The 57671-nt window shown below is 52.5% G+C and carries 37 protein-coding genes and 1 pseudogene (2 of these 38 running past the window's edge); 18 read left to right on the forward strand and 20 right to left on the reverse strand.

All coding sequences use genetic code 11. The annotated features are described in order from the left end of the window. The 4 genes in view from MKY64_RS21765 to MKY64_RS21780 are tightly spaced (at most 12 nt apart) and all read left to right on the forward strand, a layout consistent with a single transcriptional unit that may run on beyond the window. Positions 1 to 266, forward strand: the 3' portion of a protein-coding gene (locus MKY64_RS21765) for a GerAB/ArcD/ProY family transporter (protein ID WP_209878812.1). The gene continues 838 nt to the left of window position 1, outside the view; 266 of the gene's 1104 nt are visible here — the last part of the coding sequence; its start codon lies beyond the left edge, outside the window; it ends in the stop codon at positions 264 to 266. Continuing rightward, positions 263 to 1498, forward strand: a complete 1236-nt coding sequence (locus MKY64_RS21770; RefSeq protein WP_339254026.1) for a Ger(x)C family spore germination protein — start codon at positions 263 to 265, stop codon at positions 1496 to 1498. The genes MKY64_RS21765 and MKY64_RS21770 overlap by 4 nt, the downstream gene beginning before the upstream one ends. A 12-nt stretch (positions 1499 to 1510) precedes the next feature. Then, positions 1511 to 1744: a hypothetical protein gene (locus MKY64_RS21775; RefSeq protein ID WP_076079529.1), complete on the forward strand. Its 234-nt coding sequence runs from the start codon at positions 1511 to 1513 to the stop codon at positions 1742 to 1744. Positions 1745 to 1754: 10 nt separating this feature from the next. Further along, positions 1755 to 2849, forward strand: coding sequence for a GerAB/ArcD/ProY family transporter (locus MKY64_RS21780; RefSeq protein ID WP_339254024.1), 1095 nt, complete (start codon positions 1755 to 1757; stop codon positions 2847 to 2849). On the opposite strand, the gene MKY64_RS21785 is transcribed toward MKY64_RS21780, so the two are convergent. After that, on the reverse strand, positions 2841 to 3743 hold the full coding sequence (locus MKY64_RS21785) for an AraC family transcriptional regulator (RefSeq protein ID WP_339254022.1): 903 nt from the start codon (positions 3741 to 3743) through the stop codon (positions 2841 to 2843). The genes MKY64_RS21780 and MKY64_RS21785 overlap by 9 nt on opposite strands. 246 nt (positions 3744 to 3989) lie before the next feature. Between MKY64_RS21785 and MKY64_RS21790 the strand changes: the two genes are divergently transcribed. The 9 genes from MKY64_RS21790 (at position 3990) to cysC (ending at position 13142) form a co-directional block, all read left to right on the forward strand. Continuing rightward, on the forward strand, positions 3990 to 4244 hold the full coding sequence (locus tag MKY64_RS21790; protein ID WP_036723378.1) for a FeoA family protein: 255 nt from the start codon (positions 3990 to 3992) through the stop codon (positions 4242 to 4244). Continuing rightward, positions 4241 to 4972, forward strand: coding sequence for a FeoB small GTPase domain-containing protein (locus tag MKY64_RS21795; protein ID WP_339254020.1), 732 nt, complete (start codon positions 4241 to 4243; stop codon positions 4970 to 4972). The genes MKY64_RS21790 and MKY64_RS21795 overlap by 4 nt, the downstream gene beginning before the upstream one ends. Continuing rightward, complete coding sequence (locus tag MKY64_RS21800; protein WP_339254018.1) at positions 4950 to 6359, forward strand: nucleoside recognition domain-containing protein; 1410 nt, start codon at positions 4950 to 4952, stop codon at positions 6357 to 6359. The genes MKY64_RS21795 and MKY64_RS21800 overlap by 23 nt, the downstream gene beginning before the upstream one ends. A gap of 804 nt (positions 6360 to 7163) precedes the next feature. Next, positions 7164 to 8009, forward strand: a complete 846-nt coding sequence (locus MKY64_RS21805) for an STM4015 family protein (protein ID WP_340955662.1) — start codon at positions 7164 to 7166, stop codon at positions 8007 to 8009. Beyond that, on the forward strand, positions 8009 to 9484 hold the full coding sequence (locus MKY64_RS21810; protein ID WP_340955664.1) for an STM4014 family protein: 1476 nt from the start codon (positions 8009 to 8011) through the stop codon (positions 9482 to 9484). Before MKY64_RS21805 ends, MKY64_RS21810 begins: the two co-directional genes overlap by 1 nt. 15 nt (positions 9485 to 9499) lie before the next feature. Further along, entirely contained in the window at positions 9500 to 10285 is a 786-nt protein-coding gene (locus MKY64_RS21815; RefSeq protein WP_340955665.1) for an STM4013/SEN3800 family hydrolase, read from the forward strand. A gap of 72 nt (positions 10286 to 10357) precedes the next feature. After that, positions 10358 to 11716: an STM4012 family radical SAM protein gene (locus MKY64_RS21820; protein WP_340958145.1), complete on the forward strand. Its 1359-nt coding sequence runs from the start codon at positions 10358 to 10360 to the stop codon at positions 11714 to 11716. Then, positions 11713 to 12582 (forward strand): STM4011 family radical SAM protein, encoded by an 870-nt coding sequence (locus MKY64_RS21825; RefSeq protein ID WP_036723230.1) that lies wholly within the window; start codon positions 11713 to 11715, stop codon positions 12580 to 12582. Before MKY64_RS21820 ends, MKY64_RS21825 begins: the two co-directional genes overlap by 4 nt. Beyond that, positions 12582 to 13142: an adenylyl-sulfate kinase gene (gene cysC / locus MKY64_RS21830; protein WP_340955666.1), complete on the forward strand. Its 561-nt coding sequence runs from the start codon at positions 12582 to 12584 to the stop codon at positions 13140 to 13142. Before MKY64_RS21825 ends, cysC begins: the two co-directional genes overlap by 1 nt. A gap of 206 nt (positions 13143 to 13348) precedes the next feature. Here cysC and MKY64_RS21835 read toward each other — a convergent pair whose 3' ends face one another. Both MKY64_RS21835 and MKY64_RS21840 read right to left on the reverse strand, forming a co-directional pair. After that, a complete protein-coding gene (locus MKY64_RS21835) occupies positions 13349 to 14029 on the reverse strand; it encodes a hypothetical protein (RefSeq protein ID WP_340955668.1) in 681 nt (226 codons plus the stop codon). A 101-nt stretch (positions 14030 to 14130) separates the two neighbouring features. Next, positions 14131 to 15555 (reverse strand): aminotransferase-like domain-containing protein, encoded by a 1425-nt coding sequence (locus MKY64_RS21840; protein ID WP_340955672.1) that lies wholly within the window; start codon positions 15553 to 15555, stop codon positions 14131 to 14133. A 261-nt stretch (positions 15556 to 15816) separates the two neighbouring features. On the opposite strand from MKY64_RS21840, the gene MKY64_RS21845 reads away from it, so the two are divergent. Further along, positions 15817 to 16767, forward strand: a complete 951-nt coding sequence (locus MKY64_RS21845; RefSeq protein ID WP_340955675.1) for a DMT family transporter — start codon at positions 15817 to 15819, stop codon at positions 16765 to 16767. A gap of 87 nt (positions 16768 to 16854) precedes the next feature. On the opposite strand, the gene MKY64_RS21850 is transcribed toward MKY64_RS21845, so the two are convergent. The 4 genes and pseudogenes from MKY64_RS21850 to MKY64_RS21865 form a co-directional block, all read right to left on the reverse strand. Then, positions 16855 to 17496, reverse strand: a complete 642-nt coding sequence (locus MKY64_RS21850) for an ABC transporter ATP-binding protein (RefSeq protein ID WP_340955676.1) — start codon at positions 17494 to 17496, stop codon at positions 16855 to 16857. Positions 17497 to 17500: 4 nt separating this feature from the next. Then, positions 17501 to 19723 (reverse strand): DUF1430 domain-containing protein, encoded by a 2223-nt coding sequence (locus MKY64_RS21855; RefSeq protein WP_340955677.1) that lies wholly within the window; start codon positions 19721 to 19723, stop codon positions 17501 to 17503. Between the two features lie 94 nt (positions 19724 to 19817). After that, positions 19818 to 20192 carry a lactococcin 972 family bacteriocin gene (locus MKY64_RS21860; protein WP_340955678.1) on the reverse strand — a complete coding sequence of 125 codons (375 nt, stop codon included), beginning with the start codon at positions 20190 to 20192 and terminating at the stop codon, positions 19818 to 19820. Positions 20193 to 21056: 864 nt separating this feature from the next. After that, positions 21057 to 21551: pseudogene (locus MKY64_RS21865) on the reverse strand (general stress protein); the annotation flags it as partial. Between the two features lie 341 nt (positions 21552 to 21892). Here MKY64_RS21865 and MKY64_RS21870 point away from each other — a divergent pair. The 4 genes from MKY64_RS21870 (at position 21893) to MKY64_RS21885 (ending at position 25415) form a co-directional block, all read left to right on the forward strand. Continuing rightward, positions 21893 to 22204 carry a (2Fe-2S) ferredoxin domain-containing protein gene (locus tag MKY64_RS21870; protein ID WP_339253992.1) on the forward strand — a complete coding sequence of 104 codons (312 nt, stop codon included), beginning with the start codon at positions 21893 to 21895 and terminating at the stop codon, positions 22202 to 22204. Between the two features lie 164 nt (positions 22205 to 22368). Then, on the forward strand, positions 22369 to 23211 hold the full coding sequence (locus MKY64_RS21875) for an AraC family transcriptional regulator (protein WP_340955679.1): 843 nt from the start codon (positions 22369 to 22371) through the stop codon (positions 23209 to 23211). Positions 23212 to 23306: 95 nt separating this feature from the next. Then, positions 23307 to 24296 carry an aldo/keto reductase gene (locus tag MKY64_RS21880; RefSeq protein WP_036723221.1) on the forward strand — a complete coding sequence of 330 codons (990 nt, stop codon included), beginning with the start codon at positions 23307 to 23309 and terminating at the stop codon, positions 24294 to 24296. A gap of 210 nt (positions 24297 to 24506) precedes the next feature. After that, positions 24507 to 25415 carry an aldo/keto reductase gene (locus MKY64_RS21885; RefSeq protein WP_340955681.1) on the forward strand — a complete coding sequence of 303 codons (909 nt, stop codon included), beginning with the start codon at positions 24507 to 24509 and terminating at the stop codon, positions 25413 to 25415. A 192-nt stretch (positions 25416 to 25607) separates the two neighbouring features. On the opposite strand, the gene MKY64_RS21890 is transcribed toward MKY64_RS21885, so the two are convergent. From MKY64_RS21890 to MKY64_RS21950, 13 genes are all read right to left on the reverse strand, one after another. Further along, positions 25608 to 25907 (reverse strand): hypothetical protein, encoded by a 300-nt coding sequence (locus tag MKY64_RS21890; RefSeq protein WP_340955683.1) that lies wholly within the window; start codon positions 25905 to 25907, stop codon positions 25608 to 25610. A 94-nt stretch (positions 25908 to 26001) separates the two neighbouring features. Then, on the reverse strand, positions 26002 to 26733 hold the full coding sequence (locus MKY64_RS21895; RefSeq protein ID WP_036723217.1) for a ZIP family metal transporter: 732 nt from the start codon (positions 26731 to 26733) through the stop codon (positions 26002 to 26004). Positions 26734 to 26806: 73 nt separating this feature from the next. Next, positions 26807 to 27763 carry a peptide-methionine (S)-S-oxide reductase MsrA gene (gene msrA, locus MKY64_RS21900; protein WP_340955685.1) on the reverse strand — a complete coding sequence of 319 codons (957 nt, stop codon included), beginning with the start codon at positions 27761 to 27763 and terminating at the stop codon, positions 26807 to 26809. Between the two features lie 179 nt (positions 27764 to 27942). After that, complete coding sequence (locus tag MKY64_RS21905) at positions 27943 to 28305, reverse strand: hypothetical protein (RefSeq protein ID WP_036723208.1); 363 nt, start codon at positions 28303 to 28305, stop codon at positions 27943 to 27945. Next, positions 28292 to 28468: a hypothetical protein gene (locus tag MKY64_RS21910; protein ID WP_155991288.1), complete on the reverse strand. Its 177-nt coding sequence runs from the start codon at positions 28466 to 28468 to the stop codon at positions 28292 to 28294. The genes MKY64_RS21905 and MKY64_RS21910 overlap by 14 nt, the downstream gene beginning before the upstream one ends. Further along, positions 28465 to 28719 (reverse strand): hypothetical protein, encoded by a 255-nt coding sequence (locus MKY64_RS21915; protein ID WP_036723207.1) that lies wholly within the window; start codon positions 28717 to 28719, stop codon positions 28465 to 28467. The genes MKY64_RS21910 and MKY64_RS21915 overlap by 4 nt, the downstream gene beginning before the upstream one ends. Before the next feature lie 206 nt (positions 28720 to 28925). Continuing rightward, the gene (locus MKY64_RS21920; RefSeq protein WP_340955693.1) at positions 28926 to 30083 is read right to left on the reverse strand and encodes a response regulator; all 1158 of its coding nucleotides are present in this window, start codon (positions 30081 to 30083) and stop codon (positions 28926 to 28928) included. Positions 30084 to 30109: 26 nt separating this feature from the next. Continuing rightward, positions 30110 to 31885 (reverse strand): sensor histidine kinase, encoded by a 1776-nt coding sequence (locus MKY64_RS21925; protein ID WP_340955695.1) that lies wholly within the window; start codon positions 31883 to 31885, stop codon positions 30110 to 30112. 142 nt (positions 31886 to 32027) lie between these two features. Beyond that, positions 32028 to 46106, reverse strand: a complete 14079-nt coding sequence (locus MKY64_RS21930) for an S-layer homology domain-containing protein (RefSeq protein WP_340955698.1) — start codon at positions 46104 to 46106, stop codon at positions 32028 to 32030. Positions 46107 to 46341: 235 nt separating this feature from the next. Further along, the gene (locus MKY64_RS21935; RefSeq protein WP_340955701.1) at positions 46342 to 47955 is read right to left on the reverse strand and encodes an S-layer homology domain-containing protein; all 1614 of its coding nucleotides are present in this window, start codon (positions 47953 to 47955) and stop codon (positions 46342 to 46344) included. Continuing rightward, positions 47952 to 52427, reverse strand: a complete 4476-nt coding sequence (locus tag MKY64_RS21940; RefSeq protein ID WP_340955704.1) for a hypothetical protein — start codon at positions 52425 to 52427, stop codon at positions 47952 to 47954. Before MKY64_RS21940 ends, MKY64_RS21935 begins: the two co-directional genes overlap by 4 nt. After that, positions 52424 to 53641: a hypothetical protein gene (locus MKY64_RS21945; protein ID WP_340955706.1), complete on the reverse strand. Its 1218-nt coding sequence runs from the start codon at positions 53639 to 53641 to the stop codon at positions 52424 to 52426. Before MKY64_RS21945 ends, MKY64_RS21940 begins: the two co-directional genes overlap by 4 nt. A 3-nt stretch (positions 53642 to 53644) precedes the next feature. Beyond that, positions 53645 to 57671: the 3' portion of a hypothetical protein gene (locus tag MKY64_RS21950; protein ID WP_036723198.1), read on the reverse strand. Its footprint extends 2792 nt past the window's final position; the window shows 4027 of its 6819 coding nt (coding positions 2793-6819); its start codon lies off the right edge, out of view; the stop codon is at positions 53645 to 53647.

Here is a 57671-nt window from a genome sequence, read left to right on the forward strand (position 1 = left end):
AATTTGCCATCTTCCTGTTCGTGACAGTGGAGTGCTTCAAGCAGACGTTCCGGGTCAGCAGCAGCCGGCCCTTCATTGGAGCTCTAGGTCTGATTATTGCCCTGGAATGCCTGTTCTCCTGGCAAAGCTCAGCCAAGCTGAACAACTACAATCAGGAAGGGCGGTTCGTGGTCTTCTTCCTGTTCAACGTCCTGGTGCCGCTGGGCGCGGTACTGCTGAACAGGTTGCACAAGGCCCGGTCTAAACGGAAGGGGCTGGAGACATGATGAACAAACCGGGCACCCTGCTGCGCCTCCTGCTCTGCCTCCCGCTTCTATCCGTTCTGCTCTCCGGCTGCTGGGATGACCGGGAGCTTAACGAGCTGGGCATTACCTCCGGCTCCGCCTACGACTGGGAGGATAATCAATGGAAGGCGACTTATCAGGTCATTAACCCCTCCTCAGGCGCCAGCGGGATGGGTGGCAGCGGAGGAGGCAGCACCAGCTCGCCGCCCTTCCTCACCTTCACAGTCAAGGGGCGGACGATCATGGAAGCCATTGAACGAACGAATCTGACCAGTACGCGGGAGATGTTCTTCTCCCACTCCAGAATCACCGTCATCGGCGAGAGCCTGGCCAGACACGGGATCAATCAGCTGATTGATATGTTCCTGCGCAAGCAGGATGCCAGAGAAACGGTCTTTGTGTTCATCTCCCAAGGAGATGCCGGGATGATTCTGGATCAGCTGATGCAGATGACCAAAAATCAGGGCGCCGGCATCCAGCTTATGATCGAACAGGAATCAAGGCTCTTGTCCTACTATCCGGGAATTCGGCTGTATGAGCTGGCGATGGCGCTGTCCTCCGAGTCCAAAAGCGCGGTGTTGCCGGAGATACTGCTGACCGGCTCCCGAACGATGGATGAGACCAGTGAGACCGCAGTTACCGACCTGCCCTCGCGGCTGGCGCTGGGAAGGCTGGGCGTCATTAAGGGGGATACGTTCGCGGGCTGGCTCAGCCAGAAGCAGGCGTTTGGGCTTTCTTTTCTGACCGATAACATTGATTCTGCCACCATCGCCTTCCCCTCGCGGCCGGCAACAAGCGACAAGCTGGATGCTTCCTTCATCCTGCAGAATTCGGCCACCACCGTCCACCCGGTCTGGGACAAGGATCATTATGTGATGGAGGTTAACGTCAAGGGCAGCGGTGTGCTGACGGAGCTTGGCAGTGTCATGGATCTGAACGACCGCAAGGCGATCAGTGAAATGGAGACCTCGCTGGAGCAACGGGTGCTGGAGCTAATGAATAACGCCTGGGCGGAGGTCAAGCGGCTGGGGGCAGACGTCACCGGATTTGCTGTGAGAGTACACCGGAGCGATCCGAAGCGCTGGAAGCAGATTGAGAAGGAGAAGAGCTGGGACAGCATCTTTCAGGAGATTGAGCTCCGCCCGCAGGTCTCCATCGAGATAGAACGGACCGGACTCAGTAATAAATCATTCAAGTCTGTCCAGCAGAAGTAAGGGAGCATATCTATGAAAATAGCTATTACTCTTCTACTCTATGCGCTTGCCTATGGTTGGGGGTGGACGAAGCTACGCGGAGAAGAACGCCGCCGGCGACGGCTCTTACTTGGCTGCATTATGGGGTACGGGGCGTATCTTAATCTATGCGGAATTACCAATACCCCTCATGTATCGCTGGGCAGCCTGTATACGGCGTTCTTCCAGCCTGTCGGCAGAGCCATTATCTATTGGTTAGGAGGCTAAAGATGCAATCATGGTGAACAAAGAACAGGTCTCTTCCCTGCAGATTGCGTTCATGATTATGCTGTTTGAAATCGGCAGCACGCCGCTGTTCCTGCTTGGGGGCACCGCTAAGCAGGATTCCTGGCTGGCGATGTGTGCAGGTTCAGCGGCGGGCTTCGCCCTTCTCCTGGTGCTGATGTGGATTCAGCACCGGTCTCCGGGCACGGACCTGATCGGAATGCTTAAAGCTCATTTCGGCACAGCTCCAGGGGCGTTCATCGGCGCGGTCTACAGCCTGTATTTCGCCTATCAGTCCATGCGCAATGTCCGCGACCTCGGCGAGCTGACGGCGATGACCATGCTGCCGAGAACCCCAATGGCCATTACGATGCTGGTGTTCGTGCTGCTGGCCCTATATGCGATCTGGAAGGGGGCGGAGGTTGTCTTCAGGCTGCCTGAGGTACTGCTGCCGGTCATGCTGTTCTTCTATTTCCTGCTTGTTGTGATGCTTAGCATCATGGGGGCGATTGATCTCAGCCGTCTGGCGCCGGTGATGGAGGGCGGGCTGAGGCCGGTTCTGCAAGCGGCACTGCCGGAGATCGTCTCATTTCCCTTCGGGCAGATGATTGTCTTTCTGATGCTGTGGACGCTATGGGAGAAGCCCGGTGTGCCTGTAAAATACACAGTGAACGCCTATCTGCTCATCAGCGCATTCCTGATTTTCATGAACGCGCTGAATGTGGCCGTCCTCGGCCCGGCGATAGCGGGAGTGAGCCAGCTGCCTTTTCTCAAAACCGTCCGGGTACTGTCCAATCTCAAATTTGTCGAGCGGCTTGATATTCTGGTCACGATCCAGCTCTTCCTGGGGCTGCTGATCAAGATGATGCTCTTCTACTTCTGTTCCGTAAAAGCTCTTGCAGAGCTGACCGGCAAACCGGCCAAATGGTGGGTCTTCCCTGTGGGGGCAGTCATCTACGGCTCCTCATTCCTGGAACGGGATTACACCCAGCATATCGCCGTCGGCCTGGGGCCGAGTCTGAAGCTTGACCCGCTCTTCCAGGTTGCCATTCCGCTGCTGCTGGCCCTGTCGATCTGGGTGCGGGGCCGGTTACAGCGTTCAGCTTGAAGCAGAGTGCTCCGGCTGCTGGTCGAACTTCAGATTCTGCGGCCCGGACGGAAGGTTCTCCGCACCTGTAGAGCCATCCGTTACGGGAACATCCTTGCCTACTTCCTCGAATTCACATTCCCCCAGCCATACCTGTCCGCTTCCGCTCAGCAGAATTCCGATATTGATCACATCGGCTTCTGACGGAATATCCATGACGCAGGCATAGTGGTTCCATTCTGTGGTTCCTTGTATGCTCCGGTTCTGCATGTTGTCAAATGCCAGCATATTCTGCTGATGATCATCCACCCTCATCCACAGGCCGCTCCAGCCGGTGACATCCTCCGTTCTAACGAACCCGGAGAAGCGCATCCGTCTCCCCCGATACTCTCTTGCCTGAAACTGCTGCATCAAGGTTCCAAAACCATTGTCGTCCTGCGCAGCCTCTTCTTTGGAGTGAAGATGCATCGAGGGACTTGTCTTATAGCAGACGCGGGGATCAATCTCGACCTTATATTTCTCCTGGTGGGTACCTGTAATATACCAGCCTGTAATCTCTGACATTGTAAATACCTCTCTTTCTTGAATCAATAGTCTCACCTGCGATCTGTACTGAGCAGGCGGCAAATCATAAATTTCCTTGAAAGCTCTTGTAAAAGCCTCCTGGCTCTCAAAGCCGCACTGCAGCGCAATCTCAAGAATACGTGTCTCGGAGTACAGCAGAAGATTGGCTGCTTGGCTGAGACGGCGGGCCCGGATATATTCATGGACATTTTTATTCACATATTTACGAAAAATCCGGTGAAAATGATATTTGGATAACCCCGCTGCCTTAGCCACCTTCTCCAAATCCAAATCCTCTTCCAAATGCTGCTCAATAAATTCGATGCTCTTGTGAATCAACTGATAGTGCATGACTCTCACCCCCTCCACAACTCAAAGTATATAGCAGACACCGGAAATACTTTTGATAAATCTTGCTGTATCCATCTTTCCCTAGGGAAACATTATTGTTGCAAGGACAAATTTATTTACGTATACTAATCTTGTGGCAGGATGCAATATTCTGTGCCGTGCACAATATACTATACAAGTGCATATTTCATACTTAAGGATAACTATAACTATTCATTCATTATTCATACGAAAGTGGGAGAGCTTATGGCCGGAGCCGTAATTCCATTGTCTGAAGCTACGAACGGCAGCACGCTGCGGATCAGCGGCATCGAGGTCCAGGGTGTGCTGCGGAGAAGACTGCTTGATCTCGGATTTGTTGCCGGGAACCGCGTAGAAGTGCTGCGGCGCAGCCCGCTTGGAGACCCTACGGCTTACCGGATCAGCAATACGACCATTGCCCTGCGGCGGGAAGAGAGTTCCCTCATTTATGGCGAACTGATTGGAGGCGGAGAAGGATGAGTGAGTATACCGTCGCTTTTGCCGGCAACCCCAATACAGGCAAGAGCACGCTGTTCAACCTGTTGACCGGCATGCGCCAGCATACCGGCAACTGGGCCGGCAAAACCGTAGTCACCGCCGAAGGGCGGTTCACCCACAAGGAGCATACTTACCGGGCCGTTGACCTTCCCGGCACCTATTCGCTCTACTCCAATTCCGCCGATGAAGAGGCGGCCCGGGACTATATTATTTTCGAGGAGCCGGATGTCACGCTGGTGGTTCTGGATGCAACGTCGCTTGAGCGCAACCTCAATCTGGCCCTGCAGGTGCTGGAGATAACGGGACGCGCCGTAGTCTGCATCAATCTGATTGATGAAGCCAAGCGGCTGGGCATTGATATTAATCTGAAGCGGATTGCGGAGCGGCTCGGGGTGCCTGTCACGGCCATTTCGGCCCGCAACGGGATCGGTATTGAAGCGCTGCTGGATCAGATCGCACGCGTAGCGACCGGTGAATTCAAGGCAGAGCCGCTGAAGATCACCTACAACGAGGAGATTGAGCAAGGCATTGCCGAGCTGATCCCGATGGTAGAGCAGACAGTCGGTGCCAGATATCCGGCACGCTGGATTGCCCTGCGCCTGCTGGACGGTGACCATAGCCTGCTGGCTTCCCTCAAAGCCCATATGAGACGCAAGGGTACATCTGTAGCGAAGGAGGTGGCCCGCCATGGAGTCACCGCATGCCATTAACGGCCAGGACCCGCTCGATTCCCTGCTCGCTACTGCGAAGAAGCTGGCAGACAAAGGGGCGGTCCGCGACGAGATCGTCAGCGGAATCTACGGCGTATCGGCCGGAATCTGCAGCGATGCCGTTACTTATCACGACAAGAAGAAGCTGGGCAGCACCTACAAGCTGGATAATATCGTCACCTCGAAAATCTGGGGCTTCCCTATTATGCTCGCCGGTCTTGGTCTGGTATTCTGGATTACCATTGCCGGAGCCAACTATCCTTCCGGCTGGATTGCCTCCCTCTTCAGCTGGATCGAAGGCTATCTGACCGCGGGCTTCGAGGCTGTTCATGCCCCGGCCTGGCTGCACGGCGTCCTTGTGCTGGGACTGTATCGCGGAACCTCATGGGTCATCAGCGTCATGCTGCCGCCTATGATGATTTTTTTCCCGGTGTTCGCGCTGCTGGAGAATTTCGGCTATCTGCCCCGGGTGGCTTTTAATATGGACCGCTTGTTCAAGAAATCCGGGGGGCATGGCAAGCAGGCCTTAACGATGTCGATGGGCTTCGGCTGCAATGCTGCTGCTATTCTGTCCACCCGCATTATTGAATCGCCCCGTGAACGGATGCTGGCCATTCTGACCAACAACTTCGTCCCGTGCAACGGCCGCTGGCCTACACTTATTCTGCTCTCCTCCATGTTCATGGTCGGGGCGGCAACCACCGGGGCACTGCGCACCTTCGCGACTGCGCTGGTGTTGATGGGTATCGTGCTGATTGGAATTATCGTCACCCTGAGTGTATCGTGGATCATGTCCAAAACCGCGCTGCGCGGTGTGCCTACCCACTACACCCTGGAGCTGCCGCCTTACCGCCGCCCGCAGATCTGGAAGACCATTATCCGCTCCTCCAAGGAAAAATCCCTCAATGTGCTGACCCGCGCCATCATCGTGGCTGCTCCGGCAGGGATCATCACCTGGATTCTCGGCAATGTGTTTGTCGGCGGTGAGAGTGTGCTGAATCATATGGCGGCCTGGTTCGATCCGTTCGCGCAGCTGCTCGGCATGGACGGCTTCATTATTATGGCCTTCATCCTCGGCCTGCCCGCTAACGAGATTGTACTGCCTATCCTGCTGATGGGCTACATGTCCTCCGGGGCCATGGTCGATATCGAAGGTCTCGGCAGCATTAAGGACATCTTCCTGAGCCACGGCTGGACCTGGCTGACGGCGCTGAATATGATGCTCTTCTCCCTGCTCCACTATCCTTGCGGCACCACACTCGTGAACATCTACAAGGAGACCAAAAGCCTGAAGTGGGCCGTGCTCTCCGCTGTAATCCCGCTCGCTATCGCTATCGGCGTAACCTTCGCGGTGGCTTCGGCAGCCCGGCTGTTCGGCTGGGTTTGAGCGCAGGAGAGCTGCTGCGGGCGGCGGTAGGGCAGAAGCTTACGTCAAGTACCGGCTCCTTCAATCAGAGCACTATTCTCCCGTCCGGGCACTATCACCCGTCAGAGCACTATTCTCCCGTCCGGGCGGATAGTGCTCTTTTGCGCTTCTGTGCGCGCGGCGGTTCATATCGGCGGGGGTGTGAGCGCGGGCCTGGGGCGCATTCTTCGCGGTAAGCCCTGGCACGCCTGCCACATCCTCTGCAGCCCCCGATTGTGATCGGTTTTTCGATTACATTCCGCCCTCGTGCCTCTGCTACGCCCAATGTGTTCGGTTTTTCGTCTATAATTTGGCCCTCGCGCCTCCGCACTGGCACATTGCGATTGTGTTCGGTTTTTCGCCTATATTTGCCCCACTCACCTCGCGCCTGCCTAATGTGTTCGGTTTTTCGCCTATATTTGGTCCACGCGCCTCCGCACTGCCCATTGTGTTCGGTTTTTCGCCTATATTTGGTCCACGCGCCTCCGCACTGCCCATTGTGTTCGGTTTTTCGCCTATATTTGGTCCACTCGCCTCGCGCCTGCTCATTGTGTTCGGTTTTCCGCCTATATTTGGCCCACTCACCTCCGCGCTGGCACATTGTATTCAGTTTTTCGCACACACTTGGTTCACGGGTCTTCATAATGCCCTCCCTATCCGCATAACGCCGCGGATACGGGAGGGTTTTTAAGTGCGCAGAACTTCCTGCTCCTCTGCTATTTGACTCTCCCTCTCCCTACATGTTAGGGTGATTTGGAAGCTATTATTTTCCGGGAGGGATTGTTCATGACAGCAGTGAAGCTCAGTATTGATTACGATGGATTTGAGGAAGGCAAACGGATGGAGACGGAGATTGAACGCTTAAGCGAAAGTCCTGAAGCCGCCGGGCTGACCAGCCTTACGATTGGCGACTGGGGACAAGCTTATGAGCAGAGTTCGGAGCATGTGGTTGAGGCTCTGGTGAAGCATAGTGCAAGCTTCCCGGCGCTGCGCAAGCTGTTCATCGGGGACATGAGCTATGAGGAATGTGAAATCTCGTGGATTAACCAGACCGATCTCTCGCCGCTGCTGCCCGCTTATCCTGAGCTGCAATCCCTGACTGCACAAGGCGGTACCGATCTGCGTCTGAGCCAACTGCAGCATGACAAGCTCGAAGAACTCATTATTATTACCGGCGGACTCAGTAAGGCCGTGCTGGGGGACATTGCCGCTTCTCGCCTGCCGAATCTGCGCAAGCTGGAATTATACCTTGGGGTGGACAATTACGGCTTCGACGGCGGGCTGGAGGACCTTCTGCCGCTGATCGAGCCCGGGAAATTCCCTAATCTAACTTATCTTGGACTCAAAAACAGTGAGATCCAGGACGAAATTGCCGCAGCCCTGGCGGATGCGCCGATTCTGGACCAGCTCCATACCCTGGACATGTCACTGGGAACGCTTAGCGATACTGGCGCAGAGGCGCTGCTCGCCAGCGAGCGGGTGAAGGGACTGAAGCTGCTCAACCTGAGCCATCACTACATGTCTGACGAGATGATGCTGCGCCTGAAGAACAGCGGATTGCCGGTGGATGTCAGCGACCAGCAGCAGGCCGATGACGATGATGACTGGCGCTATCCGTCGATCACAGAATAATGCAGCCCGCTGCACCGCTGATTGTCTTCTGCCAGCCCGGCGACCGGCGCTCAGCCGGTATCCAGCAGGCGCGCTCGCGTCTCGGGATGCCACCGGCGCTGCTGATTCCCTACGCCGGGCTGCTGGAGGGCCAGCCGCTGGCTGATCTGCTTACGCTGGCTGTGCAGCGGCAGATTCGGGACGGAGGCCCGGGGCAACCGCTGCTTGAACAGTGGGAATCCCTGCGCGACTACAGCAGCGGGCCCTCCGAGCGGGAGTCCGCTAGCGGCAGCTCCAGCGGGCATCCCACACAAGAGTCCGCTGGCGGCAGCTCCAGCGGGCATCCCACACAAGAGTCCGCTGGCGGCAGCTCCAGCGGATCCTCCGCAGCGAAAGCGCAGCACCTGCTGCCGGATTCTCCGGGCGGCAGCTTCAGCAGGCACGCTGCGCCGGAATCCGCAGCGTGCCCGCCACTGCTGCGGCTGGAGTCCCCCGGCGGCAGCTTCGCGCTGGAGCGGGCGCTTATCGCGCTGGGCGCACCGGATGCGCCGGACCCGGACGACTCGCTGCACCCGTTCGGGCAGCAGCCGGACCTGAGGCCGCTCAGCTTCAAAGCGGCCTCAGCCCTGAAGGACCTGCCTGGCGTGCTGCATCACCCGTCCCAGTGGTTCCGCGGCTACTGCCGCCTGCTGGCGCGGCTCCGGCGGGAGGCCGGGCAGCTTCTGCCCGCCTCCCGCTGGACCAACGATCCGGCGGAGATCGCAGCCATGACGGACAAGCGCCGGACCCAGCAGATTCTCGCCGAGTCCGGCGTGTCTGTTCCCCGGCCGCTTCGCGGCAGCGGCGGACAAGTCCCCGTGGACTATGCTTCCCTGCGCGAGCTGATGCTGTCGCAGCGGATGCACCGCGTGTTCATCAAGCTGGCCAGCGGCTCCGCCGCCTCCGGCGTGATTGCTTATCAGCTGAACCCGGCCACGGGAGCTGAGTCGGCGGTTACCACCATCGGGGTCGAGAGCTATATCACCCGGCCCCCGGTGTATTATAATTCCGGCAAGCTGCAGCGTTATACCGATTCTGCCCGCCTTGCCGGAATTATTAACTGGCTCTACCGCCACGGCGCCTATGCCGAGCAGTGGATTCCGAAGCCCGGCAAGGACGGACATTCCTTCGACATCCGTCAGCTGGTTGTCGCTGGTGAAGCCTGCCATGCAGTCGCTAGAGTCAGCACCACACCCATTACGAATCTGCATCTGCGCAGCCGGCGGATGACTCCGGCGGAGGCCGGGCTGAGCGAGGCACAGCAGGCAGAAGTACGCCGGACAGCGGAGGCTTCGCTGGCCGCTTTTCCAAATTGCTCGGTTGCGGGCATTGATGTGCTGGCGGGAAGCTCCGGGCGGATGTATACGGCAGATGTGAATCCTTTTGGCGACTTGTTGTACGATGTTGAATACCAAGGCTGCAGCACCTACGAATGGGAAATGAAGCAGCTGTCTTAGGAGGAATCCGGCCCCATGACCGATATGAACGCCATTGTCGGCACCCACGATATCTTAATGATCACACTCGATACTCTGCGCTACGATGCGGCTGTGCTGGAGGAGGCGAATTGCCCCAACCTGTGCGGCAGCGGCTCCTGGGAGCAGCGGCATACCCCCGGCAGCTTCACCTATGCGGCCCATCATGCCTTCTTCGGCGGCTTCCTGCCCACTCCGGCTAACACGAATAAGGCTGAGCATGTGCGGCTGTTCCACTCCAGGAATACCGGGCTGAAGACCCATCCCCATACCTGGCTGTTCGATACACCGGATATGGTGTCGGGGCTGGCAACGGCGGGTTATCAGACGGTGTGTATAGGAGGCGTAATCTTTTTCAGTAAAAAAGTGCCCCTCGCCCGCGTCCTCCCCGGTTATTTCCAGCAGAGCTATTGGCGGATGACCTTCGGGGTCACGAACCCGCGCTCGACGGAGCATCAGGTGAATCACGCGCTCAAGCTGCTCGGCAACACCCCGCTGGACCAGCGGCTGTTCCTGTTCATGAATGTCTCGGCGATCCATGGCCCGAACCATATGTTCCTGCCGGGTGCGCGCAAGGATTCAGTGGACAGCCAGCGGGCTGCGCTGCGTTATGCCGACGGGGAGCTGGGGCGTCTGTTCGATGCGTTCCGGAAGCGGGGCAATCCGGTGTTCTGTCTGGCTTTTTCCGATCACGGCACGGCTTATGGCGAAGACGGCTATCAGGGCCACCGGCTGGCGCATGACACGGTATGGAATGTTCCGTACCGGGAATTTATTTTATAAGCATGGAACTGAAATTCGATCCCGCACAAGGAAGGAGAACGTATGACGTCCATCCGGCAATCTCTGCATCACATGAACCAAGACGGACACCCTCCCTTCTCCGCTGGGGAGCTTCAGCAATGGACGGAGCAGATCACGGCCCATCCTTACCGCAATTATCTCTATTCCTATCCGCACAAAACCGCTTACCGCGAGTTCGCGTCCCCCCTTCCTTTAGAGGAGCTGTGGCGGGATGAGCCTGCGGAGAGTTTGTTCTTATATATGCATATTCCGTTCTGCGGCGCGCGCTGCGGCTTCTGCAATCTGTTCACGCTGCCTGATAAAAGAGCGAATGTGCACGCCGAATACGTTGACGCACTGGAGCGGCAGGCGAGGGAGTGGGCGGTCTTCACGGGACATAAGCCTTACGCGCGCTTCGCCATCGGCGGCGGGACGCCCAGCCTTCTCGCTCCCGCACAGCTGAACCGGCTGTTCAGGATTGCAACGGATATCATGGGGGTTGATCTTAGAACCACCTCTATCTCCGTGGAGACCTCACCCGAAACGCTGACGGAGGAGAAGCTGACGATTCTGAAGGATCATACCGTGGACCGCGTCAGTATGGGCATCCAGAGCTTCGTAGCCGCCGAGTCGGCTGCGATCTACCGCCCGCAGGACCCCGAGGTGGTCTACCGTGCGCTGGAGCTGCTGGGGCAGTTTGATTTTCCCATTCTCAACCTGGATCTGATCTACGGACTCCCGGGGCAGACGGTGGACTCCTGGCTCTATTCGCTGAACCAGGCGCTGCTGCATGAGCCGGAGGAAATCTTCCTCTATCCGCTCTACACCCGTGAGCATACGATTGTGAAGCCGGGCGACCTGATGAATCAACTTGACATTCGTCATGAATGCTATGAAGCGGCACGCGCAGTGCTGGCAGAGCATGGCTACCGCCAATACTCCATGCGCAGGTTCGCCAAGGCGGATGCGGGAACCGGGAAGGACATTCTCGATTACAGCTGCCAGGAGGAAGGGATGGTCGGCCTCGGCTGCGGCGCGCGTTCCTATACCCGGAATGTTCATTATGCCTCCCGCTATGGCGTCAGCCGCAAGGCCACGGAGAGCATCATCGCGGATTATGTTGCAGCCGAGCGTTATGATACAGCCGATTATGGCATCGTGCTGAGCCTGAACGAGCAGAAACGGCGGTTCATTCTAAAAGCAATCCTGCACAGCGAAGGACTGACAATTGCGGACTATAACCAGCGGTTCGGGACTACCCTATGGGAGGATCACCCCGAGCTTGGCCTCTTGGTACAGAGCGGGTTCGCCACGGATGATGAGGGCATTCTGCGGCTGACTCCAGATGGGCTGGGCTACTCCGACTCCATCGGTGACTGGTTCATCTCCGGTGAGATCCGCGAGCAGATGAAGGAGTTCGTCCTGCCATGAAGGCAGTCCTCTACTACCGGGGTTCCCTCTCCTCCTGTAACTATGACTGCCCATACTGCCCCTTCGGCAAAACCAAAGACAGCGCCGCCACCCTTGCCAAAGACCGCGCAGGTCTTGAGACCTTCGTCCGCTGGGTGGCGGAGCAGGGGGCTGCAGGCCACCGCCTGTCTATTTTTTTCAATCCGTATGGCGAGGGCTTGACGCACCGCTGGTACCGGGATGCGCTGATCACGCTGTCCCATATGGAGCATGTGGACAAGGTCGCCATCCAGACCAATCTGTCTGCCCGGCTTGATTTCACCGCTGAACTGAACCCGGCCAAGGCCGCCTTCTGGGCAACCTATCATCCGGGTCAGGTCAGTGAGGAGCGGTTCCTGGCACAGTGTATGAGCGTATACCGCCGGGGAATTCCTTTTAGCGTAGGCAGTGTGGGGGTGCATAGTGCCTTCCCGGCTATCGCCTCGCTGCGTGCGGCCTTGCCGGAGGACGTGTATCTGTGGGTTAACGCCTACAAGGACAAGCGGGATTATTATACGGCGGAGGATATAAGCTTCCTGAGCGGGATAGACCCGCATTTCCAGATTAATGCCATGGACTACGACAGCCTCGGCGCCAGCTGTAATGCCGGCAGCAGCGTATTCTACGTGCAAGGCCCCGGCCTGGTGAAACGCTGCTACAAGGACCGTGCGGTCATCGGCAACCTCTATCGTGACGGACTGGAAGGGCTGGCGGCCCAGCGTAGCTGCCGCATGAAGGTCTGTGACTGTTATATCGGCTATATTCATATGCCGGAGCTTGGCCTGGAGCAGATCTACGGCTCCGGCCTGCTGGAGCGGATTCCTTACGGCGCAGGGAGGACAGAGTAATGACTACTGGTAAGCTACAGGCACACAAGACCTCTGCCGGGTTAACGATTTGGCTTACCGGTCTGTCGGGAGCGGGCAAGTCTACGCTTGCCGCGCTGCTGACAGACCGGCTCCGGGAGCAGGGGCAGGCGGTGGAATGGCTGGACGGCGATGAACTGCGGCGCAGCTTGGGCCGTGGACTCGGCTTCAGCCGCGAGGACCGGTTCGAGAACATCCGCCGGGCCGTCTACCTCGCCGGGATGCTGAACCGGCATGGCGTGATCACCGTGGTCTCTGTGATTAGCCCTTATGCTGAGATGCGCAGCTATGCCCGGCAGGAATTGCCGGGCTTCGTCGAGGTCTATGTGGACTGCCCGCTTCCCGTCTGTGAAGCAAGGGATGTCAAAGGACTGTACGCCAAGGCCCGCTCCGGTGAGCTTCCGGCCTTCACCGGGATCTCAGACCCTTATGAAGCTCCGGCTGACCCGGAGTTGACGCTGCACACAGCGGAGCGTACACCGGAACAGTGCATGGAAGAGCTGATCAGCTGGCTCACAAAGCATCGGCTTTATCGGCTGTGATGGAATAGAAGCATACAGAATAAGGAGGGGCATTATGCCCCTCCTTTGTTTATTTAGCGTGTATCCGGGGAATTCAGGTGCACTAGTGCACCTCATTCACTCGTTTAGTGCGCATCTGGGGAATTCAGGTGCACTTCAGTCCTTCCTATGCACGTCACTCCCCATCCGCTGCATTCTGGAGTTACGGATACTGCCGGTACTCCAGATTATTTGCGCGAGTTAGATTGGCGGCGCAGGAGAATCACTGCGGCGGCTCCAAGGACTACTATACCGATACCTGCTCCAGCGTAAATCAGCCAAGCTGCAGAGTTTGTTTCAGGCACGGTCTTTGGATTATTTTCAGTTGTTGAGTTATTTTCAGAAACTGGAGGGTTTGCTGAGGTTGGGTTGTTACCAGAGACCGCCCCTGGATCATCAGCGATCCCGGGCGGCTCCGTGGGCGAGCCCCCTGACATCCCTGCACCAAGCTCATTCAGATCCTCCTGGGCACCAGAGAATAATGCGGTCCGGCTGCACAAGCTGACTGTAAGTTTAGTTGTCCCTCCCTTACCTTCTCCTTCCTCTCCGCCTGCATATACGATGTAGCGTTCCCCCTTGGTGAACTCGAACCCGCAGCTCGCCCCCGACAATGCCGTAGTGACAGTAACCTTCTCCCCCACTTCACCCTTCCAGCGGGAACCTACTTGAAAGGTTACTGACACCGGGTCCATACTGGACTGCATCGGCTTAACTTCCTCTTTAATCGAAACTACTGTTCCTTCAAAAACAGCTGCACTCTTCTCCATTGCTTCCAGCGGTGAAGGAGACACTACGCAAGAACAGGCATAGGTTACCTGCGGGCGCACAGTCAGCAGTGTCATGAAGACAATCAGTGCACAAAGTGTCATCAGACAGGCGCTCCGTATTTTCCTTCTCGTTACCATCAATATCACGCTCCTCATAACCCTCAGACGGAAATTTCCAGAGAAAGGTTACACACGCCCACCATCTATTCCCCCGCCTCAATCTCCCGCGCAATGGCAGTGAGCCGCCGCATTCCCTCGCGCAGCAAGGCTTCACTGGCGAACGAGTAGCTGAGACGCAGCCAGGACTTCATCTCCCCCAGCGGATCGCAGAGCTCACCGGGAACGAAGGAGATGGACTGCTCCAGACAACGGGCCAGCAGCTTAGCTACCGGAACACTGTCCGGCAGCTTGACCCACAGATTAAGCCCACCTTGCGGAGTTGTCCATTCCCAGCCGGTGGCCGCGAGCTCCTCCTCCATAATCTCCCTGTGCACCTGAAGGGCAATCCGCAGCTTGCCGAGATGCTGCTGTAAGCGCGGCGAGGTGTAATAATGCAAGAAAATCTTCTGATTCAGCAGGGGCGTCCCGTTATCCGCCAAGGACTTGGCGGCGATCAGCCGCTCCATGAACGGATAACGGCAGGCCACCGCACAGATCCGTAGGCCGGGGGCCACATATTTGCTGAAGCTGCTGATATACATCACCCAGCCCTCTGTATCATAAGCGAAGAACGGCGGGGGCGGCTCCTCTAGGAAGTACATGTCACGGAACGGATCATCCTCCACGAGCAGACAGCGGTAGCGCTCTGCAAGCTCCACCAGCAGCTTGCGCTGCTTCGCCGGAATCGTATACCCCGTCGGGTTATGATGGGTCGGGTTGATGTAGAACATTCGCGGCTTATTCTTACGCATCAGCTCTTCCACCGCCGCCAGATCATAGCCCTTCGGCGAGATATCCACAGCTACCAGCCGCGCTCCTTCCCGCCGAAAAATATCCAGCGCCACACTATACGTCGGCCGCTCCACCAGCACAACATCCATCGGACCGAGCATGATCCCGGCAATCAGATTGATGGCCTGTTGTGCACCTGAAGTAATCAGCAGCTCACGGGCCGACAACTGGAGCTTATACCGCTCCTCGAAATGGCTGCTCAGCGTAACACGCAGCTCTTCATCCCCTTCCACGGAGGAGTAGGTGCCCATGACCTTCGGGTAGAGATCGAATACTTTTTTGACATAATCGGACAGGAACAGGTTCGGCAGCAGCCCCGGATCAATCAAGGCCTGAGAGAACTGGTACGTGACCGGCATCCGCTGAATATCCGACATCGGGCTCCTGACCATATACCCCGGTACTGCCGCCCCTTCGTCCACCGTAGGGTCCAACCTGCTGCCCAGGGCCACATAATAACCGGATTTGTCTTTGACATACAGCTTGCCGCTCTCGGTCAGCGCACGGTAGGCCTTGAACACTGTCAGCCGGTGAACCCCCAGCTCCTCCGCCAGCAGCCGGATCGACGGCAGCTTATCACCGGCCTTCCACTCCCCGCGCTCCATCCGGTTCAGCATGAACTCATAGACTTGGCGGAATAAGGGATTATTCTGCTCGGCACCCGCTATTTTTTTCATCAACCTGCCGCCTTTCTGCAACATATACCGGGGTCGCCCCCGCTCCATCGCTCAATCTTCACTCGACACAGCTCCCTCTGACGCTTGCTGACTTCTACATATCCGCGCACGTCCAGCGGCTAACTTCTCTTTGCCCTATTGTACAGCATTCCCTCCCGCAACTGTTCTACTATCTCCAATCTGTTCTGTGCCTATGAGGCTATGATTAACTGAAATCTTGTACGAGGGTGGCACATTACCACCGCAAAGGGGAACTGAACCATGATTCTGTTAGCTTATTCACTTGTCTGTCTGATCTTCGGCACTACCTTCCTGGCCATCAAAATCGGCGTAGACGCCGGAGCGCCGCCATTCTTCTCTGCGGGTCTGCGTTTTTTCGTGGCGGGTGCGGTGCTGTTCCTGTTCATGGTTCTGCGGGGCAAAGCCCGCTTCTCCCTGCTGCTGCGCAAGGAAATGCTGCTCACGGGAGCAGCCCTGACCTTCGGCACCTTCGCCGCGCTCTATTGGGCGGAACAATATGTATCCTCCGGGCTTGCTGCCGTATTGTCAGCCACCGGTCCGATGATGATTCTGCTGATGCAGACGGCTGTTCTGCGGCAAAAAGCACCTGCCTATTCGCTCATCGGCTGTATTATCGGGTTCACCGGAGTCCTGCTGCTGGTGCTGCCCAGCCTGGCGGCTGATGTTACTCCGCTCTGGCTGATCGGCTGTGTGGTGGTGCTGATTGGGGAACTCTGCTACGCGGCGGGGGCGATCTATTCCAAAAAAGTAATCACCACCTTCTCCGCCGAGTCCCCCGTGGCTCTGAACGCTGCCCAGATGATGTACGGCGGGGCGCTGCTGTTCATCATCTCCCTGTTCACAGAGCCGCTGCACCCGTCCTTCCTGTTGTCATTCAAGACTGCAGGTTCCCTGCTCTACCTGACTGTTGTCGGCTCCATGGTCGGACATACCCTGTTCTACTGGCTCGTCTCCAAGACGAATCCGGTTTTTCCATCCACCTGGCTGTATATCTCTCCGCCGATTGCCGTCGGGGTAGGCTTCCTGTTCTATAACGAGACCGTGACCTGGGTAACGCTGCTTGGCGTGTTCACGATTATATTGGGAACCATCCTTGTGAATGCCGGCGCACTGAAGCAGCTGTTCTTCAAGCCTAAACCGGTAATACCCGTTCTTCCAAAAGCAAGCGTTGAACCCCTGGCTCAGGAGTAACTGCTGCGCTTCCCCCGAACACAAACAGCCTGCACCCTGATTTAAAGGGATGCAGGCTGTTCTGTTATTTTCACGGGCTTCACCTCATCACTCAAGCTTTATAACTCTACTGCATTTTTCAGTAACATATTGATCATGAGTAACGATTATAATCGTTTTCCCTTCGTCATTGAGCTCCTTTAGAATCCTCATGATTTCATTTCTATTCTCCGCATCCAACGAACCTGTAGGTTCATCAGCTAATATTATCTCGGAAGGTTTTAATAGAATTCTTGCGATAGCAACCCTTTGCTGCTCTCCACCCGAAAGTTCATGTATCTTTTGTTTAAGTGCAATCTCTAGACCCATCCGCTTAAGGACAGCCATTTTCATTTTCCGCTTTTCCTTCTTGCCTACTTTAGAATACATAAGTGGTATTTCCAAATTATACTCAACGGTTTCATTATCAATTAATGCATAATTTTGAAACAGATACGAAATCTTTGTCCGGAGAAGCCTGTTTCTACGGAGGGGACCGATTCTCTGATCTTTCTCGTCAAACAATTTAACCCTACCGCTATCAGGCTTTTCAAGTAATCCGAGGATATTCAATAGGGTCGTTTTACCCGAACCGCTTCTCCCCGTAATAGCAACCATCTCTCCCTTTGAGACGGTCATATTTATATTATCTATGACTGTATGATTGTTATACGTTTTACATATATCAACAAGTTCACATATGGTGTTCATATATTTATCCCCCCCCCTTTAAAATCTTCACTTTGTTTTTCTTTTCTATGAGCGAAATAGCTATAGAAGAAGCTGCAAAATCGATCAATAGTAAAATGGCTGCTACTATAATTAATCTAGGTTCAATTTCTCTGTTCATAACACCACAGATCACTATTTGAACTAACCATACGAGTGAAAATAAAATTGCGTATTCCTTATAAGTTCTGAAAAAACCTGTACCAAATAATCTTCGAACGATAAGCTTATGCTGGTTTTTGTTAAAATAGATGATAATATTCTGAGTTGTAAGCAATATGAAGCCTGACGCTAGTCCCAACATAGTAAGGAGGCTTTCCTTCATCGCATTTTGCTTTTGATAAATTTCCTCTAAAATATATTGATCAATCGTAACCAAGTGTTTTAAATTATCATCCACTTTCAATTCTTTAAACTTTGGCTCCAGCGTTTTATACGTTAACAGCGGATCTCTGTTCATCAGCTTTATTTTTAACGGATCTCCCGGTCCCCGCCCTAATATGGAATCTCTGTCTGTGAGCACACTGTTGGACTCGGTTACAACCTCAATAATGGGATCAACTATCACATTGTTCTCAGAAGGAAATACTTTCGGATTAAAACTAAATATCCTTTGATTATTACTAATCCACTTGATGTCAATTTTTTGATTTTGGATCCGATCAGGAATCACCTTTTTGTAAAACTCCTGATCATTTCCCATATTATTTTTTCTCATTTGTAGAAAGAAACTTACAATCTCTTCTTCCTTGTCCCGATATTTTTCAGGCACCAACAACACCCAGTCGCTAATATCCTCAGAGATTTGCACAGCCTCATTATTGATATCAAAAACCGGAAACTCTTGCAGGTAGTTATTGTTTGCCTTTATAGAACGTATTCCTTTCCAATTCCTGTCTAAAAAAAGCTGATCCTCCTCATAACTTTGGGTTTCTATTAATATAGCCCCCATCTTATTCAGCAAGAAATAAAGCTCATCATGCGAAGTTAATTCAAATAAGGAATCCCTTCCAAATATTCTATCTCCGTCGTAGCCATTGTTTACCGGATAAAGTACTCCGTAGTCCTTACTATGCTCCCAATTTTTCAACTCATGCTGCTTATCATTAATAGATGTATATTCCGACCATGTTGAAAGTCCTACTAAGACCAAAAGGATGGAACAACCAATCTTGATAAGCATATTTAACACAAAGATAGGATTGGTGTATTTGTAATGTTTGATAATACTAATGATCTTAATCCTCATAATATACAAATGTGAAACTAGGGAAAGGATGATCAGTAGAAGAAAAACTTTAAGCTGGTTTGAAATCACTGTGTATATAAATATGTAAGATGTATTTTTTACTAAAAGGGCAAGAAGAAATGAAACGGTTACAGAAAATATAAACACAGAGGTTATAAGTTTTCCTACCAGCACAAACCATACACGAATATTTGATACGCCATGCATTTTCAATATTCCTATTCTTCTGGACTCATTGAATAAGTAATAGATAAGTAAAACTACTGCACATCCATAAATGGCATAGCTTAAATAGGTTAAAATGGTGATCCAGGGAAAGGTAACCATGTGCATTTCATCACCATTTGAATCTTTTACAAAATCCTCAGCCGTAAAAATACTATCATTTTTGTTATAATACTTATTCGCCTTATCCACAAATAGGTTTATAAAATCATTAAAAGCTTTGTCGTCAGCTGCTTCTGCATAGTATGTTCCTTGAACAGGAAAAATCTCATAAGATGATTTTAACGGCTTTATGCTGATTCTGTTGTTATCTCCGAAATCTCTAATTACACCAATCTGATCACTACCTTCTAAATGAACTGTAGACAAATAGAAATTAGTTTGTTTGGTGTCGGCTATCGTTAGATATCTGCCCAGGTTAAGCTTAAAATGATTAAAAAGATCTGTGCTGGTTGTCAGCAATATATATTTGAAAATCTCTGCTTCATCGTTCTCTCTATAATTAATACCGGCCCGTAAAATATTCACCTTGGAAGCCTCTGCTGCTGAAGATAATATCGGGTAAACCTCCTCAGGGCTTGCAAGTCCGGGTAAATTCGGAATTACAAATTCCTTGCCCACGGTTTGTTCTATATTCTTAACCTTCTCAAATTCTTCATAATCCGTTCGAAGATATGCAGTATAATAAGAAAACAAAAATGCCGCTACTAGAAATAGTAAGGATATTTTTTTCAAGTTCAACAATCTCCTTATAAGAAAAAAGTGTGATACTCCACTTCAAAAGTGGAATATCACATCATTTTAATGATGACTTTTATCTAAATCCCAATTATTTTTTATAAACATCCCAGTATGCATATCCTGTGCTGCTTTTGTTACCATAGATCTCGGATTTAGCTGTGGTTTTTGCATATTTCCAACCACTTGTATGAGATTCACTTCCTAATTTGGTCGAAGCTTTATGCGACAACTCAGAATGGTCATATTGTGACCATACATGCTTTTGATTTCCAACTTTTTCAGTTCCGTAGTTCCAGGTTCCGCCACCCACACTTGTACTTGCGAACGGAGTAATCATTGCATTGGTTAATTTCACTGAACCACTTGTTGCTCCATTTACACTGGCAGCCATGGCTGGTGTTAACGATGTTAAGGTAAGTACTCCTACAATTGCTATTGAAGTTAATGTATGTTTTTTGAACATTTATGAACCTCTCCTTATAAATTTTTGAGTTTACACAGATAAAGTTAAAATGTAAAATGCTACATAGGTTCTTAGATACCCACCCAATCAAAAACTTTCTCAGGGTCAAGATATGGAGGTATATAGGAACCCTTTTTCCTCATTCGGCGGCCTAATATTTGACATAATTCTTCTCACCTCCTTTCATTATCAATAAAACTAAATTATAAATAAAAGAAATGATATGTTATATCATTCCATTTTTTCCTTTCAACAAGCTTAACACACCAAATTTTGTTATTCAATACTTTGGTGTCTAATCATGGGCAAAAACATCATTTCATGTTATATCAGACAATAGCGAATTCCCCCGGTTCAGTTACGAATCACATCACAAAACAAGGGTCTCCCTAAAGTCCGGCAGGACTTCGGGAAACCCTTCTCTTTTATCATCCTATGCCCATGCGTCACCCGCTGTTCATTCGCCGCTTAACGGGTGCGCCCGTGGTTTCTGAGCAGCTCGCTGTTATCCTTCGCCTTCTCATCAACAAAGCTGCCGGGCCGGGCTCCTTCCTGTCTGGCGGCTTCCTGGGCCTGCTGTTCCTCCCGATCAGCGAGCCTGCGTTCCGCGGTATGATCCGGGATCTTATCGATGCCGTTACGCGTGCCGGAATACAGATCTCCTGTCATTCCCGGCCGTTTCATATCCTCCACTGCGCTTCGCTCCGGGAGATCATGCTCTGTGGCTGAATTCATCGTGTCCAGCCCGGTATCATGTCTGCCTTCCAGACCTGAGCCATTGAACGCCGCATCCACCGCATCTGTTACGGAGTCCCGAGGAGCATTCATTTCTGCAGCTGTTCCAGCAGTCCCCGCATCCCTCATATAGCGGTCAGCATTCGCCGAATTATGGTTGCGGAATACAGTGTATACGTCCTTTTCGCGGGAGATATCTGCATCCACCATGACCAAAATGCGGCCTTCGTCCACATAGTTGTCATAGCTCGCAGCTTCATCCTCCGGAATGCCTAATCCGATCAGCCCGCCAACCAGACCACCCGTTCCAGCCCCTACCGCAACGCCTGTTAAGGTGGCTGCAATCGGCCCCGCTGCGATAATCGGCCCAATTCCCGGAATCGCCAGAGCGCCGATGCCTGCCAGCAGTCCGGTCACACCACCAAGGATACCGCCGGTCGCTGCCCCGGAAGCCATACCCTCCGGCACCTTCGTCCCGGTCTCATCATTGATCGCTTCCACATCGCGTTTATTTCTCGCTATCACTGAGATATCCTCTGTCAGAAAGCCGTGCGCCTTCAAGTCTTCAATAGCCCGTGAAGCTTCATGCTCTGTATGGAACACACCTACAATTTTCTTATTCATAACGATTCCCTCCTGGTAGCTGATTTAGATTGTTAATGGTTTGACTCTCGCTTTACTTTCACATCCCTTACTTAACCAAACCCTTCTCCGCGAAACTGGTAACTTTCGATCTTGAGCCGGGTTCCGCAAAAAAATTTATGAAACAGGAAATTGCCCGCCGGACACATTTTCCACAAATTCAGTGATTTGAAGTCAGCTTAGATTACACTGAATTCTCCAATTGATGACAGTTATTAAGCCTTTGGGAACAATGCTCCGATCTCCTTACAGCGCGGACAAAAGAGACTATACTCATCGTATAACAGGTAAGCTACTCTTATAGAATCCAGGGGGAAACCGCGATGAATATGCGTCTGAAGGTACTTAAGAAGCATCTGCTCTTCTGCTGCAGTGAGCACTGCAATAACCAGGATGTCCTGGATGTCATGCAGGAATTCAAAGAGCAACTGGTGGAGCAAGGGATCAACAAGACGGTCAAAATCAACAAAACCAGCTGTCTCGGCCTATGCGGCAACGGCCCTTTTGTCATCGTGTATCCGGACGGGGTCTGGTATTACAATGTAACGACAGAGGATGTGGCCCGTATCGTGGAGGAGCATCTGGTGAACGGACAGCCGGTAGAAGAGCTGGTTATGCTCAAAATGGAAGCCTGATTCCCAGCAGCCCCAGCCAGCCTGCCTTCAGCCTCATACTCCTAGTCCCTCCCTCCCCGGGCTGGGACTATTTGCGGTTGTCCGGTCCTCCTCCTTCTGAGGTATACTAGAGGTATATGTTCATTAGGAGTGTCATCATCCTTTTAGGAAATGAGGCTGCATGCATGACTGTATTCAAATATAACGCCCATCGCCCTCACCGGGCCAATCCTGACTTATATCTGCATTACTGGGGCCAGGAGCAGTGCGCACCCGGTCATTCATTCGGACCCGGAGTACGCAACCTGTACAAAGTCCACTTCATTCACGCCGGAACCGGCAAGGTAACCGTCGGTGAAGCCACCCATACATTGAACGCAGGGCAGGCCTTCCTCACTTATCCGCATGTGGTCACGCATTATGCTGCAGATCAGGATGATCCTTGGCTGTATTCCTGGATTGCTTTTACGGGGGAGGAGGCGGCCTATCTGTTATCACGAACTTCGCTAACCCCGGAGCAGCCGGTGTTCCCGATGGACCAGGTGCTGATGCCCTCGCTGTCTGCCAGGTTATCGGAGACGGGAAGCAGCGGGGAGCTGCTGGACCTGCCGCTGAAGGTGATGCTCTATGAGTTCTTCGCCCTGCTGCTGCGCACGGTCCCGGCTGCCGACAGCCCGGCTCCGCGCAGCAGAAGTGTCTATGTGGAGCAGTGCCTGCATTACCTCCAAGCCCACTACGCCGAGAATGTGACGATGGAGAGTCTGTCCGCTTCCCTGAAGCTGGACCGCAAATATATGTCGGCGCTGTTCAAGCGGACGGTCGGCTTGCCGCCGCAGCAATATCTGCTCCAATTCCGTATGTCCAAAGCCTGCGAGCTGCTGACAGAGACAGGCTGCACCATCGGGGAGATCTCGCAATCCGTGGGGTATCAGGATGCTTTGCTCTTTTCCCGGATGTTCAAGAAGGTGAAGGGCTGCTCGCCCAAAGAATACCGGCTCCGCCATGCAGATACGGACATTGTGCTATAAAAATCATCCTTGCTGACATACGATTGAAAGCGTTTATCCGCTACAATTAGGGAGGTATGAAGTCCCGCACAACTTAAATTTAGGAGGAATCCAATATGTATATCGCCAATCCTGAACGTTATGACACGATGAAATATAACCGCACCGGACGCAGCGGCCTGCTGCTCCCGGCCATCTCCCTCGGGCTGTGGCATAATTTCGGCGGCAATGATGTCTTTGAGAACGGCCGCGCTATGGTCCGCCGGGCATTTGACTTAGGAATCACCCACTTCGACCTCGCTAATAACTACGGTCCGCCCGCCGGCTCTGCCGAAGAGAGCTTCGGGCAGATGCTGAAGAAGGATCTTGCCCCTTACCGCGATGAGCTGATCATCTCCAGCAAAGCAGGATACTATATGTGGCCCGGCCCTTACGGTGAATGGGGCTCCAAGAAGTATCTCGTCTCCAGTCTGGATCAGAGCCTGAAGCGGATGGGGCTGGATTATGTAGACATCTACTACCACCACCGTCCAGACCCGAATACGCCGCTGGAAGAAACCATGTCCGCCCTCGACCTGCTGGTACGCCAGGGCAAGGCGCTGTATGTGGGCCTCTCGAACTATAGACCGGAGGAAGCGCGTGAAGCCGCACAGATTCTCCGCCGCCTGGGCACGCCTTGCCTGATCCATCAGCCGAACTATTCGATGATGTCGCGCTGGATCGAGGACGGCCTGCAGGATGTGCTGGAGGAAGAGGGCATCGGCACCATCGCCTTCTCCCCGCTGCAAAAAGGGATTCTGACGGACCGCTACCTGAACGGCATCGCAGCCGATTCCCGCGCAGCCGGACCGAGTGTCTTCCTCTCCGAGAAGGAGCTCACGCCTGAGGTGCTGGCCAAGGTTGGCAAGCTGAACGAGATTGCGGCTGCACGCGGACAGAAGATGTCCCAGCTCGCCCTATCGTGGGTACTGCGCGGCGGCAAGGTGACCTCTGCACTGATCGGGGCAAGCAAGATCAGCCAGATCGAGGATGCCGTAGCTTCACTTAATGCGCCTGAGCTAAGCGCGGAAGAGCTGGAGCAGATTGAGACGATTCTGCGCGGATAAGCCGGGGCGGATACTGCACCTGCCGAACCTACAGATCATAGATTATGACGGCAATCCTGCCCACCGCTCGCGGTGGTGCAGGATTCTTTTTTTGTGCAGATCTCCCTAACCCATTGAACCTTGAAGCATTCCCTCCCGAGTGCTTACGGTATGCGTGAATGCTATAATGAACTCATTCATAACCATCACTGCGTAACGAAAGGACATCCGATGAAGACTAACCGATTGGGGCAATCCGATTTACATGTAAGTGCCATGGGGCTTGGCTGCATGTCGCTGGGGACAGAGGAAGCGCAGGCCACCGCCATTATCCACGAAGCGCTCGAACGCGGAATTAACTTCCTGGATACCGCCGACCTCTACGATGAGGGCCGCAATGAGGAGATTGTCGGTCAGGCCATCCGGCACCGCCGCGCCGATGTGATCCTGGCGACCAAGGTGGGCAACCGCAGAATTCCCGGCAAGGAAGGCTGGAGCTGGGATGCCTCCAAGGCCTATATCCGCTCCGCTGTGAAGGAGAGTCTGCGCAGGCTGCAGACCGATTATATTGACCTGTATCAGCTGCACGGAGGAACGCTGGAGGATGATATCGATGAGACGATTGAGGCCTTCGAGGAGCTGAAGCGGGAAGGGGTAATACGGCATTACGGCATCTCCTCCATCCGGCCGAATGTGATCCGGGAATATGTGCAGCGCTCCGGTATCGTCAGCGTGATGAGCCAGTATAGCATTCTCGACAGACGCCCGGAGGAGAGCATTCTTCCGCTGCTGGGCCGCGCGGGCATCAGCCTGATTGCACGGGGGCCGCTGGCGAGCGGCATTCTGACCGATCATGGCCGCAGCAAGGCACAGCGGGCGTATCTCGACTATACGGAGGCAGAGCTTACGGAGCTGCATGATCAACTGATGAGCCAGACTACCCTTACCCGGACGCTGACGCAGACCGCGCTGCAATATCCGCTGGCCGATCCGGCGGTTGCCGCCGTGATCCCGGGGGCCAGCAGCCTGGAGCAGCTGCGGCAGAATATTGCGGCTGCCCGCTCGCAGCCGCTCTCTGCACTGGAGCTTGAAGCTGTACGGGATTTCAGCAAGGCAGGACGGTATACCCTGCACGTATAGAGCGTGCTTACGGCCAAGTGGAAACGGCTTCGCCGTCCTTTTAAAGGACGGTACCGTTTCAGCGAGAAATAGAAGGATAATTTATAGCGTAAAATATATAAATTCTTATATTTTAACAGAAGAAGCTGTCCGGAAACTGTAGGCATTACAGTCTCTGGACAGCTTCTTATTTTTTGCTTAGCTTCTTATTTTCTACCTACGCACGCGATTCCTTGCCTTAACTATCCACGTAATTAATGCAGCCACAAATACCACTGCAGTAATGAGCCAGGTCAGCAGAAACGCCATGCCCAGCCCGATATTGGCATCCAGCGCTTCCCTTCTGCTCTCCAGAATCAGCATCACTGCGAGCGGCGCTCCGCTGGCTATCAGGAGAACCGTCATGCTGTAGCGGGCGAAATTCGTCCGCTTCTGAATAGCCGTGTATAAGCACAGGTATGAAGCAATCAATAATACGAAGGATAATACAGCTTCCCATTCCAGTCTAACCATCCTGTCATCACTCCTTCTCAATAGGAACCGGGGATTGCGTTATAGTATAGCGGCTGCGGCAGGCAGATGCAAATGACACTGCCGCTGAAGCAGCCTAGCCAAAAAACTGCGTAATATAGACCATCGCCAGCAGCCCGAAGATAAACGAATACGTCGAGGGCCGTTCAAATCCGTGGCCGTGGCTCTCCGGGATCAGCTCCTTATACACGATGAAGAGCATTGCCCCGGCAGCAAATGCCAGCCCGTATCCAACCACATTCTGTACATAGCTGGCTGTAAAATACCCGATCACAGCCGACACCATCTCCATCAGTCCGGTCAGTGCGGCTATAATTAGGGCCTTGCGCCGGCTGGCGCGGGCATTCATGAGGAAGATCGCCAGAATCAGCCCTTCCGGCATATTCTGAGCGCCGATCGCAATCGCCACCATTGGGCCGAGGCTTGTCTGCTCGCTGGCATAGCTGAAGCCTGTGCTGAGCCCTTCAGGGATGTTATGAATGAACAGCGCAATCATGACGAGCAGCGCTTTGGAATCCAGATTGCTGAGGCCGGGCTTATTCTCCACATCGATATGCGGAATATGACTCTCGATCAGATCGAGCAGCAATACGCCGGTAATCAGCCCCAGAGTCAGCGCGGTAATACCCGATTCCTTAATGGCTTGCGGCATCAGCCCGAAGGTGCTTGCAGAGACCATGATCCCGGCGGTGAAGGCCACCAGCACATCCTTCCACAGCTCGGACAGCCGCCTTACGAACAGAATAGGAATAACGCCCAGCACCGTTGCCATTGCAGACAAAAAGCTGCCTAAAAGTGCACCCGCCAAATCTTCAACCCCTTTTGTGGACAGGACTATAGATCAAGCATATGCTCAAGGCAGCTATAAATAGACCCAAGCTTCAAAGTCTCACATACCGTCCCAGCCCCCGGTCTTCAAGCTCTGCCTTCGGGACGAACAGAAGGGCGGCAGAATAGATATGATAATGCTGCTTCGCCGGCTCCGGTCCGTCAAAGGTTAGATACCCCAGATAAGCTCCGCTTAACCTGCTGCGCAGCACAGTCCGCACCTGTCCGCCGCTATAATCGGCTTCCCGCCGGATTATCCCCTCTTCCACCGGACCCGTGAAGCTGGGCCAGCCTGTGCCGGAATCGAATTTGGCTGCCGAGCTGAACAGCGGATCACCGCTGATCACATCCGTGTAAAGGCCCTCCTCGAAGTGGTCCCAATACGCATTCTGGTAGGCAGGCTCCGCGCCTTTGTTCTGGGTGACCTCATATTGCAGCTCCGTGAGCTGCCCCCGCAGCCGCTTCTTATCCTCACGGCTGTTCCAGTGCAGCGCTGTGAAGTCGTCACGGCCCGAGCCCTTCTGATATAACTTATAATCCAGCGGATGGGTCCGGTAATAGTGCTGATGCTCCGCTTCCGCCGGATAGAACGGCGCAGCCGGCAGGATGGGCGTCACAATTGGCGCCTTGAAGCGCTTGCTGGCCTTCAGCCTCTCCTTCGACAGCTCCGCCTGCTTCCGCTGCTCTTCATTCTGAATGAAGATTGCCGGAGAGTAAGAATGCCCCCGGTCCATGAACTGCCCGCCGTCATCCGTCGGATCGATCAGCTGCCAATAGATGTCCAGCAGCCGTTCATACGGGAACAGCTCCGGATTATAGACAATCTGCACCGCCTCCCGGTGTCCGGTAGTTTCCGATCCTACCTCTTCATAGGTCGGATTCTCCGTATGCCCTCCTGTATAACCCGACACCACCGAGACGATGCCCGGCAGCTCGTCGAACGGCTTGACCATACACCAGAAGCAGCCGCCGGCGAAGGTCGCCAGCTGCAGCGTATCATTCGAAGTCAAACAGACCGCCTCCCTGCATGCTTTTCCCCTATTATATCTGAATATCCCGCTTCTCCAAAACGGTCAGGGTGATGGTTAGAGACAGCTGTTTCAGCTGGAGCTGGTGCTTTTTCATATTGAGAGAGATGAACGTGGCGGAGGACAGGTGTCCGAGGGGGAATGATGGGGAATGGGGCTTGCTATTTCAGTTTCTTGCGCTCACGGCGGGGCTTGTGCCTATGGTTGCTGTCCCATAACTCCTTGTGCATCAAGCCTGCGAATACAAGCATGACAAGCGTCAGCACCAGCACATACTCCCGCAGGATATCGGATAAGCTGCCGGACAGATTCAGCCCGAGAATAATGTTCAGCCTTCCCCACAGCAGATTGAGACACAGAAGCGCTACTGCCCCATAAGTTACCCATACACTGCGGAGGTACAAATTATAGGTGCGCATAGGCCCCCGTCCGATGAAATATTTGCTGTAACGGATAACATATGCGGTAAAAGCGATCAAGGCGATCAGTTCCAGTGTAATCAGTACCAAGTCAATAATGTCCATGCAGATCATCTCCCCTTCTACCTAAGCCAGTGCGGTGCAGATCAATAAGCCTCTCTAGATCATTGGATTCATACGCCTCCTGAATTTGGCCCAGGGTCTCAATTTCCCGTTTGACCCGGCTGGGCTTCAGCTCGTGCTTGCGAAAGATATCGAGGAGCTTCACTTGTTGACGACCTCCTCATCATTAGGTTTTCTCTCTGCGGTTCCTCTCTCAATCAGCAGCTTCACGAGCGTACGGTTATATTCGCTAAGCTGCTTCTCATTCTCCTCATCGCGTTTCTGATAATTCTGAATCACTTTCTCTTTATTCGCAATTTGCTTAACACTCCAGATCAAGGCAGTAGATAACAGAACATTCAGCACGACTGAACCGTTGTTATCTACGAAAAGGCCAGTCAATGCACTGAAATCCATCTGTATCCCCCCATTTCCTAATGTAATCGGAACGGATTCGCGCCTTTACCCCTGTCCACATTTTTGGCGAAATTCCTTGCCGCCACTCTAACAGAATCACCCTCAAGGTAATCTACTCTAGCAATAGCCATTCTGATTGGGTTGAGCAGCAAAAAAAAACCGGAGGACCCGTAATCCGGGCCCTCCGGAGAAGGCTGAAACAAAGATTATTTGAGTTCCGAGATCCGCCGGACCAGGGAATCATACAGATAGATCAGATCGCCGGAGGGCTTGATGCCAAGCTCGCGGCTTAGCAGCCGCACGTAGTCTGTGTAGACGGCATTGAGGCCTTTTTTGTCTCCGGCCAGCTCGTGCACGGCCATCAGCTGGCGGATCACCGATTCATCGAGCGGATTCCGCTTGTTCAGCTTCAGCAGCAGCTTGGAGGCCGCAGCGGAATCCCGGCTGGCAATGAGCGCTGCGGCCAGCCGTTTGACGAAGGAGGCATACAATTCCGCATAACGCTCCGTCTCATGGATGGCCCACACATAAGCCTTGTCGCCGAACAGCTCTCCTGTATAGAGCTGCTCGATACGCATAGCCCGCTCTATATCCGGGGGTTCTATGGTGTGCAAGGCGGCTGCCTCCTGTTCAAATTCCAGATAGTCGATAACCGGCGCCTGAAGCTCAAGCGCATACCCATCGTTCTCCGAGCGGATCGCTTCACGCAGGCCCAGCGGCTCCAAAGATTTGCGCAGTTGATAGACGGTAGTGTTAAGATAGCTCTCCGCATTGGCCTTATGCATGCCGCCGAAGATATCCGCAACCAGCCTGGAACGGGGGACGCGCTTTCCCCGGAGCAACAGCAGATAGGCAAACAGCTCAGCACATTTACGGGAGGTCCATTTGACCCGGCCTGCCCCGCTGCTCACGGCAACATCCCCGAGCATCGTGAGCCTTACCCGGCCGGAACCGGCCGGAGCCTGCACCTCCGACAGAGGGGAGAGCCGTGCCGGAGCAGCCCGCCGCTGGGTAAGCACCCGGTTCACCGTGCGCGCAAGCCGCTCCTGGGAGACGGGCTTGACCAGATAGTCCAGCACGGACAAGTCGTAAGCCTCCAGGGCAAATTCCTTATGAGAGGTCACGAACACAATTTGCACTGGAGAACCGGCAGCCGCCAGCCTGGCTGCAAAGGCCATGCCGCCCTCTCCCGGCATAGAGAGGTCCACGAAGGCAAGCTCCACATCCGGGTGCTCCTCCAGAAAGGCAGCAGCCGGCTTCGTATCTGTGAACGTACCCGCAAGCTCGACTTCAGGCAGCTTAAGCAGCATAGTGCTAAGAATCAGATGCATCATCCGTTCATCATCGACCAGTATAACCTTCATTTATATATCCTCCCTCCCGCTGCCCGTTACTCCATCCGTTCTCCTCCTGCCGATCCCGGCAACGTGAAGTAGAAAATCGTTCCACTTCCCGGCTTGCTCTCAAACCACAGGCTCCCGCCATGGATGCGCACGAATTCACGCGCGAGCGCCAGGCCGAAGCGAGCATCTCCTGCCTCCTCCCCCAGCGGCGCCTTCAGAATCGGCTCCTCCAGGCGCAGCATGTCTGCGGTCGCTTCATCAATACCAATCCCGTCATCGCGCACAGACAAGATAACCTTCTCCTCTTCAAGCACGGCATCAACCTCAATAGAGCCGCCTATTCCCGTGAATTTGATTGCGTTAGAGAGCAGATTACGCAGGATCAGATCCAGCATCTCTTTATCCGCCCGGACGGTCAGTTCGCTGCCGATACGCTCCGTCAGGCGGATCTGTTTCATCCCGGCCTTGGTACCCGCCAGCATCAGGGCCTGCCGGACCACCTGCTGTACACTCCAGGCCTGCGGATGGAAGGAGACCTTTCCCTTCTGGCTGCGGTACCAGTCCAGCAGATTATCAACGAGCTGGAATGTATTACGGACCTGCCCTTTGATCTCCCGCACCACCTCCGCGTGCTCAGCATCCGCAGCCGTCAGCTCGTCGCCCAGCAGCTCTGTCAGGCTGACCAGCAATGCTACCGGATCGCGGATATCATGGGCCACAATGGTGAACAGCTTGTCCTTGAAGGCATTCAGCTCGGATAGCTGCCGGGCATTCTCGCGCAGCCGGACCTCGCTCTCCTTCAGCTCCGTAATGTCGCTGAATAAGAGGATTTTGCCAATAGGGGTGATGCCTGTATCATGAATGAAGGACAGACTGCAATTATAGTACAGGCGTCTTCCGGCCTGAAGCCGCTCGTAGGCAAACCGCTCGTCCTCATCGCTTAAGCCCCTAAGACGTTCAAGCAGCTCCCCGCTGCCGGCAAGCACCTCCGTCATATCCGCCGGGTAGCGCCTCTTGCTCCCAAGTTCGGGAAACATCTTCTCTGCGGCACGGTTGTAGCTGACGATCTGGTTCTCATAATCGAACAGAAGGACACCGTCCCGGATCGTCTCGAACACCTGCGCCATCGCCAGCGGAGTCAGGCGGAGCAGGTTGAATCTGAGGATACCCCAGGCGTAGGCGATGCCCGACACTGCAAATCCGAACGGTGTGAGATCAATCCGGGTTCCGGTCCACAGGAACAGATTGAGCAGCATAGGCGCAACCGCACCCAGAAGCAGAACAGCAATCTGTTTGCGTACAATCGGCAGCGCCCGCACAAACATGGATATGAACAGCGCAATCCCGCCAAGCAGCACCAGATAATTATACGCAGCATGGATGTTATACCACAGCCCCTTGACGGTGTAATACAAGGAGACCGAAGGGTCCGTATTCAACATAAAATCCCGGTAGATTAGATGATGCCAGTCATTGGTGAGCTGCAGGATGAAGATGACGGCGGGGATCAGGAACAGCAGGGCGATCAGTCGCTTGCGGAAGCGCGCAGCGGCTCCGGTGAATTGAATCGCTTGTACCAGCCATAAGGTGGAGACAAAAGGAATACCCAGATATTGAATGTGCAGCGCCAGCTTCACCTGGCTTAAGTTCCCGCTAAGCAGCTCAAGACCATAGCCGAAGGCGTAGAAGGCTGCTGTCAGCATAATCAGAATCATCGTTCTGGCAACAGGCAGATGTCTTTTCTGGTACGACAGGAATGACACAAACAGCATCAGTGCTGCTGCAATAAAAAGCATAATCGACATCCAGTGCCTACTTTCCACGGCTGCGTCTCCCTTAATAACAAATTCTATTAAGTTAGGATAGCACCTTCCGGGTCGGGGTGTCCACGCCTTGATTTTCCATGACAGGTTACCGGCAAAGGCCGATCCCTTTGCGGACCGGCCTTTGACGTAACCTCATTTCTTACTTGGATAATTTATAAATAATCTTGGATAATGTCATGACCAGCTTGTAGTAATTTTTGAAGTCACTAATATACTGACCTGCCGCCTTTTCGAACATCTTCAGGACAATCTTCGCCCCGATATAATCGCGGTAGACATCCCATACGGCTCCTGCCGAATCCAGCACGTTGGCTCCGGATACAATCAGCACCTTCAGTGCATCCTCCGGTTCAATCCCTTCCGTCACCTTCAGCTGATTGGTGGCATCGGAAATACTAATCCTTCCGTTGCGCATGGCGGATACGACAACAATCATGGCGATTTCATTGTTGTCCAGCAATTTGCGTTCCAGGGAATCGAGACTGTCATAGAATTCCCGCTGTTTGGCGGTGGATACCTTTTTGAGAATACGGTAGGTCTCCTTGAGCACGCCGCCCGTGGCCATCTGAATCGCAGTGCCCAGATCCACGAGTGAGATCAGACCGGAATCCAGCATTCCCTGGGCGATGTCATCCATTGTCCAGCCGCCAATTCCCACCAGCAATCCCAGCAGCCAGACCGGCTGATAATTGATCGAGATCAGAGCACCCGCAACCTCACTGACCTGTGTAAATCCTCCGTCATACAGCGCTTTGGCTAAAGAGTAGTGGCTCATACTGCCCTTATACTTGTTCAGCAGCTTGGCAACATCAATTGCGGACAGGCCGAGCTGCTGCCTCAGAACTGCAATAGTGTTGTCGGTCTGCACATTCCGATAAGCAATGTATTCGCTTGGTGTGTAGTCATTGCGGATCAGCCATTGCAGCTGCTCGTCCACGGGCCAGTCTCTCAGGAAGACCAGCGCCTGCGGTACTGAGAGTCCAAGCTTTTTGAGAATCGCGGCAATAGCATCCCCGCCTTCGCCTACTGCATCAAGCCCTCCCATAATCGCCGTACCCGTATATCCGTACTCACGCATGGCAAGAGCAATCTCTGCTATTGGCGCATTCGGCAGTCCTGCCTTGACAATCTTAATGACCTTGTACGGGAGCAGATTCCACTTCCGCAAATATTGAACGATAGCGGCTGGCGTATTAACACCCAATTGTACCAGCTGTGTTCCCTGCTCCTCTTCCGTACCTGCATTCTGGCGCGCTTCGTTGAAGTAATTGTAGCGCATCTTCAGAATGCTGGTATTGTCATAACCCAGGCTCCGCAGCGTATCCACCAGGTAGCTGGACGGTGCCAGCTCAAGCAGCCCCCGCAGATACAGCTCGGCAGCCACATCATTGGCATTTGCTCCCCGGTCCTTCATACGCTTCAGATAGGCGTAGAGCGGATCAGCGCCGAACACTTCAGTCACCGCTGCACGAACACGCTCCGCAGACATGATCGTAGTGGAGATCGCATCCTGCACACCCAACGCATCCAGATTGAAAATCACCTTCAGCGCAAGCACGATATCGGTATCCCTGAATTTCGCCTTCATATAACTCGCAACCGTTCCCGGGCTGCCCATAGAGGTTGCCGGAATCAGCTTCGCGAGGTAGCCGATATTCGTGCTGCTGTAATACACCGTAGTGACGGCCAGACCAAGCTCCGGACCTTTGACATGCACTGCCAGCAGGGCGGTTGCTTCATCGGCACCCAAGTTATAAGCATCCTTCAAATACTGGAGGATATCCTGTATCGCTGTACCTTGCTTATAGAGCAGGCTTACAGCAGCTTCTGCACCCGTGATTCCATACAGATCAAGCAATTGCTGAAGAGTTCCAGAGGATGTGCCCACTGCAAAATACACCTCAGCCACTGTCTTCTGTACCGCATCCGCTGTGTAAATACCCAGTCCGTTCAGGATCTCCTTCGCCTCCGCCTCCGTCTTGCCGTAGCTCTTCTTCAATAGTTCTGCGATATACGCCATCCGGTAGCCGCTTGTGCTCAAGACCTGCGCCGCTTGCGGGGCATCTGTGAAAATACCCTGCGCTCTGAAGAACTCCATTGTGGCGGCATCATACGTGGTCCCATAAATGGCGCTGATGCTGCTCAGAACTGCTGAAGCACTGAACGATCCGTCTGCAATCAGCAGTGCTGCGGCAGCCGCCGCAGATTGGCCGTTATACTCTTTGAGCATTTTGACAATATCCTGGAGCGGGTAGCCCGCAGTCCATAGATAGGCAATGGCCGCTTGCTCTCCTGTAATTCCGGCTTCCTGCAGGATAGATTGAGGCGTTGCAGCCGTATTGCCTTCCTCCACAGCTGTGCCGTAGACCTGCCGCACCGTCCATTCTATAATGCTGGCGTCTTCCAATTGGAGCGACAGCAAAGCATCCCGAGTAGCCTGTAGCGAATTTCCATAATAGCTCTTGGATACTTCGATCACATCCTGCAGCGTGTAGCCCAGCGAACGAAGATATGGCGCTGCATCCTGGATGGAGGCAATGCCGCTGCGGTTCAGCAGCTCCTCCACGCTATCATTCACCGGTTTGCCGTAGTATTCCGCCACAGCAGCCAGAATGTCAGCCACCGGATAGCCCCCGGATTGCAGCAGGCTGTAAGTCGTCTCTCCGGCGCTGAGCTTGTAGTGCGTCTTGCCTGCTAGGACTAGGTCGGCGAGTGCAAATCCGGCGCTTCTCAGCTCCGGCACAGCATCGGCGAACACGGTGATCCCCAGCGCATTCAGCGTATCCAGCCGGGTCTGCGTCAGATTCTGCCCGTATACATAGGACACCGAATTCTGTATGTCCTCATCACCATAAGATCCCTCGACGGTCAGAGCGGCGGCAGTCTCTCCGGCCGTTAACCGGTAATGCTCCTTGCCCACCCGGACGATCCCGTTCAGATCGAACTTCATGTTGCGCAGGAAGGATACAGCAGATTCCAGGGTGACCAGCCCGCTGGCTGCCAGTGAATCCACTATACTCTCACGCTGCGAGGTCCGGTAGATATCCGTCACACCCGCAAGGATATCCTCCTGGCGGTATAGCCGGGAATCTGTGAGCAGCTGCAAGGCTGTTCCCGCAGATAATCCATATTCTGTCTTGGCCAGCCTGATGCTGTTCGCCAGACTGAACCGGGCCTGGAACACAAAGGAAATGGCTTCCTCGAAGGAGGGAGATCCCTGCCGGACAAGCAGTGCATGAATCACTTGTTCAACAGATTGTCCATAGACTGCGGCAAGGGTCGTTACCAGCACATTCCTGTCAGCCAGAATATTCTTCTGCACGAAGAGCAGCGCCGTCTGACCTGCGTCCTGGTGGAAGGCGTCTTTGGCTGAGCTGGCAATATCTCTAGGCGCAAATCCCGCATTCCACAGATATTCAACAGCTGCGCTTACTTCAGTAATTCCCTGCTCCTGCAGTGCTTCTGCTATCGTACTTCCGAGCGTCTGTCCGTATACGGAAGCAAGCCCGGATAGAATAAGACTCTGATCATTCGGATAAGCGGCGGTAAGCAGCTTGGCTGCTTCTCCGGCCGTAAGCCCGTAATAATCCTTGAGTGCGCGGGCCATATCCGGCAGCTTGTAGCCGCCCTTCTGCAGAAATTCCAGCCCGTCCTCCGGCGATACGAGCTTGGCAGCGCTCAGGAGCTGGGCAATGGTAAACTGCTGCTGGCTATAGAGCGACTGCAGCAGCCCAAGCGTCGCCTGCAGGTTGCCCCGCACTCCGGCATGGATCAGCAGCCCCCGCATGACCTCGTCCTGGCTGAATCCGCCCTGAATCAGGGCCGGACCCACCTTGTCCGACTGCCAGTAGGCAGGGTAACGAGCAGCAAGCGTGTTAATCACGGAGGCAGCCGTAGCCCCTTGTGCCCGCAGCGTCTGAATCCACAGCGAGATTGGATCGCTGCCGTAGGCCCAGGCCGCCGCCCGGCCGATATCCTCCTGATCCTCGTTCGTCTGCTGGATGAGCAGTGCCATCGCAGCAGCGCTATCCAGCCCGTAAGCCTCGCGCAGCACCAGCGCCCGGTCCTTCAGCGGATACGGAGCCAGCCGGTCAATGACCTGGCTCATGGTAAGACCTTTTGTAACCAGATAAGCAGTCACATCATTTGCTGCAATTCCGTATGTGCTGAAAGCGGCCACCCATTCACTCCACCCCTGACTGTCGAATTCAGCAGCGACCTCTTCGAAGGAATACCCCGCATTTTTCAGCGCAGAGATCAGGTAAGGCATTCCTTTCGCTCTGACACCCCCTGTAGGGTAGAGATTAATCGTCCCTTCCACGATCATATTCAAGGTATACCGGCTGGATAAGCTCATGGCAACAGTGATATCCGGCAGCGTCGCACCAGCGAATAAATACTGGGTATCCTTCACCACCGTCCGCACATCACAGGCGCAGCCAAATCGGGAAAAGGCCTCGGTGCGCTCCAGCTCCACCCAATCCTGCATCGTGAGGCCCATCTGCCGGATAAGCGGCCCTGCAATCTCAACCTTATCCCACAGCCTGGAATTACTCATGGCTGCCGCTATTGCGGTAGCATCCGCCTGCCCATCCCTATCCTGGACGAATACGGCTCGCAGCGCCGTCAGGACATCGGCTGCTTCATAACGGTTGTTGTAATCATGGTAGAACAGATCCATTGCACCGCTCAGCGTGAGCGCTGTTCCCGCTTGTCTGTAAGCATCATACATTGTCTGCAGCGATTGTACCGGCGTTTTGCCCGCCAGCCTGAACTGTCTGAACAGTTCATAGGTATTGCTGCCCTGCTTCAGATAATAGTCCGCCAGCTGAACCGGATCATAGCCCCCGTCCAGAAGATATTTCAGGATATGCTCCCGCTGGGATTGGGTAAGCCCTGGAGAGAGAGCCGCAATCGCTGCCGGGAGTTCTGCACCGAACTGTTCACGCAACAGCGCGGCCTGTGCTGAAGCCTGATACCCGCTGGCGGCGAATTGAGCGAGCACCTCGCTTAACGTGACACCTGCCGACACCCATAAATCATTCACGATGATGGCAATTTCCTGCACCTCATAGTGCTTGGCCATTAAGGCGCTAATGATCACGGAGGCACCATCTCCGGCCGATTTAACCGCTTCGGCCACTTCCCGTGCAGACACCTTCGCGTTCAGCAGCTCTGTCGCCGCATCCTGCTGCGAATATTCCCGGCGCAGCAGAGAATACGTATACGCCGCCGGGAAGCCAGCGCCCATGAAGGCCCGCAGCATTTCTGCCGCGCCAGCAAAGCTGTATTGCTCTGCAATCGCCTTGCTCACATCCGCCGCCGAATATCCCGCTTGGGACAGCCAATTCGCACTGGTAACGGCATCGCCCGAGTACAGCTCCTTGATGACCGCTGCCGATTCCGTTGCCGGTTGCTTGCCTTCGGCCATGGCGGACACGGCCTGTGCATGGCTCAGACCATATGCACTCTGGACAGCTCCGGCAATCCCGAGGCTGTCATAACCTGTCAACCGGAGTAACTGTACGGTATTGCCGCTTGTTTCATTCCAGTTACCCTTTAGGACCTTCGCCGCTTCTGTAACGGATACATTGTAGCGCTTCAGATATCCCAGGATGCCTTTGCTGAGCAGACCGAATCGCTGGAGCACTGGAGCAATCTCACTGATCGAATAGCCTGCCGAGAGAAACTCTGGGACAATCAATCCATCATACGCAGCCGTAGCCGGCTTAAGCGAATTGTAAGCATCATAGAGCGCTGACGCATCCGCGTTCATTGCATACAGGATCGGCGTCAGTTCTGAGCGGATCATCCCATACTCGATCAGCACCGCACGGTACAGATTCGCTGCCTTGAAGCCGCCGTCCCGCAGAAGCTCCGCCGTCTCCAGCGCAGTCTTGCCGTATTGCTTGTGAAGTATTTGAGCCGGGTAGGCTGCATCGTTCTTATAGGCATAGCTGGTGACGAACCCGAGCAGGGTCGCCACATTCGCCACCGGCAATTCGTCAAAGACAGCCAGGAACGTCTGATTGACCGCCTTTACCCGGTTCACCCCTGTGTAAGCCACCGATACCGTGGAGGCTGAACCAATCACCCGGCCGCTGCTGTTCCAGCTCAGGAGAATCTGCGCCGGATCTGCCCCGAGTACCGCAGTCACGGAGCTTTGCCATTGACCATCGATCTTGACGGAGAAGGACCCGCTTGCTATTACGCTGGCCAGCGGCTTGTCAAACGTAAGGATAACCTGGGTCCCGTTCTCCGAAGAGGTCGCATCCATCAGGAGCGGCGGCGTGCTTACATTATTCACCGTCAGCTCCGCACCGAGATCATACCCCGCTGCATCCAGCCGCAGCTTGAATTCCTTATTGTAAGCCAGGTTCGCTGCCACCTTGTACGTCTGTCCGAAGTCTGCAGTGGATACCGGACCCAGTGTTACCGGGTTGTTGCCGGCATCCTGCAAGCTGAACTGCACACCTTGAACCGGTGTACTGAAGCTTACAGTGAAGCCATTCTCATTCACACCTGTGATACTTGAAGTGACACGGTAAGCCACATACACCTTAACCGCTGCCCCAAAGTCATACCCCGCCTTCTTCAGAGTCAGCGAATACGTACTGCCTTCGGCAAGCTGGGTTTGAATGATGTAGGTACCTGCGTCTGTTCCCGCAGCGATCCCCGTCACCTTGATCCTATCGCCTGCCGCCGTAAGAAGCTCCACATCCTCAGGCTGCACATCAATTCCCTTGCGGCCCAGCAGCACACTTATTCCGCCGGCATCCGCACGGGTGACCTGGCTCGTAACCTCAACTGGCAGCACCACTTCGAGCGGCCCTTCTACCGGGTGGGACGGATCTTGCACCATCAGCGTATACGTTTGACCGGCGGCTATAGGCACACGCACCAGATAGATTTTGCCCGCATCGGCTGTACCCGGATTAGCATCATAGAATGAGCTTGCGGTAAGGGTTACACTCTGCCCGCCGGGTCCACTGAGGTGCACGGAGGACAGATTCAGGTCAGGCACGGCCTTGCTCAGATGCAGACTGAAGCCGGAGGTATTAATGCTGCTCGCTGTCAATTGCAGCATCGGAAGGACATCCAGATGAACCGACGGTCCAAAATCATACCCCTGAGCTGTCAGCGCCAGCCGGTACGCCGCCCCTTCCGTCAGCTTCGCCGCCGCTTGATACGTCAGCCCGCCGTCCGCCGTCACCAGGGAATCTAGCGCAACAGCCTCGCCGCTGCTGTCCTTCAGCAGAATGTGGCTGACCTTCAAATCCGGGACTGCGGCTTGCAGCCGCAGGGTGAACCCGTTCTTGGACAGCGCCTCGATGGATTTGGCGACAGGCTGCAGCACCGTGAACGGCAGCACCGTGCCGAAATCATAACCGGCTGCCGCTATATTCAGACTGTAGGTGGCCCCGTATTGCAGCGCCGCCCGCATGGCGTAGGTCGCACCTCCATCTAAGGTGGTTGCCGCAGACACAACGCTCTGATTGCCCTCCGCATCCTTCAAGATGAAGCTGGCTGCGCTAAGTCCCGGAATAGCCGGGTCCAGCTTCACCGTAAGCCCGTCATTCTGAATTTTGTCATAGCTGAGTGCAACTTGTACCGGCACCTTCACCGCAAGAGCTGCCCCAAAGTCATAGCCTGTCCCGGCCACAGCCAGCGTATAGACCGCTCCATCTGCAAGATTAGCAGACAATACATAACCGGCCCCCCCGTTCAGCTCCTTGACGACTGTAACCGGAGTGGACTGCCCGGCAGCATTAACCAGCTTGAAGCTGCCAGCCTTAAGCCCGCCAACAGCCGGGTTCAGGAGAACACTCACGCCTTGCCCGTTAACAGGACCAACCTCACTTGCAATCACACTCGGCAGCGTAGCCGGCAAGACTTCCCCGAAGTCATGACCCGTCTGTTGCAGCGCAATCGTATAGGTCTGGCCTCCGGCAAATGCTGCCTTTAGGCGGTAAGTCAAGCCATGGTCGTCCGTCACCGCAGAGGACACAGGCAACACTTGCCCTGTGCTATCCTTCACCGTGAAATCAGCGGCACTCATTCCAAAGACACCGGGATTCAGTCCGATCTCCACGTAGTCCGCTCCTATTCTCAACACTGCCGCGCTTATCCCAGCCGGAACGTCAATGAAGATCGGGGTGCCGAAGTCATACCCGTGCTTGACAATACGCAGCGAGTAACGCTCTGTTCCCCAGAAGCTCGCTTCTACCTTATAAGTGAATCCCCCGTCCGCTGTCGATATTTTCATAGGATGGTAGACTGTAGCGTTGTCTCCTTGCTTGATGTTGAAATCACCCGGCAGCAGGCTTGGCATCGCCTGATCGAAGCGCACAGTGAACGCCTGATTGTTCCCGGTTTCCATCCCCTCGAACGCAGCCGCTACAGCCTGGATGGACAACGGCAGCTCCGTACCCAGGTCGTATCCCGCCACATGCAGGCCCAGCTTGTACTGCACACCCGCCTTCAGATAGACACTAATCTCATAAGACCGGCCCGCATCCCGGGTAATGACCGATCTTAAGTTGACGGTTTGGCCTTGGTCATCCGTCAGGCTGACATTTCCGGGGTCCAGACTGAGCGGTGAGGACAGGCTCAGCTTGAAGCCGGTCACAGACAACTGATCCACCGTGGCCGAAGCCGCATTCAAGGTGAACGGGTCAATGCTGTCAAAAACATACGGCGCCTTCGCAGCAATCTTCACCGTGTACGTCTTGCCTCCGGCCAGCGGAACAAGCACGTTATAGCTCCCTGGAGCAGTGGAAGCCTGGAGGGATTGTACCGCAGCGATATTACCCTCTTTATCAGTGACGGTAATATCCGCAGCACTTAGACCGGGCACCTCCGAGCTCAAAACAAGCTTGAAGCCGCTCCGCGACTGGCCGTGAATGATTGCATACACCCCTACTTGGAAGCCCACCGTAAGCGGAGCCCCGAACAGATAGCCGGGATACTTCGCTTGCAGAGTATACGTCTCGAAGGCGTCGAATTTCCCTTCAATATTGTACATCGCACTTGCCGGACCTTGAGAAGTCACCGTAATCGCGATCTTGCGGCCTTTGCTGTCATACAACGCGAAATGCTCTTCGGTCATATCCGGCAGATTCGGAGAGACAGACACCACAATCTTGTTCAGCACCGTGCCCACCAGCCGGAGGGCAGCCGACGCCGAGATATCGAAGGAGACCGGAGAAGCCAGCCGGAAGTCCTCTCGCGCCAGATCCAGGGTGTACCCCTTGCCCGCGGCCACCGCATTCAGCGTCACCTGGTAGCTTAGGCCCTGATCCGTTGTCTTGAGTGAATACTCATTCACAGGGATTGGATTCCCGCTCGGATCACGGAGGATTACTTGCTGCGGGGTCAATCCGGCAACCTTGGAGCTGAATTGAAGCTTGAACCCCAGTACCGTTATATTGCTGAGTGCAGCCGTAATGATTTTCGATATTGGAAAAGCTACGGGTTCATTCACCTGATAAGTTACATCCGGCTTGTACTGTACCGTATACGTTTGCCCTCCGGCAAAGGTACCGGCAAGGGTGTAGTGAGCGCCTGCATCCGCTGTTGCCGCTGAAGTCAGTGCAATGCTGTCACCAGCGGCATTTCGGATTACAAAATGCCGCTGGGCCAGCCCCGGAACCGGCGCATCCAGCTGCACCTTCACACTTGCTGTTGTCGCCTCCATAACTGTCAGCGTTGGCGGCAGCCGGAAGGAGACTGGATTCATTGAGAATTCATCCTTGTCCAGCTTGACCATGTAGGCCATACCCGGCTTCAACTGATTGCCCGGCACTCGAAGCTGGTAGCTCGCCCCGCCGTCTGCCGACTCGAACAGATTCGGATAATAGAGCGTGCCGGCTTCATCCGTTAACGACAGCCCCAGATAATTCTCAATCTCCGGGAACTCGGGAGCGAACTTCAAGGTGAACTGCCCGTCCTTCGTTACATCCGCTATGCTGGCGGCAATCCACTTATTCACATGGAACGTGACCGGCGAGCCGAAGAGGATGTACCCTTTCTTCAGCACAATCGTGTAGTCCGCATTCTCCGCAAGCGTTACCCGCACTTGATAGGTCCCGCCATTATCACTCGTGGTTAACGTAACTCCGTTCAGCTTGTTATTCTGCGCATCCGTGATCGTAAGGTCATCAGGCAGCAGGCCCGGCACCGGGTTGGCAAAAGAAAGCTCGAAGCCCGCACTCGTGATCTTCGAGACGCTGGTTGTCCCTGCGTCTGTGGTCGCTGCAACCTTGAATTTCACCCCTGCTTCCGGTAGATGCCCGGTCAGCTTCAGAGTATAGCTGCCTCCCGCCAGGTGGGCCGACAGCCGGTAGCTTGCGCCCTGGTCCGCCGTTGTTGCTGAGGATATCACTACGGGATCTCCTGTATCGTTGTTCAACAATACGAAATTCCCTGCACCCAGCCCATCCACGGCATAATCGAGCTTCGCAAGCAGCCCACTGTTCTCAATCTCATCGACAGAGACTGTAGCAATTAGCGGAACCGCAAAGGAGACCACATTCGGGTCCACATCTGCATCCAGCGCGAGACTATAGTAGCCCGGGGTCAAGGCGGCTGAGAACTGATAGCTTCCGCCTTCCGGGTCATTCATGACGACCTTCTTGATGGGAACCTCCGGGCCTCCAAAAGCCTTGGTTAGCTTAAAGCCGTATTGCGTATTAATCTTCATCGCAGGTGACATCACCAGCGTGAAGCCGCTGTAAGTCGGATCTACTACCGTGTTCTGGGCATACACATATATCTTCTTCGGCGCGCCGAAGTCATACCCGTCCGCCTGAACCGATACGTAATAACTCTGACCGCCCTCTCCGTCAAAAGCCACTACATAGATCCGCTGCTGGTTATCCCATGTCACACCTGTAATCGCAACCTCATGGCCTGCCAGATCCGTGGCCCTGAAATGTTCAGCGGTCAAATCCGGCACGCGCGGATTCAGTCCGGCCATGAATTGGGTCGGCTTCCGCCCCGCGCCCCACACATTCAGAGTCGCGTTCACCAGCAGAGCCGGCTTCCCGAAGCTGTAGCCCGGAGCCGTAATACCAAGTACAAATGGGCCTCCGGCATTAATCTGCGTGGTAAGCAGCTTGTAGGTACGGCCTCCGTCACTGGAGCCCGCCGAGTCCAATACAACCGCCCCGCCGTTGCTGTTCTTAAGCTCAAAGGCTGAGACTGTCAACCCCGGTACCGCCCGCCCGAAGTGAACCGTAAGGCCGCTATAAGCACCGGGATACCCGTCGAAGGTCGTATACTTACTGATTTCCACGGTCTCAGGAACAACAACGGTCCCTTGTATGAACCGTCCGTCATAGAGATTGACATGGTAAGCATAACTTCCTGCTGCGGGCAAATCCGCAGCTATCACTGCAGATTTCCTGTCCAGACCAAGCTGGACTTCATCCACGGCTACGGCCCCGCCGCCCGGAGCCTGCAGAGTCATATCGCCTGCCGAGAAGTCTGGCGTACCTTGCGCAAACTGCAGCTCAAATCCGCTATGCGTCACCCAGCCTGCCGAAGAGGGAACTTCCTCTGCCCGGACCGCCAGAGCGGCCGGTTCCGTGAACTCATACCCGTCCATATCAAGCGAAAGGGTATACCAATCCTTCGGGGCCAGACTGGCCCACACTTCATATTGCCGGCCGGGAACCACTGTACTGAGCATATCGATACTGACCTGCCCGCCCGCCGCGTTCTCCAGCACCAGGCTCAGAGAATCTATCTCCGGCACTGTCTTATCCATAGACAGGATAAAGCCGTAAGTACGCACGGTACCAATCGAAGGTTCAACCTTCACCTTGCCTACGGCTGGTACAGTCACTTCAAGCGCTGTCCCGAAGCTATAGCCGCTCCGTTCCATACTAAGCGTGTAGGTGCTGCCCGGGACAAGTCCTGCAGTAATCGTGTATACACCGCCATCCTCTGCGGAGGCCGCTCCGTCCACCTGAATGCTGCTGCCATCCCCCGCTGTCAAAGCGAAATGAGCTGGGGTTAAACCCGCAACCGGTGGATTCAAGGATACCTGGAAGCCCGTCTCCGTGATGCCGTAGACCTCAGCAGATACCGGGATCACTACCGGGTCCGTGACCGGAACGAATACGGACACAACCCCGCCGAAGTGGTAGCCCGCCTTCGTCACGCTTAACAAGTAGGTAGCCCCTTCCTGCAAGGCAGCTGTCAGCTGGTAAGAGCTTCCGCCGTTATGGGCAGCAGCCTCTTGAATAGCGACAGCTTCGCCCGTCCCGCTGCGCTTCAGGGTGAAGCCAGACAGCGGCAAATCGGCTACCGGCTGATCGAACTGGACCTCCAAGCCCGCTACGCTGATATTCTGCACCGCCGTGGCCACCCGAATATCCTCCGGTGTAGTCACTGGAATAACTAAGGTTACCGGGGCGCCGAAGGCATACCCTGCCTTGGAGAGTGTAACAGTGTAGGTCTCCCCATCCTTCAAGGCTGCGGCAACCCGGTAAGAGCTTCCCCCGTTCAGAGAGCCGATGAAGGATATCCCCACAGCCTGCCCAGCTGTATCCTTCAGCGAGAGCTCTGCTGCTGTCAGATTCGCAACAGGCTTGCTGAAGCTGAGCATGAAGCCGCTCAGAGTACCGAGCGCAGCAGTAACTGCCACCTCAAGCGGCTGCTCTGCAGGCGGCAGGGTTGGCTGAGGTGTTGGGGATGGAGTAGATGTTGGAGATGGCGGGGTCGTCGGGTTGCTTCCGCCACCGCCACCACCGCCACCACCACTTCCTCCGCCAGTTCCACCCGCTCCACCTGCTCCGGCAGGAGCCGTGCTTGCAGCCGGAGCAGTAACCGTATACTCTCCGCGTGTCGTAGTTTCCACGCTGCCGGGGGAACGTTCAAACACTACTTTTGGAGCATCTACCAGTGCCTTCACGATTTCTCCCGCGCCTGATACACTTGCTGTGCCATGCAGCTCCAGATCACTTACCTTCACGCCTTCGTTCAGCGTAATGGACGAAGCGCTGACTCCCCCTGCAACGCTTAAGCGGCCTATGGTCCCCGAGGTGACCACAACCTTGACGTTGCTCTTAATCTCCACCGAGCTGAACTCCCCGCTCAGGGTGACTTCACCCGACCCTGAAATGACAACTCCCTCAATACCGCCGGAAGCTGTCCCGCTCTGCTCTGACTCAAGCTTGGCATCGGACTGGACATTCAACTGCCTGATGATCGATGTCCCGCCGACCACAACCCGTACCAGACCGTCCGCCCGATCCACGGTTACAACACCGAGCTGCGAATGATTGATATGTACACTATGGGCACCGCCGCCTTGAATATCTGTGCTGCCCTGTACCGTCACCTGTTCAAGGTAGATCTCTCCGTCTCCAACCTTGGAGCCGATGAGCAGATTTCCTTGAACCTGAACGTTGCGCAGCGTTATGCCCGGCGCATTCAGGGTAAGATCACCGGCAACGGTGAACGAGCCTGTAACAGGACCATAAGTGCCGCCCGTCTCCAGAGTCTTCGCTGGAGGAATGATCCCTCCCTCTGCATGGCTGCCGGACTGCTGCTTCAGACGATCCAGCAGCACAACGGCTTCGGCCCGTGTAAGCTGCCGTGAAGCTGCAATCGTTCCATCCGGGAAACCCTTCATGTAACCGGCACTTAGCACAGCACCCAGCGCATCACGGCCATAGCCCGGAATACTGCCGGCATCCTTGAATACCTTCAGCGGATCTTCGCCGTCCTTCATCAGCACAGGCGTAAGCTTGGCGAGCATTACGGCCGCCTCCACCCGTGACAACGGCTTGTCCGGCTGGAAGGTCCCGTCAGGAAATCCCTTCACATATCCGGCCTGGACCGCTGCCTGCACCTGTGAGACGAACCAGGCCGCAGAGGGAACATCCTTGAAACTGATCTTTCCCGTTCCCTGGTAAGCAAACAAGCGGTTCACTAACGCCACAAACTCTATACGTGAGATAGTCTGATCAGGCCGGAAGCTTCCATCCTGGAAGCCTTTGATATACCCGCCTCCTATCCAATCGCTTAGTTGCGGCTCCGCCCAATGACCGTTAATATCGCTCGCAGCAGAGGCTGTCCCGTTCACAGCCGCAGCCTCTGCCTGGCCTGTCTGCCAAAGTCCGGGACTCCACAGCCCCGCAATTAGACTGACAATCAACAGCCAATGGAGCAAGAGCCTTATTCTCTGTTTTGCCCGGTGGTTCTTCACGCCAATTCCCCCTTCATCACAGCACCCTTGTTTTTCGACAATCTATGAGATTTTTCTCATAGACAGAATCATATCTTGTATATTTGAGTCTACAGGAAGGGAATAAAAGAATAATGAAAGCTTTGGAGAGCAAACACAGAAAAACCGCGAAGCAGCAAGGCTTCGCGGTTTTTTATTTCCCGGTTTTTTATTTAATGAGATAAATATTTCGGGGCGGTTTGTATTTATTTTAAATTCAGTTCAGCTCACTAAACCTTTCGAGCATAGTGGCAACCTCTGCTCTGGTTGCAAGACCCGAAGGATTTATAGTCAAATCCGTGTTGCCCTTCATAATGCCCTTAGACACAGCCCAAGTAATGGACTCTTTGGCATAGCCTGAAATTTGATTTGCATCTTTGAAGCTCAGGCTGGAAGTTTTAGCTTGAAGGTCATAACCTTTAACCTTTGCGTATCTATGCAGCATAACAGCAATTTGCTCACGGGTGATGGCAGCATTGGGAGCGAATTTACCCTTATCATACCCATTAACGATTTTGCTTTGATTTGCCCAAATCACCGGATCTGAATACCAACGGCCACTTTGAACATCAGAGAATACATTGGCAAATGTAACATTCGGTTTATTTTCCATACGATAGATTACAGTGGCCAGCATGGCACGGCTCATTTTCCCGGAGGGTGAGAATTCCGTCTCAGAGGTTCCCGTGAATAGTCCCTTGTTGGACACATACCTTACAGAAGGATAGAACCAATCGTCATGTGCTATATCTGTAAAAGGAGTCTTCTTAGCAAAGGTTACAACCACAATGGTGTCACGGCTAACCTCTGGAATGGTGTAAATGTCATGGCCTATAAATTTGTCACCGTTGACAAAGATATATTCGGTCTCAAACCCTTCATCCGGAATCATTCTGATGGTGGCAGAGGTTGTTGCACGAATGGTCTGAGCTTCAAAGCCCTCGGCAATTTTGCCATTTCCGCCTTTAACAGAAGCTTTAACGGAATAGTACAGATCAACTGCGGTGTTATTGACTGTGGTATTGTCGGCCGGAGCAGCCCAACGTTTCGGGCCGACATTTTTGGAGTTCTCGAAATCGGAAACACCAATGCTAAGCTTTTCAATAGCTTCAGTGATTTCCGACGCCAGCGCATCCTTGTTATTAAAAACAGCCTCAGCCCCGGCAATCACCTCTCTCAGTTTTTGAGCGGATTTTGTCGGATACCAATGATCCGGATAGTAGATGTTTTTGGGATTATCCGCAATAGTAACTGAAGCAAGTAAAGCTTTTGCAGCAACAATGTTTTCATATAATAGAGATTTTGAGGGGTCCTTTACTCCATCGCCCACAATAATTTGCACATCTTCAACCGGTTCAATGTACCGGTGTGTCGCATCTTTGTTCGTTAGAATGAAGCCGCTTGAAGAGATGCTGAACGTGCCGCTGTTCTTAGCTTGAAATACAGCCGTTCCAATATTTTTCAGTATGGAATCCTCTCTTCCCTTGGCGGTCATATCCAGATAGACATAGTTGATGGCACCATCGGAATATTTCATTGAAATGTCCTTTTCCACATTCACACCGGTATTTTCCAGTACATAAGAATCAAACTGCAGCTTTCCTTGAAAGCCATATACAGGCGCCCTTCCGGCACCCGTATAGGAAAGACTTAGTTTAACAAATATTTTTTCTCCAACTTCAAAAGATGATTTCAAGGAACCTGAGCTGTCCGTTACTGTGATGTCCACACGATAACTAAGGTCTGCAGCATCATTTGCGCCATAGGCATATGATGGTAGGGCAGCCCCTAGAAGCATGATGCACAAAATGATTTTTAAGTATTTGATCATCTTTTAAGTGCCTCCATTAGTGTGAGCTGCGCATCTACAATATCAACAATGCTGTCACCGTTTGTATCAGCTCTCATCCAATTTTCTACAGAACTAAAACCGTTGTAAACATTGTCTAAAATAGCATTCAATGTTGCCAAAACGTCGACTTTATCAATAGCACCACTGCCATCGGTGTCTCCACGCAGAAGAACAGGAGATTTCACCGTTGGTTCAAAACCAAGCTTGGCTGTTAATTGCTCGCCTGTGACAAGCTCCTTTGAAGCACCAATATATGCTTTCTTAAGATTGTCATATAACAGAGTTTGTTTGTTGCCTCCAATCACAACCGTTGCCTTGCCCATGTTCATTTCAGTGTATATGGTGTACAACGAGAACCCTTGTGTCTGACGAACTTCATAACGGTAACCATAATCTTTTACTTTGATTTTGATAACGTCTGACAGTTCTTTATAGACCGTCTTCCCGTCCTGGCCTTCAAAGGCAGACAGTCTATAACTAACCTTGATGGCCGTTTCGCCTGGAGCTAATGCTTCAATGGTCCCATCTTGCGAAAGTCTGATGATGTTCTGATTATACAGAACGTCCCACACAACGTCTTCTGCTTTTAGAACGGTGCCGTTAACTGTGCGGAGAGCTTTCACAGACAGCGCCGTTGTCCCGCCTATGCCAAGCTCGATCGAATCAGGCTGATCCTCGGAGCCTTCCAGGTCAGAGATTAGTTTAATGCTTTCATACTCTGACAAAACACGATTCACAAGATACACTGGAACAGCCGTTTCGTTACCGGCATCATCAACCGCTTTAAGCATCAGGGTTTGGTTCGGGTCCTCACTCGAGGCCTTACGATTGACAACGAAGGTTCCGTCCGGACTGATAACAATTCCGTCTGAAGTGCCGTCTAACGTTAATGTTGCGGATGGATCTGTTAGACCACGGAAGCTGTAGCTTGAGTCTGCGCCAACAAAAACAACTTGATTGCTGACGGTGTTATCAACGTTTTCCCCGTCAAGGCTGGTTTGAACATCTTCATCAAGGAGTAACGCAGGTGCTTGAGTATCAACAGTAAATCCAATAGCCCCTGATGACCTGCTGCCTTGGATGGTGTCACGGTTTTCAGCCACCGCTACAAAGTCAATCAACTGCTGGCCGTCTTCAACACTTTCTTCAAATGACCAGACCTTCTTATACTCTTGAGGCGTGTTTTTATCTTCGGTATTAAGGTTGAAGGTCATTTTAACAGGTCTGTCGAAGGTGTACGTTGCCTTTACTTGGTCAGTGTTTAAGTAATACCGGTCTTTGGATCTGTCAATGTTTGTCTCAACGCTTACAAGCTGAGGTTTATCCGTTGAAGGCATAACAAAGCCTGGCGATGATGCAACTTCGGTTGAACGATAATATTCCGCCTGTTTCAGGGCAGACTCCACAATTCTAACCGCCTGCACTTTAACAAAATAAGTCTTGCCTTCCTCTAATAGAGGCCGGTTGGTTTGGCTTTCTAATGGTTTCAGAATGATGTCACTGCCCACTTTAAATTGACCAAAGGAATTCTCGACCTCATCCCCATCTTCGTCTTGGATCGCCACAAGATAATGGGTTGCAGTGTCGTCGCTTCCCGTTATGCCAACCTTCACATAGCCGTCACCGCTGTAGACCGCAGAAACGGATTTCGGGTTTCGAGGGAGCAATGGATTGGTGAAAGTGAATGTTGAAGAAGTGATTTTCTTGCTCATTCCGCCTTGATGGTTAACAAGCATTGCAACCACATGATATTTCCCTTCAGGGAAGGACTCAGGAAGCGTGAATACGTGAGAACCTGATTCAATTTCATCTAACTCCAGGTTGCCGATACTAATTAAGGATGAAGTATCTTGAATGTTAGAGGATTCGATGGTTTTCATGATTGACGGGTCTTTCGTGACATAGACATTAAGTGCACCCGAATATTGGCCTTGCTTGTCCGTTGTCCAAGAAACGTTAAGTTCACGGCTTGTATTTGTGCTAGTAGAAGCACTAACTCCTGTAAGCTCTGGCATATAGTCAACACTGTTTACTGCAAAGTTGTCTATATAAACGTCAGGTGTTGAAACTGAAATGGACCAGTTCCCCCCAACAATCAGAAAGGGATCAGTGACTGAAATGTACAAATAATTAGTGCCATCTAAAGATTGAACAAGATAGTTTCCGTTGCCCTTATTATCGTCTTCAACCATGGTCAATCTTTTTCCATTTGGATTGGTAATATTAATTTCTGATGCAGAAGGCTTGATTAAACCACGAAGTGGAATTTCAAAGAGAAGTGCATCCTTTGTTGTCGGGTTAATCTCTTTTGTAACACCATTCCCGGCCCTTGTCTTAGCGATGGCCTCCGTACTCAGTCTTCTCATATTCGTTCCATAGATCATGGTGGTTGGCACAAGGTTGCCGCTCTCGTCCAGCGCTTCCGAGTGGACATAGTGAACGGCATCTCCTCTTGAAGAGAGGTCGATGGACCCGCCAAAGCTTAGGTCACCGTTCCAATAATAGATAAAGCCAAGCTTCACCCCAATGACCTTAAAGTTTGCACCCACAAAGTCAGATGAGACGGCTGCCTCAACTCCTGCGATCTCCTTGCCCCCAAGCAGCGGGATGGAGTCTGGAATGAACAGCCCTGCATAAACATAACCATAAAAATAATCTTCCGTAATTTTAATCGTTATACCGCCACGAATGGCTCCGGCATGAATACTGATGCTGCCGAAGGCATTAAGCTGAAACGGCGAGATCCATTGAACATTCATTCCCGCTTGAATATTAAGCAGCCTTGCCTCTTCGTCCTTCTCCAAGTGGCCGCTGCCTTCTATGGCAAGACCGGATAGTTTCGCATCCAGCTTAAAGTCACCTACAATAATGGCATTAATTAAAAGCCTTGTTTGAAGATGGATGGTGAGGGGTGGAAGCTCGCCTGCCGGGTCTCCGGCAACGGTGTCTGCAAGGTTCGAAATTCCTCCGCCAAGGCCTGTGATAAATACATAAGGTGCAACCACAGGAACCTTCATTGTAGTTGGCGCTAAAAAGAAGGTGAGCTTGTCCAGCATCATCTTGGGAACTTCGTTAATAGGAACCTTCTTCAGTGCCAGTGACCCTTCTACTTCCAGCATGGTAACGGAAACACCGGCATCAATGCTATAAATATCATCAATGGTATTAATGGTTATATCCGCTTTAACACCGGCTTCGTTTCCTACTAACGGGCCTAATATATCTTTGGGCAGGGCTACAGACAGTGTTGTGTTAATGCCAACAAAACCAATTTTGCTGTCTTTACTTCCATAGAGAACATCTTGAACGTTCGCTGTTAGCGAGCCTTTATAATCATAATGCTCCTCACCCTTCGATGGATCAGCAGCTTTTAAAGGCATTGAAATTCTACCGCCAAAGCTGATTCCGAAATCATCATCGTCCCGGGTCATCACACCATATTTAATATTGATCAAAAAACCTGCAATATTTTGCATCATAGAACCGGCATCTCCGAGCTGAAGTTCAAATGCTTGAGCAGTCTTCTCGGCAACAGCCTCCCGATTCAGAGTATATTTGGTTCCATTATTGGCTTCAAAATGCCACTTATTATGCCAAATATTAATCGAGTTGATCACTTTGACGGTACCATCGCCTTCCAGCTTTGCACCCTTGTTGTCAACGGTCATCTTAAGAGCTTCGTTGCTGTCATAGGTCAGGATGCTGTTGATGGTAATATCGCCATCGGCTCTGCTGGCAGAGTAATATTTTTCTTTACCCGTATCCATAAGCCTGATTTTTCCGCGAAGGGTCAACAGAATTTCTGTTTTATTTTCTTCAAATGCTATTTCTTTGTGAAGAATGCCATCTTTTTTCACGCCGCCGGATATAAATTTCTTCATTACATCTTCGTTTGTAAAACTAATATAATCATATAACTGTCTGTTGTTTGCAGCGTCTGTGAACCGGACTAGCGAAACAATACCGTAGCTTGCACTTTTATCCGCTAAATTATTGGTGACATCCACTGTAGTTGTTGCTTTAATTTTGGTACCGAAGGCATCGATCAGCTGTTGATTCGTAAATCTAAATTCAATGTCATACTTTCCAACCGCCAACGTCTGATTCGTTGAGAAGGCAAGCGTTTGACCTTCATCAATAAAACTTATTTTTCTTTTGTCAATCAGAACAGCCTCAGCGCCGGATGCTGGAACAAGGTACAGACTCCATCCGTCACTTCCCGAAAGGGCCTCCATCAGAACCTTCATATCGCCGGAAACGGTGATATTTTTGTCGCCTTCATAATAAACTGCCGCCGGGAAAACATGCTTCATTGAAACTTCCGGGAGCTTTCCTTCCACTGCTGGAATCAAAATGTTCGTGTTTGCACTATAGTCAACCACTTTATTGGTGCTAGCATCAATAATTTCTGTTGCGTTTAATGAAACGACCAGACGTTTTGATGTGATCATAGCTGTGTCTCTGCAATAATGTCAACATCCGGAATATCAAACACCGTTCCAATGTTAAGACCGCCCGAAATCTTCACCGTGTATTCCCGTGTATTCGTGGCTGCAAACACAAGTCCCTCTTCGAGGCTAAGCTTCACAATGGGTTCTATAAGTTCTTTTGCTCCTGAGACACTGTTGTCAATGGTTACCTTCGCTTTAAAAACACCGTTGTTTTCATATCCTTTTTTGTCGTTAGCCAAGTATACATTTCCGGTGTGGATACCTATTGAAACATGCTCTTTTTTGGTTTGATCAGCAAAGTTGCCGATACCATAGAGCATTTCAGAAATTCTGACTTGACCCGGTTCAATGGTTTTTTCATTCCAATAATAAGCCGTTGCAGTGTCAGGAACTAAATATTTGTTGGAGTAATTCGTAAAGTCGACACTAGGGTTTGGTGTATAATCGTATCTTGTGTTTGCAAGATTAATCCAGTGTCCCACAATCACTTTATCAACGTTCACATCCTTGTTGCCGCTCCAGCCGGACAAGAGGGCATAAGCCGTCTTGTTCGAAGCTGAAAGCGAATCAACATATCTGATTTGCTGCGGAAGGTTGTCACCGCTATATTCGGTTTCAACGATTGTCGGCTGCGACGGGTCAACCAATGCATAAGGTGCATCAATTTCTGAACCAAGCGCGTTGTCTAGTAGAAGCCGGATCCCCACCGTTCCGGCTGTGGCATTGTTATTTTTCACATCATATGAAATACCAATGTTTCCAGCTCTGGAGTTGTTAGGGTCAATCGAAATGGACACCTTTTGTGTGATGGTATAGCCCTTAATGTCCCATGCAATGGTTAAAAGCCTGTTTTGCTCTGAAACGACAGGTTCATGAAGCTTTGTATCGATGCCAAACCAGCCATACTCCTGACCGAAAACAAAATCCTTTCCGTCGATACGAACGGTTGTGAAGGATGTTCCATTGCTCCTTGCCGCATCTTCCTTATAAAGAAGCGGAAGGTTGTTGTCAAACGCTTTTTGTGGATGACCGTCAATGGTTTCAATGGAGAAACCACCCGTTTTTGAATTGATTGAATATTTCATAAATTCGTTCGCAATGGAATAATCCGCATTGCTGGCGTCAGCATGAACAGGGAAACTGGCAAAAGTGAAAAGCATGGATAGAATAATAGCTGCAGCGATGCTGCGTTTCATTGTTCTATAGAACGTCATTGCCTATTTCCCTCCTTGATTTGAGACATATACATGAATGTTGAAATAGTCGCGTTTATCCGTTTGGATATATACGGTGTACCAGCCGCTCGTAACATTATCGAGGGTATACACTCCGCTTTTCTCCCGAAGGACCGTTCCTTTTGTTTTCATCTGACCTTGTGTTAAGACACCTTTTTCATAACGTGCATACGAGATCCCGGAAAAATTTTTCAATGAGATTTCAACTTTGTTGCCAAGAACCGACGCAGCATTGGAACTGTCTGGCATCACGCCGTTCACAAGGGCTATGGTGTCATACAGACCTACCAGGCGAACGGTTCGGCGAATAGTGGTCTGATTCCCTGCATCATCTCTTACCGTATAGTCGATATAGTACGGGTTCGAGCGGACAAATTCATTTGCCGAGATGTTGTCAGGGTTAAACACCCGTCCGCCTGATCCATAGCTTATGGTGACCCGGTTCGTCAGGTCCACCTTTTTACCCGCAACCATATCCCATGCTTCGAAGTCTAGAAGCTTGGACTTGTCATAGGCAATGGAGGCATCTTTTTTAGGCGTCATGCCTTCGATGAAGATTAGCTCTTCCCCATTTTTAAGTTTTAGCTCTGGGGGTGTTTTATCGATTAGACCAATGTCGACACCATACGAGGTATAGGTCCCTGTTCTTCCTTCAAGGTTGAAATTGTATAGTCCATTTTCTCTATAGTTCATTGACTTCTCTTGTTCCCAAGGATCGTTTCCGCCCACGAGTTTAGCATCTTTATCCGTGATTACCGTGACATTCACATTCTGGTTTGTTGCCGGGTTCTTGTCGATTCCCACAACATATCCTTCTTCTTTTCCAGAGGTGTCCACACCAACAACAATCTTGTTTTGATGATCCTTTTCCACCCACTCACCACTTTGGTTCTTTTCGAGATATTTGTATGTCCAGCGAACTTCTTTAACCCTTGGGCCACCCACTTCAATGCCTTCAACCGTTACGAGAATTTTTTGCGTGATGCCTGTTTGGTCCCTAACTTGAAAGACGTGCTCTCCGTTAGTTTTAACGTTGATTACTGCCTCTTTATAGGACAGGGCATCGCCGGACTCGTCCTTCACTTCAGTCAGAAGTGCATGTTCATATCCACGATAAGAAACGGTAAGGTCTGTTAGTTTTCTAAGAATGTCCAGCGGAACGCCGTCACTGTCACGGATTTGGTCAAAGGTTACATTCACGCTCAGCTTATCTTCAGCTAATGTGGCAGTGGCTTTGATTTGCGGCGGTGTGGACACAATATTGGATACGGTAATCACTTCCTGTCCTTCGTTGCCATAGTCGTCAACAAAGAACATGGACACTGTACCATTTTTTCTAAAGCGAACAGCTTTTGTGCCGGGGATATGTACGATATCGTTGGCAGTTAGGCTTCCGGCAGGTTCTACGCCGGTGACTGTTATCGTTTTGATGTCCTTGCTGAACTGTGTCAACTCCACATTCACGCTTTGTGCAGTAATGGTGGCTGGAGGCGTGCTGTAAGTCCTTGCGATTGCAGTAGGCGCTACCTTGTTAATGTTTGAGACGGTGATCGGAGTTGTCCAACGGTTTCCAGCATAGTCATAGGCTGTCACATTATAAATTCCTGAGCTGTCCAGTTCAACGACATATTCATTTTCGAGCGGCTCCCCTTTGAAGGGATAAACCACATCGCCCTTCTTCACCTCAGCAAATGCGATTTCACCGGAATCATCCGTTAAAGTGATCGTGGCAAAGATATTTTTGTTGGTCTTGGCCGTATTGGATAACACATAGGATGTTTGTCCAATGGTGTTGTCAAACTGGTTATAGCTAACCGTATGAGAACCTGTGTTGCCCGATTGATCCCTAAACTCAAATGTGAAGGTGTTATTATCCTCAGTTAGAGTCCTTGAGAAGGCTGCGTTGTTGTTTGTCATCGAAAGAGTTTTTCCGCCTCCGGTAAACTTGAGCGTTGCCATAACCCTTCTATAGGCTTTTCCTTCTGTGATTGGAACCCAGTTCCCAAGATAGTTCTCGTAGCTGTATTCCACCGTGTAGTGCTTGTCTTGCGTGATCGGCGTTTTATCAATATTCGAGACGGTGACCGGCAGTACCGTTGCTATTCCGGCTTTGTTTGTCACTTTGAAATATACCGTTGCATTCTGCTCGAAGGTTTCGGTATGCGAAACAACGGAGTCAATAGGGCTGAAGCTTATGCCGTCATACGAACGTTCAAATTTTAATATCCCGCTTTCCGGGTCATAGACAGACAGTGTTGCGGTAACATTTTGGTTGGTTGGCTCCGTGCTTGAATAGTCCACCTTGGCAACAGGTGCAGTTTCATCAACCACAGTAATTGCAACATATTCAGCTTCCATCCGGTCAGCTTCCATACCTTCTGCCGTGTATGACTCGAAATAAGCTGATTTTGTTGTTTTGCCGTCTCTTAGCGCTTCGAATACCAGCTTTGAATAAGCTGTTCTTCCTTCCTCTTCTGTAAATGAAGGGTCCGGAACACTTAGCTCTGTATTGAGTTCTAATCCGGATAACACTGCATTTTCAACAAAGAAATATTGTCCGGAATACTTTGGATCCGGAACGACAACATAATACAGCTTATCGCCCTGGTTATAGGATATAAACCCGCCGTTTTGGATGGTTTGACCATTTTTCTCTACACGACCGGAAATGTCGAATCCTGTAACGAAATTAACATCAGGTGTGAATTCTAGAACGCTATCCCTTCCAACCTCGTCCTGAATATAGAGGCTGATTGTATTATTGTTTTGAATTACAACCTCGTAGTCCATGACATAGTCAGCCGATGTTGTTAGAAGTCCTGTATACAGAAGGTTCGACCTTGCCATTTCACCCACAACATCACCCTCTACAGGTGCGTTAGGCATCACGGTGACTGGAACGTTAAAATAAACGCTAACCGTTGCGGTGGTTTTTGTTGTTGCAGGGTTTGCGCTGACACTTACAATTGCTGCCTCCGCGTCAACCAGGTCTAGTTTTGAGTCAAAGAACACTATTTCAGTCACATTTCCTGCTGTGTCGACAGCTTTGACCCCAATGGCATAGCTTCCACTAAGCCCCTTCAAGTCAATGGTGTAGGTTCTCTGTTTGTTGCCTGCGCCATTAATGATTACCGGACTACTCTGCATTTCCACGGATGGGCTTGATTGAAACAACGCATAGTCCGCTTCGGTTAGAATATGGTTGTCTGCCGGGTCTTGAATAAGCGCGAATGAAACGGTTGTATCGTTCTTGTCTGACACTTCAACGGTAATCACACCATCTTGTCTTGCTCCTTTGGTCACGATGTTACTTGAAGCAAGCGCAGAGGGAGCTGCCCGGTCAATGTTAGATACCGAAATAGGAACCAGAACATGATTTCCAAGCTCGTCAGACAGGGTCAGGTTTGTTGATATATTTTCGCTTACCGTTACTGTGAATGCACCGTCTGTATACGGAGAAACCGTGATTTTGTCTGCATCCTCTGGTGCAACTGTCAGTTTGCTAATCCCTGTCCCAGCATCACTTGCGATGATTGTTGCTGTCACGGAGGCGTTGGTTGGCTGAATGGTGCTATAGTCCGGCAATTCAAAGGTTGGTGCCTGGCTATCATAAAGAATGGTGAGCGGCTTTGCTTCTGTTAAAAATTCAGGTTTGTCGTCCGCAGGAGCATTGATGAGTCCAAACTGGAAATAGATCGTGTTGACACCTTCTTGAAGCGGAACCGGTGTGTCGAGTGTAAATGCATAATTCCCGCCGGAATTGTTGCTCGCTGTAAACTCAGGAACTAAAGCGCCGTTATCTGTTGGCATGCCGTCCGTTGTTGCATAATATACCGGGTTTTGATATTTCAATGCGCTATCAGAAGTCCATGCTGCATGCGGTTCATTCAAGACAGCATAGACACTATAGGTTCCATCCGTTGTTGTACCCATTCCGTTTACAGTCTTTGACTCCGTAAATTTCAATGTGTCAATGATCGCAGCTTCTGACCTCATGCCAAAGTAGGGG

It is taken from the genome of Paenibacillus sp. FSL R7-0210, from assembly GCF_038009085.1.
Classification (GTDB): Bacteria; Bacillota; Bacilli; order Paenibacillales; family Paenibacillaceae; genus Paenibacillus_AQ; species Paenibacillus_AQ silagei.

Coding starts and splice junctions, on each gene's coding strand:
- MKY64_RS21770 (WP_339254026.1), top strand. CDS start 263: ATGATGAACAAACCGGGCACCCTGCTGCGCCTCCTGCTCTGCCTCCCG.
- MKY64_RS21775 (WP_076079529.1), top strand. CDS start 1,511: ATGAAAATAGCTATTACTCTTCTACTCTATGCGCTTGCCTATGGTTGG.
- MKY64_RS21780 (WP_339254024.1), top strand. CDS start 1,755: ATGGTGAACAAAGAACAGGTCTCTTCCCTGCAGATTGCGTTCATGATT.
- MKY64_RS21785 (WP_339254022.1), bottom strand. CDS start 3,743: ATGCACTATCAGTTGATTCACAAGAGCATCGAATTTATTGAGCAGCAT.
- MKY64_RS21790 (WP_036723378.1), top strand. CDS start 3,990: ATGGCCGGAGCCGTAATTCCATTGTCTGAAGCTACGAACGGCAGCACG.
- MKY64_RS21795 (WP_339254020.1), top strand. CDS start 4,241: ATGAGTGAGTATACCGTCGCTTTTGCCGGCAACCCCAATACAGGCAAG.
- MKY64_RS21800 (WP_339254018.1), top strand. CDS start 4,950: ATGGAGTCACCGCATGCCATTAACGGCCAGGACCCGCTCGATTCCCTG.
- MKY64_RS21805 (WP_340955662.1), top strand. CDS start 7,164: ATGACAGCAGTGAAGCTCAGTATTGATTACGATGGATTTGAGGAAGGC.
- MKY64_RS21810 (WP_340955664.1), top strand. CDS start 8,009: ATGCAGCCCGCTGCACCGCTGATTGTCTTCTGCCAGCCCGGCGACCGG.
- MKY64_RS21815 (WP_340955665.1), top strand. CDS start 9,500: ATGACCGATATGAACGCCATTGTCGGCACCCACGATATCTTAATGATC.
- MKY64_RS21820 (WP_340958145.1), top strand. CDS start 10,358: ATGAACCAAGACGGACACCCTCCCTTCTCCGCTGGGGAGCTTCAGCAA.
- MKY64_RS21825 (WP_036723230.1), top strand. CDS start 11,713: ATGAAGGCAGTCCTCTACTACCGGGGTTCCCTCTCCTCCTGTAACTAT.
- cysC (WP_340955666.1), top strand. CDS start 12,582: ATGACTACTGGTAAGCTACAGGCACACAAGACCTCTGCCGGGTTAACG.
- MKY64_RS21835 (WP_340955668.1), bottom strand. CDS start 14,029: ATGACACTTTGTGCACTGATTGTCTTCATGACACTGCTGACTGTGCGC.
- MKY64_RS21840 (WP_340955672.1), bottom strand. CDS start 15,555: ATGAAAAAAATAGCGGGTGCCGAGCAGAATAATCCCTTATTCCGCCAA.
- MKY64_RS21845 (WP_340955675.1), top strand. CDS start 15,817: ATGATTCTGTTAGCTTATTCACTTGTCTGTCTGATCTTCGGCACTACC.
- MKY64_RS21850 (WP_340955676.1), bottom strand. CDS start 17,496: ATGAACACCATATGTGAACTTGTTGATATATGTAAAACGTATAACAAT.
- MKY64_RS21860 (WP_340955678.1), bottom strand. CDS start 20,192: ATGTTCAAAAAACATACATTAACTTCAATAGCAATTGTAGGAGTACTT.
- MKY64_RS21870 (WP_339253992.1), top strand. CDS start 21,893: ATGAATATGCGTCTGAAGGTACTTAAGAAGCATCTGCTCTTCTGCTGC.
- MKY64_RS21875 (WP_340955679.1), top strand. CDS start 22,369: ATGACTGTATTCAAATATAACGCCCATCGCCCTCACCGGGCCAATCCT.
- MKY64_RS21880 (WP_036723221.1), top strand. CDS start 23,307: ATGTATATCGCCAATCCTGAACGTTATGACACGATGAAATATAACCGC.
- MKY64_RS21885 (WP_340955681.1), top strand. CDS start 24,507: ATGAAGACTAACCGATTGGGGCAATCCGATTTACATGTAAGTGCCATG.
- MKY64_RS21890 (WP_340955683.1), bottom strand. CDS start 25,907: ATGGTTAGACTGGAATGGGAAGCTGTATTATCCTTCGTATTATTGATT.
- MKY64_RS21905 (WP_036723208.1), bottom strand. CDS start 28,305: ATGGACATTATTGACTTGGTACTGATTACACTGGAACTGATCGCCTTG.
- MKY64_RS21915 (WP_036723207.1), bottom strand. CDS start 28,719: ATGGATTTCAGTGCATTGACTGGCCTTTTCGTAGATAACAACGGTTCA.
- MKY64_RS21920 (WP_340955693.1), bottom strand. CDS start 30,083: ATGAAGGTTATACTGGTCGATGATGAACGGATGATGCATCTGATTCTT.
- MKY64_RS21935 (WP_340955701.1), bottom strand. CDS start 47,955: ATGATCAAATACTTAAAAATCATTTTGTGCATCATGCTTCTAGGGGCT.
- MKY64_RS21940 (WP_340955704.1), bottom strand. CDS start 52,427: ATGATCACATCAAAACGTCTGGTCGTTTCATTAAACGCAACAGAAATT.
- MKY64_RS21945 (WP_340955706.1), bottom strand. CDS start 53,641: ATGACGTTCTATAGAACAATGAAACGCAGCATCGCTGCAGCTATTATT.